Raw genomic sequence first — 46,261 nt, forward strand, 5'->3', positions numbered from 1 at the left:
CGACCACGCCCCGGATCGCGCCCCGAACCCCGTACGGCACCCCCGGGCGCGCGCCCCTCGCGGGCGTTCGCTACGTTTGCACCGTGGACAAGAAGAACGCTATGCGCGCCGGCGCCGTCGCGGCCGGAACGACGCTGATGATGCTGCTCATGTCGTCCCCCGCGCTCGCGCTCACCCGCGACGACGGTGACGACCCGGGGCCCGGCCTGAGCGCGATGGAGACCATCGGCCTCTACGTCGTGGCACCCATCGTCCTGTTCCTGGTCATCACGGGCCTGGTCATGGTCCTGGACAAGTCCAAGAAGCAGGCCTGACGCTCCACGCCCGTCCCGAGTGCGCCGCAGGTACTCCCCGAGTACCGCGCGGCGCACACGCATGTCCGCGACCGGTCCCCAGTCCGGGGAGCCGGGTAGGTTGCGGCCATGATCGAGTGGGACGTCAAGAAGCTCCGCATCCTGCGCACTCTGCGCGACCGGGGCACGGTCACCGCCACCGCACAGGCCCTGCTGATGACCCCCTCCGGGGTCTCGCAGCAGCTCTCCGGTCTGTCCAGGCAGCTCGGCGTACCGCTCCTTGAGGCCCAGGGCAGACGGGTCAGGCTCACCGACGCCGCACACCTGGTGCTGCGTCACGCCGAGGCGGTCTTCGCCCAACTGGAGCGCGCCGACGCCGAACTGACCGGCTATCTGCGCGGCGAGGCCGGCGAGGTGCGGGTCGCGGCGTTCTCCACGGCGGTGTCCGCCCTCGTCGTACCGGCGATCCGGCGGCTGCGGGCCGAGGACCGCCCGGGGCCCGACGTGCGGGTGCGGGAGGCGGAGGCCGCCCAGGCCTACGAGCTGCTGGTCGCCGGTGACGTGGACCTCGCGCTGTCCCTCGCCGCGCACGCCCCGACGGCCCGCGATCCCCGGTTCGCGGTACTGCCGCTGCTCGTGGACCCCCTGGACGTGGCGCTGCCGGCGGACCACGGCCTCGCCGCCGCGCCCGCCCTACGGCTGGCGGACCTCTCCGGCGAACCATGGATCTTCGGCGGCTCGGGGCCCTGGTCGCAGATCACGACGGCCGCCTGCGAGGCCGCCGGGTTCGTGCCCGAGCAGGCGCACAGCGCCTCCGGCTGGACGGCGATCCTGGCCATGGTCGAGGCGGGCATGGGTGTGGCGCTGGTCCCGCGCATGGCGTCGGCGGAACGCCGCAGCCGGGGCGGCGTGGTGATGCGGGCGCTCGACGCCGACCAGCCGCGCCGTCATGTGGTGGCGGCGGTACGGCAGGGCGCCGAGCGGGGCCCCGCCGTGGCCAGGGTTCTCGCCGCGCTCACCACGACCGCCGAATCATTCACTTCCACTGAATGAACAGTGCAAAAACTTTCGCTGGACCTGATGGTTCTTCCGCCGTGACAGTAGGCGCATGACCTTCGACCAGAATGAGAACCACCACGAGGACCCCCACGCCAACGACGCGGCCCCGTACAGCGGTGGTGACCCGTACGCCGACTACCGGACCACCGACCTCCCCTTCACCGAACTCGTCGACCTCGCCGACCGCCGCCTCGGCGCGGGCGTGATCGCCGCCAACGACGAGTTCTTCGCCCAGCGCGAGAACCTCCTGCTCCGGGAGCGCGCGGTCTTCGACCCCGAGCACTTCGGCCACAAGGGCAAGATCATGGACGGCTGGGAGACCCGCCGCCGGCGCGGCGCGGACGCGGAGCACCCGTTCCCGGCCCCCGACGAGCACGACTGGGCGCTGATCCGCCTCGGCGCGCCCGGCATCATCCGCGGCATCGTCGTCGACACGGCCCACTTCCGCGGCAACTACCCGCAGCGCGTCTCGGTCCAGGCCACCTCGGTCGAGGGCTCGCCCGGCCCCGCCGAACTCCTCGCCGACGACGTGAAGTGGGAGGAGATCGTCCCGCCGACCCCCGTACGCGGCCACGCCGCCAACGGCTTCGAGATCACCGGCGGCCGCCGCTGGACCCACGTACGCCTGTGCCAGCACCCCGACGGCGGCATCGCCCGCCTCCGCGTCCACGGCGAGGTCCTCCCCGACCCCTCCTGGCTCGCCACGCTCGGCACGTTCGACCTGATCTCGGTCCTGAACGGCGGCAGCTACGAGGACGCCTCCGACCGCTTCTACTCCTCGCCGACCCAGATCATCCTGCCCGGCACCTCCCGCAAGATGGACGACGGCTGGGAGAACCGCCGCCGCCGGGTCCGCGACACGAACGACTGGGTGCGCTTCCGTCTGCCCGCCCAGGGCGCGGTCCGCGCGATCGAGATCGACACGGCCTACCTCAAGGGCAACTCGGCCGGCTGGATCGCCCTCCAGGGCCGCAACGGCGAGAGGGGCGAATGGTTCGAGATCATCCCCCGCACCCGGCTCCAGCCCGACACCCTGCACCGCTTCCCGCTCCGCGCCCAGGCGATCGTCACCCATGTCCGCCTCGACGCCTTCCCGGACGGCGGGGTCGCCCGCATGCGCCTGCACGGCAGCCTGACGGAATCCGGCGCGACCGAACTCGCCCGCCGCTACGAGGAATCGGGCGCCTGAGCGATCCCGGCCCCACTTCCCCGCTTCCGCCCGTCGGACGGCTGCGCGATCGGCGCCCGCCCGACGGGCGGTCTCCAGCACCGCCGACAGCCCCCGGCGGAAGGTCTGCCGGCCGGAGCCCGGACCGGAGCGCACCTCTCGGCGAAGCGCGGAAAGGCAGGGGCGCCCCGGACCGCGCGAACGGTCCGGGGCGCCCCTGTTCTCCTGCCCCCGGCGGGTGCGGGGACGGTCGTTACGCCGTCGCCGCCGCCGCGTCGGCCGCGCGGGCCCTGAGCGCGCGTTCCACGCCCGAGCGGGACTCCGACACCAGGCGGCGCAGGGCCGCGCCCGGCTCCGCCGAGGCGAACCAGGCGTCCGTGGCGTCCAGGGTGTCCTGCGAGACCTGGAGGGCCGGGTAGAGGCCGATCGCGACCTGCTGGGCCATCTCGTGGCTGCGCGAGTCCCAGACGTCCTTGACCGTGGCGAAGAACTTCTCCGCGTACGGGGCCAGCAGTTCGCGCTGGTCGGTCTGGACGAAGCCGGTGATGACCGCCTCCTGGAGGGAGTTCGGCAGCTTGTCGGACTCGACGACCGAGGCCCACGCCTCCGCCTTCGCCTCCTCGGTGGGGCGTGCCGCGCGGGCGGTCGCCGCGTGGCGCTCGCCCGCCGCCGTCTTGTCACGCTCGTACTCGGCGGCGATCTCGTCCTCTTCGAGGAGACCGGCCGCGGCGAGCCGCTCGACGAACGCCCAGCGCAGCTCGGTGTCGACGGCCAGGCCCTCGACCGTCTCCCGGCCGTCGAGCAGCGACTGGAGCAGGTCCGTCTGCTGCGGGGTGCGGGCCGTCGCCGCGAAGGCGCGGGCCCAGGCCAGCTGGTGGTCGCTGCCCGGCTCCGCCGCGCGCAGGTGCGCGAGCGTGGCCTCGGTCCACCGGGTCAGCCCGGCCTCCCGCCACTCCGGCGCCGCGTACAGGTCCAGCGCCAGCTTCACCTGGCGGTGCAGCGACTGGACGACGCCGATGTCCGACTCCTTGCCGATGCCGGAGAGCACCAGGGCCAGGTAGTCGCGGGTGGCCAGCTCGCCGTCGCGGGTCATGTCCCAGGCGGAGGCCCAGCACAGGGCGCGGGGGAGGGACTCGGTGAAGTCGCCGAGGTGCTCGGTGACGACCCGCAGCGACTCCTCGTCGAGCCGGACCTTCGCGTACGAGAGGTCGTCGTCGTTGAGCAGGATCACCGCGGGACGGGCGGTGCCGGCCGGGAACGGCACGGTCGTGCGCGCCCCGTCGACGTCCAGCTCGATCCGGTCCGTGCGGACCAGCTTGCCGGAGCCGTCGAGTTCGTAGCAGCCGATGGCGATGCGGTGCGGCCGCAGCGTCGGCTCGCCCTTCGCGCCGGCCGGGAGGGCCGGGGCCTCCTGAAGCACGGTGAACGACGTGACGTGGCCGTTCTCGTCCGTGGTGATCTCCGGGCGCAGGATGTTGATGCCCGCCGTCTCCAGCCACGCCTTCGACCAGGTCTTCAGGTCGCGGCCGGAGGTCTCCTCCAGCGCGCCCAGCAGGTCGGACAGCCGGGTGTTGCCGAACGCGTGCGCCTTGAAGTACGCCTGGACGCCCTTGAAGAACTCGTCCATGCCGACGTACGCCACCAGCTGCTTCAGGACCGAGGCGCCCTTGGCGTAGGTGATCCCGTCGAAGTTGACCAGCACGTCGTCCAGGTCACGGATGTCCGCCATGATCGGGTGCGTGGAGGGCAGCTGGTCCTGGCGGTAGGCCCACGTCTTCATGGAGTTGGCGAACGTGGTCCAGGAGTGCGGCCACTTCGACCCCTCGGCGTACGCCTGGCAGGCGATCGAGGTGTACGTGGCGAACGACTCGTTCAGCCAGAGGTCGTTCCACCACTCCATGGTGACCAGGTCGCCGAACCACATGTGGGCCAGCTCGTGGAGGATGGTCTCGGCCCGCGTCTCGTACGCGGCGTCCGTGACCTTCGAACGGAACACGTACTGGTCGCGGATGGTGACCGCGCCCGCGTTCTCCATCGCGCCCGCGTTGAACTCCGGGACGAAGAGCTGGTCGTACTTGGCGAACGGGTAGTCGTAGTCGAACTTCTCCTGGAACCAGTCGAAGCCCTGCCGGGTGACGTCGAAGATCGCGTCCGCGTCGAGGAACTCGGCCAGCGACGGACGGCAGTAGATGCCGAGCGGGACGGACCGGCCGTCCTTCTCGTAGCTGCTGTGCACCGAGTGGTACGGGCCGACGATCAGGGCCGTGATGTACGACGAGATGCGCGGCGTCGGCTCGAAGGACCAGACGTTGTCCTTCGGCTCGGGCGTCGGAGAGTTCGAGATGACCGTCCAGCCCTCGGGAGCCGTCACGGTGAACCGGAACGTCGCCTTCAGGTCCGGCTGCTCGAAGCTCGCGAAGACACGGCGGGCGTCCGGCACCTCGAACTGGGTGTAGAGGTACGCCTGCTGGTCGACCGGGTCGACGAAGCGGTGCAGGCCCTCGCCCGTGTTGGTGTACGCGCAGTCGGCGACGACCCTCAGCTCGTTGGAGCCCGCGACCAGGTGCGGCAGCGCGATGCGCGAGTCGCGGAACACGGCCGCGACGTCCAGCGACCGGCCGTTCAGCTCGACCTCGTGCACGGCCGGGGCGACCAGGTCGATGAAGGTCTCCGCACCGTCTTCGGCGGAGTCGAAGCGCACGGTGGTCACGGACCGGTAGGTGCCGCCCTCCTGCGCTCCGGAGAGGTCGAGATCGATCTCGTACGCGTCCACGGTCAGCAGGCGCGCCCGCTCCTGTGCCTCTTCGCGGGTCAGATTCGTGCCAGGCACGCGGTCATCTCCTTGGTATGTGACGTTTCCGGTCATCCTTCCACGTCGTGCACCGAAGTGGAGTGGCCACAGGTGAGCTACTGCGGTAGCATCGGTGGTATGAAGATCAGTGTGAGTCTGCCGCAGGAGGATGTCGCCTTCGTCGATGAGTACGCCATGAAGACCGAGGCGGACTCCCGGTCCGCGGTGATACACGCCGCGATCGAGCTGTTGCGTGCCGCCGGCCTGGAGGCGGAGTACACGGAGGCGTTCGAGGAGTGGGACGCGAGTGAGGACGCCGAGCTCTGGGACCGCACGGTCGGGGACGGAATCGCCGATGCGTAGGGGAGACATCCACCTGGTCGATCTGGAGCCGGCCAGAGGCAGCGAGGCCAACAAGGTCAGGCCGGCCGTGATCGTGTCCAACAACGCCGCCAACCAGTCGGTCGAGCTCAATGGCAGAGGCGTCGTCACCGTCGTGCCCCTGACGTCGAACACCGCCCGTGTTCTCACGTTCCAGGTCCTTCTCCGAGCCGACGAGTGTCGTCTGCCGAGGGATTCGAAGGTCCAGTGCGAGCAGATCCGGGCAGTCACCCCGGACCGCGTCCTGAAGCGGGTCGGCACCGTCCCCCGCCAGCGTCTGGCCGAGATCGACGCCGCCCTGCGACGCCACCTCGCCCTCTGACGGACGCCGGACGCATGCGAAAGGGCGGCCACCGGGACTGCCCGGTGACCGCCCTTTCCCGTGTCCGTCCGGCGTCAGCCGTTCAGCTCCGCCGCGACCAGCTCCGCGATCTGCACCGCGTTCAGCGCCGCGCCCTTGCGCAGGTTGTCGCCGGAGACGAAGAGCGCGAGGCCGTTCTCCACGGTCTCGTCGGCCCGGATCCGGCCGACGAACGAGACGTCCTTGCCGGCCGCCTGGAGCGGGGTGGGGATCTCGGAGACCTCGACGCCCGGCGCGTCCTTCAGCAGCTCGTAGGCGCGCTCGACGCCGATCGGACGGGCGAAACGGGCGTTGATCTGGAGCGAGTGGCCGGTGAAGACCGGCACCCGGACGCAGGTGCCGGACACCTTCAGCTCCGGGATCTCCAGGATCTTGCGGGACTCGTTGCGGAGCTTCTGCTCCTCGTCGGTCTCGAAGGAGCCGTCGTCCACGATCGCCCCGGCCAGCGGCAGCACGTTGAAGGCGATCGGACGCTTGTAGACGCCCGGCTCGGGGAACTCGACGGCCCCGCCGTCGTGGGTGAGCCGGTCGGCCTCGGCGACGACCTTGGACGCCTGGCCGTGCAGCTCGGCGACACCGGCCAGCCCGGAGCCGGACACCGCCTGGTAGCTGGCGACGACCAGCGCGTCGAGCCCGGCCTCGTCGTGCAGCGGGCGCAGCACGGGCATGGCGGCCATCGTGGTGCAGTTCGGATTGGCGATGATGCCCTTGGGCCGGTCGGCGATCGCGTGCGGGTTGACCTCGGAGACGACGAGGGGGACCGCGGGGTCCTTGCGCCAGGCGGAGGAGTTGTCGATCACGACGGCACCCTGCGAGGCGACCTTCTCGGCGAGCGCCTTCGACGTGGCGCCACCGGCCGAGAACAGCACGATGTCCAGCCCGGTGTAGTCGGCCGTCGAGGCGTCCTCGACGGTGATCTCCCGGCCTTCCCACTCGATCGTCGAGCCCGCGGAACGCGCGGAGGCGAACAGCCGCAGTTCGTCGGCCGGGAACTTCCGCTCGGCCAGGATGCTGCGCATGACTGTGCCGACCTGACCGGTGGCGCCGACGATTCCGACCTTCACGGGGACTCCTTCGAACGTTCGAACTGAGACGGTTGCCGCTCCATGATGCGTATGTCCACGGCTTTCTTGTCCAATCCATTGTCCGGGGTACGGACAGTGCCCGCCCGGCCGGGCACACGGCAGTGGGGCGCGAGCTCGGCCGAGCGCCCGCCCCACCGTCGTGCCTGTCGTACGGATCACATGGTGACCGTTACTTCGTGACCTTCTCGATCACGACGCTGCCGGTACCGGCCGGGGATCCCTTGCCGTTCACCAGGTGCACCTCGCCGAAGAACTGCCGGCCCTCGGGGGCGGCGGAGGCGACCGAGACCTCGGCACCGATCTGCGCCGAGGCGCCGTTGGCCAGGTTCACGGCCTTCGACTCGTCGACCTTGATCGTGCCGAGCGACGGCGTGTAGTACACGTCGCGGTAGTCGTACGTGGTGGTGCCGGCCGGGACGTCGTAGCCGTCGATCACGACGGTGTACGTGCCGGCGGCCGGCTTCGCCAGGCTGACGGCCTCCTCGGAGCCCGCCGTGGTGGACTTGCCGACCTCGGTGTCGCCCCGGTAGACGTACAGGTCCAGGTCCGCGTTGGCGTCCGCCGTGCCGCCGATGTTGACGTCCAGCTTCTCGACGCCCTCACCGATGGTGACCGTGTACTCCTGGGTGTCACCCGTCTTGATCGACGGCTTGTCGACCTTGGCCGAGCCCAGCGAGCCGCCCTTGAGCCTGCCCTCCAGCGGGCCGGCGTTGTTGGTGACGTTCCAGTTCACCGAGGCCGGGGTGCCGATCTTCGCCTCGGCGATGGTCTGCACCGCCGGGTCGAAGGTGGCGCCGAGCAGCGAGACATCCAGCTTGTACGGGTTGTCCAGCAGCGGCGACGTGCGCCGTGCCTCGACCTCGATCTCCCAGACGCCCGGCTGCGGGTCCTTGTACGAGCGCACGTCCGGACGGCAGGTGTTGGCCGGGTTCTCGTAGTTCGGGTAGCAGAACGGCGTTCCGCTGTCCTCCATCTGCACCCCGTACGGGTGGAGGGAGATGAAGCGGGTCTGGCTGCCCGAGCGCAGCGCGCTCATCGCGACCTCAAGGGTCTTGGCGCCCTCCGGCACGGTCACGAAGTACGACGTGGTGCCGTTGCGCTGCACCGAGCCGGACGCCTTGAACGCGTAGCCGGGCTTCACCAGCTTGGTGGAGACGACCACCGTGGTGAGGATCTGCTGGTCCACACCGGCGGTCCTGGGGTCGTCCACCTTCAGGATCGCGCTGTGCACGCCCGCGCTGCCCGGCTTCGCCTGGACCTTGACGGTGACCGGCTTGCCCAGCGGCAGCGAGACGGTGCTCGGACCGGTCAGCTTGAAGGTGCCGTCGTTGTTCTTCCACGACAGCTTGTGCTTGACGGCCTTGTCCGGACCCGTGGTGCGGGTGATCGTGACGTCGTACGACTTCTTCTGGCCGGCCTTCAGGCCGCCCTCGCGGTCGTACAGGCCGGTACCGAAGCCGGGGGTCTTCAGCGCGAAGTCGATCGCGGTGTCGACCGGGGCCTTCACCGAGTACTCGTGCGCCGGGGTGCCCTGCTTCTCGATCTGCTTCCAGGCGCCGACGATGTCGATCAGACCGGAACCCTGGGCGTGCGCGGGCACACCCTTGATGTGGGTGGCGGTGCTGGTCAGCGCGGTGCGCAGGTCGGCCGGGGGCAGCTCGATGTGCTTCTGCTTCGCGGCGGACAGCAGCAGCGCGGTGGCGCCCGCGGCCTGCGGCGAGGCCATCGAGGTGCCCTGCAGCATGGAGTAGCCGGCCGGGAGCGAGTAGCCCGACTCCTTGACCGGGCCGCCGGGCAGCCAGGTCTGGGTGGTGTTGATGGACGCGCCCGGAGCGGTCAGGATCGGCGCGAAGCCGCCGTCCTCACGCGGACCGCGCGAGGAGAAGGGCAGCATGTCGTACTTCTTGGTGACGTTGGAGCCGTAGTTGGCGGCCCAGGTCTCCTTGGAGATCGACGCGCCGACGGAGATCACGTGGTCGGCGAGGCCGGGGTCACCGATGGTGTTGACGCCCGGACCGTCGTTGCCGGCCGAGATGACCAGCTGGACACCGTAGATGTCGACGAGCCGCTTGTAGAGCTCGGCGCGGGCGTTGTTGCCGTCGTTGAGCGGCGGCAGGCCGCCGATCGACATGTTGACGACATCGACACCGCGGTTCACGACGAGGTCGATCATGCCCTCGGTGAGCGCGATGTTGGTGCAGCCGCCGTCCCAGGTGCAGGCACGCGAGGAGACGATCTTCGCGCCCGGCGCGGCACCGTTCATCTTGCCGCCGAACAGGCCGTTCGCGGCGGTGATGCCCGCGACGTGGGTGCCGTGCTCGCTCTCGATGACACCGATGTTGACGAAGTCGGAGGTGTCGCCGGCCGCGTTGTAGACGACGTTCTTGCGGGTCTCGACGACGAACGGGATGCGCTCGACGACATCGGTCCGCGGGTCGTCCTTGCCGAAGTAGGAGACCTGGTGCTTCTCCTTGTACGGCTTGAGCACGGCGTCGTCGGAGAAGTCCGCGTTGTTGTTCAGGTCGACGCGGGTGGTGCCGGTGACCGGGTCGTAGAGCACCGCCCACACGTCGGTGGTGTCACCGTCGCGGTTCAGGTCGCCCGCCATGTCGCCGCCCCTGGTGGCGGACTCGGCGAACAGCTTGATCCGGTAGTCGCCCTCGGGCGCCTTGTACGTGCTGCCCTTGTACGTGAACGTCGGGCCGGACACGGCGTCCGTCATCCGCAGCCAGGTGCCGTCGCCGTCACTGACCGGGTCGGTCGCGGTCACCCAGTCGACGATCTTGCGGGCACCGGTGGTGGTCTTCTGCAGCGCCGGGTGACCGAGGTCGACACCCGAGTCGAGAACACCGATGGTCACCCCGCGGCCGTCGGCCTTCGGGTGCTGCTGGACGAAGTCGACCGCGCCCGTCTCGAACGACGGGTTGTACGGGTTCTTCGCCGGGGTCTTCTTGCCGGGCGCCGGGTAGGAACCGGTCGACCTGATGCCGGCCTTGGCGCCGGTCGCCCGGTCCGCGGTCGGCGTCGGGTCGTCCAGCTTGATCTCCTGCTTGAGATCGATGCCGTGGACGGACGGCAGCTTGGCGGCCGCCTTGATGGTCGCCTCGGCGGTCGCGGTGGGCACGGTGGCCCGTACGTAGCCGAGCTTGTCGTAGGCGCGTCCCAGCACGGAGCCCTTGACGGCGTCCAGCTGCTTGGCGACCTGCTCGGTCGCACCGGGAGCGGTGGCAACCATCATCGTGACGTTCTTCTGGCCCTTGGCCTTGGCCTTGGCCAGAAGTTGCTCGTCGTTGGTGCCGAGCTTGTTCGCCGTGGCGTCCCCGGCGGCGGCCGACTTGACGGGCGCGGTGTCGGGGGCGTCGGCGGCGAAGACGGGGGCGACGCCGGTGGCGGCCAGTGCGGCCACCAGACCGGCGGCAGCCGCGACTCGGGCCGCGCGTCTCGCCCCGGGTATGGAACTGGGGGATTCGGAGGTCATCAGCATCCCTGGATATGAAAGAGAGAGTCCGGAATTCGGTACCGGATGACCGCTCACCCTTTCGTAAATGACAGGGGTTTGTGGAGAGTTGAAGGGGGCCAGATGAGGACATGGCAGAATCCCGCCACTGGTACTGATGCGCCATCAGGGATGAAGCGGTGGATAAGTGGCGCCTGTGACCCGCTCCGCCGTTCTCCGCGGTCCCGCTTTCGCGGTTCCGCGTGCGCGACTCCCTTTCCGCGCCTTCGTCTCCGCGGCCCGTCCCCGCGTTCCGTCCCGGCGGTCCGCCCCCGCGGTCCGTCCCGGCGGTTCCGGCCTGGTGGCTCCGCTCGGTGGCTCCGTCCGGACGGGCGGGATCACCACGTGGCGTCGCTCAACGCGGCAGGACCATCACCTGTGCGGCCGGTTCGCGGTCGGCGGCCGCCATCAGCGCCGTACGCACCACGACCGCCTGCTGCTCGCCCGCGTCGCGGAGCTTTGCCGGCGTGAGGTGGACGACGGTGATGCCCAGCCGCTCCAGGTGCTCCCGCCGGGCGGCGTACGCGGACCACCGGGCCTCGTGCTCCTCCCGGTACCGGCCGTTCCCGGGCCCGCCGCGCCGCGGCGCCCTGGTGTCCAGCTCCACGGCGACCGCCTGCTCGGGCCAGTAGGCGTCCACCCCGCCGAGCAGGGGGCCGCCGGGCAGCCGCAGCTCCACGTTCCACAACGGCTCCGGCAGCCCGTACGTCCGCACCAGGTCGTAGAGCCGGCCCTCGGCCAGCGCCCGGCCCTCGGCGAGGAAGGAGTCGACGGCCGCCACCACCTGAGGGCGCCCCAGCAGCTTGGCACGGCTCAACTCCCGTACCACCACGGCCGGTTCGCAGTGACCGCCGCGCACTGCCTCGATGAGCAGCCCGCGTACGGCCAGCGGATCCCCGAGTCCGGCGATCGCGTCCGCGAGTGCCCGCTCCACGGGAGCCACGGGCAGGCCGCGCAATTGCTCGGCGCGGGGCGTTCCGCCGGCGCGCACCAGGCGTACGTACCCGACCGAGCGCAGCCGCCGGGTGCGCGGCACCAGCACATCGACGGCGTCCGCCGGTGCGGGCGGCGGGGCGGCGGCGAACCCGTGCAGGGCGAGCGCGGCGAGCCCGGTGATCATGGCCGCGCCGTACCCCGACCCCGGGTCCGCCTCCCGGCCCGGCTGCGCCGGTACGCTCCGCCGGCCGGAGGCCGGTGGCCGGCCGGCGTACAGCAGGGCGGCGCGCAGCCGTTCCTCGCCGGTGGGCGGCTCCGGGTGCAGTACGTACACACCGGGCAGCGGCTGCTGCCACGGCCCGTCGTCCCCGCAGCGCGCGGCGGCCTCCGCGACGGACACCCCCCGCGTCTTCAACTGTGCTGCGGACAGCACGCGTTGGCGGAGATCGGCGGTGCTGCGGGGGTGGCAGGGGGAGGTCGCGGAGGGCGGGGTGTTCTTGGTCATGTTCCGGGGTATCCCGCACGACGTGGCGGCGCTAACCCCTGTTACACGCTCGTCGACAATTCAGGACAACGCCGTCCTAAAGTACGCGCGTTCGACGACCGAAAAGGCCCGGCCCGCCCCCTTACTACCGCGCGGGCCGGAGCGCGGGCCCGGACGGTACGGTGCGGGACCGGTGCGGTGCCGGACGGGGCGGCGCGGTGCGGGCAGGGGCGGTGCGGGGCCGGACAAGCCGGCCCCGTACCGCCCCTGCCCACTGCGCGTCCTCAGAGCCCGGCCGCTGCCCCGGCCTCCGCCGCGCCCGTGTCGCACGCCTGCGCCCGCAGCGCCCGCGCCAGGTCGTCCCGGGCTTCGAGCACCAGCCTGCGCAGCGCCGGCGCCGCGTCCGCGTGGGCGGACAGCCATTCGTCCGTGGCGGCCAGCGTCGCCGGGTCGTCCTGAAGGGCCGGGAACAGGCCCTTGACCACGATCACCCCGATCTGGATCGACCGCTCGGCCCAGACCCGCTCGATCGCGTCGAAGTACTTGCCCGTGTACGGCGCCAGCAGCTCCCGCTGCGACGACGGCGCGAAGCCCGCGATCGTCGCCTCGACCAGCGCGTTGGACAGCGCGTCCGACTCCACGACGCCCGCCCACGCCTGCGCCTTGACCGCGGCGGAGGGCCGCGAGGCCAGGCACCGCACCTGGTGCCGCTTGCCGGACGCCGTGTCGTCGCGGGCCAGTTCGGCGTCGATGACCGACTCGTCGGCCACCCCGTGCGAGGCCAGCGGGGACAGGAACGCCCACCGAAGCTCCTGGTCGACGTCGAGCCCGTCGATCCGGGCCGAGCCGTCCAGCAGCCCCGACAGCAGACGGAAGTCCGCCTCCGAATCGGCGACCGAAGCGAAGAACCGCGCCCACGCCAACTGGTGCTCGCTGCCCGGCTCGGCGACCCGCAGCTCCCGCAACGCGCCCTCGGCCAGCGCCCGGCCGCCCTCCTCGCGCCACCCGGGCGCCGCGTACTGGGTGAGCGCGGTCCGGGTCCAGGCGTGCAGCATCTGGAGCACGCCGATGTCGGACTCCCGGCCGGCGAAGGCCAGCACCAGGGAGAGGAAGTCGCGGGCCGGCATCAGCCCGTCCCGGGTCATGTTCCACAGCGCGGACCAGCACAGTGCCCGTGCCAGGGGGTCGGTCATGTCGCCGAGGTGCGCCCGCAGCGTGGCCAGCGACGCCTCGTCGAAACGGACCTTGCAGTACGTGAGGTCGTCGTCGTTGACCAGGATCAGCTCGGGCCGCTCGGCCCCCGCCAGCTCCGTGACCACCGTGCGCGGCCCGGCCACGTCGACCTCGGCGCGGGCGTAGCGCACCAGGTCGCCGTCGGCGGCGCGCCGGTACAGGCCGACCGCGACCCGGTGCGGCCGGAGCTCCGGGTGCGACTCGGCCGCCTCCTGGAGGACCGCCAGCTCCGTGATCCGGTCCGCCGCGTCGTACGTCACCACCGGGGTCAGCGAGTTGACGCCCGCGGTCTGCAGCCACGAGCGCGACCAGGCGGCCATGTCCCGCCCCGAGGTCTCGGTCAGCACCGACAGCAGATCACCCAGCTGCGTGTTGCCGTAGGCGTGCTTCTTGAAGTAGCGCCGCGCGCCCTCCAGGAACGCCTCCCGCCCCACGTACGCCACCAGCTGCTTCAGCACCGAGGCGCCCTTGGCGTACGTGATGCCGTCGAAGTTCAGCTTGGCGTCCTCCAGGTCACGGATGTCGGCCGTGATCGGGTGGGTGGACGGCAGCTGGTCGGCGCGGTACGCCCAGGACTTGCGGTTGTTCGCGAAGGTGACCCAGCCGTCCTTGAAACGGGTCGACTCGACCATGGTGAAGGCGCCCATGAAGTCGGCGAACGACTCCTTCAGCCACAGGTCGTCCCACCACTGCATGGTGACGAGGTCCCCGAACCACATGTGGGCCATCTCGTGCAGGATGACGTTGGCCCGGCTCTCGTACGCCGCCTGTGTCACCTTGCCGCGGAAGATGTACTCCTCGCGGAACGTGACACAGCCCGGGTTCTCCATCGCGCCGAGGTTGTACTCGGGCACGAACGCCTGGTCGTACTTCCCGAACGGGTACGGGTAGTCGAAGTTGTCGTGGAAGAAGTCCAGGCCCTGCTTGGTGATCAGGAAGATGTCGTCCGCGTCGAAGTGCCGGGCGAGGCCCTTGCGGCACATCGCGCCGAGCGGGATCTCCAGCGTCGTGCCGTCCTCGAAGGTGCGGCTGTAGGAGTCCGTCACGTAGTGGTACGGACCGGCGACGACCGCCGTGATGTACGTGGAGATCGGCTTCGTCTCGGCGAACCGCCGGACCTCGCCGTCCCGGGACTCCTCGGCCCCGTTGCTCCGGACCGTCCAGCCCTCGGGCGCCGTCACCTGGAAGCGGAAGGGGGCCTTCAGATCGGGCTGCTCGAAGTTCGCGAAGACGCGACGCGAGTCGGCCGGCTCGTACTGCGTGTAGAGGTAGACCTCGCCGTCCTCCGGGTCCACGAACCGGTGCATGCCCTCGCCGGTCCGGCTGTACGCGCACTGCGCGTCGACCACCAGGACGTTCTCGCCCTCCGGCAGCTCGTCCAGCGCCACCCGGGTGCCGTCGAAGACGGTGGCGGGGTCGAGCGGCCGCCCGTTCAGCGTCACCGCGTTCACGGCAGGCGCCACCAGATCCGCGAAGGTCGACGCCCCCGCCCGCGCGTTGCGGAAGCGGATGGTGGTCACCGAGCGGAAGGTCCGCGGACCGGAGGCGGTGTCCCCGTCCCCGTCGGGCCCGCCGACGGCGGACCGCAGATCGAGATCGACCTCGTAGCCGTCGACGCTGAGCAGCTCGGCCCGCTCGCGGGCCTCGTCGCGGGACAGGTTCTCACCGGGCACGGGCACACTCCTTTGTGTCACGTTCGAATACTTTGATCCTCCCATGCCGCCACTCGGCCCGGCATGCGGGAATGGCGGGTGCCTCCGGGAACGTTCTGCGCACAGACGCGATCGCCCTTACGAGGAGAGACGATGCCCGACAACAGCACGGCGACGACCGGGAAGACCCCTGTCGACTTCTGGTTCGACCCGCTCTGCCCCTGGGCCTGGATGACCTCCCGCTGGATGCTGGAGGTGGAGAAGGTCCGTGATGTCGAGGTCCGCTGGCACGTGATGAGCCTGTCCGTCCTCAACGAGGACAGGCTCGACGAGCTGCCGGAGGAGTACCGGGAGCTGCTGGAGAAGGGCTGGGGCCCGGTCCGCGTCGTCGTCGCCGCCCAGCAGAAGCACGGCGACGAGGTCGTCGGCCCGCTCTACACCGCGCTCGGCACCCGTTTCCACAACCAGGGCGAGGGCGCCACGCGCGAGGCGGTCGTGGCCGCGCTCCAGGACGTCGGTCTGCCGGCCGAGCTGGCGGACTTCGCGGACTCGGACGTGTACGACACCGAGCTGCGCGCCTCCCACAAGGAGGGCATCGACAAGGTCGGCCAGGACGTCGGCACCCCGGTCATCGCCGTCCCGGGCGCGGACGGCGAGCAGATCGCCTTCTTCGGCCCGGTCGTCACCCCCGCCCCGAAGGGCGAGGACGCGGCGAAGCTGTGGGACGGCACGCTGCTGGTCGCGTCGATCCCCGGCTTCTACGAGATCAAGCGGACCCGGACCCAGGGGCCGATCTTCGACTGACCTGTACGGGGCGCTGCGGGGCGGGGCGGCCGTCCGGTTCCGCACCGTGCTCGTCCACCGCTCCCGCTCCCGCGGCCCGGCGACCGGCCGCGGTCAGGGCCAGGGTGACCGCGATCGAGGCCGCCGCCATCACGGTCATCGCCGTCGCGGGGGAGGTCCACTGGGCGACGGTGCCGGCCAGTGCCGCCGCGACGCCCTGCATGGTGAGCATCCCGGAGGAGTGCAGGCCGAGCGCCTGGCCGGTGAACTCGTCCGGGACCAGGGTCATCAGCCGTTCCTGGAACAGCAGACTCGCCGCGAACCCGACCGAGGCGAGTGCCGCCAGGGCGAGCGCCGCCGGGAGCGCCGGGCGGGTGGCGAAGAGCAGATACGGGACGGCCAGGAGCAGCTGCAGGGGAGTGGCCAGCCGTCCGCGCCACCGCCGGGCGAAGAACCGGCCCGCCACGGTGTCCCCGACGAGCATCCCCAGCGCGGCGAAGGCGAAGAGGAGCCCGGCGCGCTCGGGGGCGTACGGGACGAAGAGCGACTCGCAGCCGACGATCAGCCCGTTGGGCACCCAGAGCGCGAGGTAGACCCGGCGGCGCGGGCCCGAGGACCACAGCAGGGCGTTGACCCGCCAGGTCTCGGCGGCCGACGGCCGCCCGGCGGCGCGCGGCGCCCTGCGCGCCAGCCCGAAACGGGCGACGGCCGCACCCGTCAGATACAGGGCGGCGGCGACCAGCAGTGTGCCGCGCGCGGAGAGCGTCGTCACCAGCAGCCCACCGAGCGCGAACCCGGCGATCTGCATCAGTCCGGAGCACATGTTCAGTACGGAACGCCCCAGCAGATAGCCGTCCTTGGGCAGTACCTCGGTGAGCAGCCCGTACCGCACCCCGCCGCCCACGGCGGCGACCACCCCCTGGGCCAGGATGATCGCGAAGACCACCGGCAGCGGAAGCCCGGGCACGGCGAGAACGGCGGTGGCCACCCCGAAGGCGAGCGCCAGACCGGTCGTCGCGGCCCGGGGCGGCAGCCGGTCCGCCGCGGACATCAGCAGGGTCGCCCCGAGCATCTGGGCGAGCGAGGAGCCGAACATGGACAGGGCGGCGAGCAGCGGCGAGTCGGTCGCGGCGTAGACGAGCGTGCCGAGGGCCAGCCCGCTCGTCGTCGACGCCGCGGTCTGGACGGCACTGGTCGCGAAGAGCGGCCCGAACTGCGGCGTACGGAAGAGTTCCCGGTAGGTGCGCATCCGGGGAGTCTCGGCGGTGGTCCGGGACGGCCGTTACAGTTTCGCGCGGAGGCGAAACGTCATGGGCATGTGGCAGATCGACACGGACACACTCGCGGGGAGCCGGTTCGTCGTCTCACCCCTCGCCGAGACCGTCTCCGCCCTGAACTCCCTGGAGCGGGGCCGGCCCGACCACCCCGGCGAACGGGCCTGGCTCGACGCCCATCTGCCCGCCTACCGTGCCCGGCAGGCCGCCGACCCGGTGGCGGCCCGGCTCGTACCGGCGGGGCTCGGCGGCAGTTGGAGCGCGGACTTCCTGACCCCCACTCCGACCGGCGAGGGCGCCCCGACCTTCGAGGAGGAGCTGGCCCCCGTCCGGGCGACCACCCCCGAGCGTGCCCGGGCGGACCTGACGGTGGCGCTCGGTGGCATCCCCCTCCCGCCGCTCCTGGACCGCGACGACCTGGCCCGGCGGGCCGCCGACGTCCTGCACTGGGTCTGGCTGCACACCGTCCTGCCGGACTGGCCGCGCCGCCGCCGGATCATCGAGGCGGACATCGTCGCGCGGACCGGACAGCTGAGCCAGGGCGGCTGGGCGGCCGCCCTGGGCGGTCTGTGCCCGGGGATGCGATGGCTGGGCGGGAGCCGGCTCCGGATCAACGCGCACGACTATCCCCCGAAGCAACTCTCCGGCGCACGGCTGCTGTTCGTCCCGGTCACCCAGCGCTCCGGCTGGGCCTCCTGGGACGACGCGGCCGAGCGCTACGCACTCGTCTACCCCTGCTCGGGCACCCTCGCCGACGCGGAGCGGGCCCGGGTCCCGGACAGCCTGTCCCGCCTCCTCGGCCCGGGGCGGGCATCGGTCCTGGTCCTCCTCTCCAGCCCGAAGAGCACCACCCAACTGGCCGCCCTGACCGGCCAGGCCCTCGGCTCGGTCGGCCGCCACCTCAAGATCCTCCTGGACGCGGGCCTGGCGGGTCGCCGCCGGGCCGGCCGCTCCGTCCTCTACTTCCGCACGGAGGCGGGGGACGTACTGGTGGGGGCCCAGGGGGGCGGGTGAGGCGCCCCGCACCCGGCTTTCGTCCGCAACCGCTGGACGGCCTCGCGCCGGCCGTCGCGCGGGCGGTGTCCGTCCGCCACTGCTCAACTGCCGCCGCGGTGCCACGAGGCCGGCCGGACGCCTTGCACGTCCCACGTCCCACGTCCCACGTCTCAGGTCCCACTGCGCGGGACCGCAGCCCCGTCGGGTGTCACTCCTTGAACTCGACGGCTCCATGGGAGGGTCGTCCGGGCCCGGTCGTGTCCAGCAGCCCGGTCACCGGTGACATCGGCTCCCACCCGGGCGCGAGCCCGGTCAGGCGTTCGGCGACGCGGGCCCAGGCCGCCCCGTCCGTGCCGAGCCGGGAGCGTACGAGCTCCGCGAGGCCGGCCCGGGCGGCGGCGGCCTCGGGCGGGGCGTCCGTGCGGCGGGCGGTCCCGCTCAGGTAGGCGAGGATGCGCGCGGCCGGGGCCGCCGACCGCAGCAGGTCCGTGCCGGTCAGCAGGCCCGCCGCGAGCAGCCCGTCCAGCTGGGTGGTCGGCGCGCAGTGGTACAGGCCGCCGAGCCCGTGCCGGGCTCGCTCCCGGGTCAGCCCCACGTTCCCGGACAGCCCGTCGGGACCCGGCTCGCCCAGCAGCGCCGCGTGCCGCAGCCGGACCTCCTCGGGCGCCTCGTCGAGGCGGACCACGTCGGACCAGTACGGGATCGGGTCCTCGGCGTGGGCGGTTTCGAGAGCCGCCCAGTCCACGGCCACGCCCGGCGGGAGCGACCTGAAGACCATGCGTGTCTGCGCGGCGTTCTGGGCGCGCCGCAGCTTCGCGACGAGCTTGCCCGGAGCCAGTTCGCGGTCGAGCCGGGCGCGGAGCACGGCGACGGGGTCGGCGGCTGCCAGGGCCTTCGCGCACACGGTGGTGGCGGCCCGCCCCAGCAGGTCCGCGCCCGCGACGCGGGCCAGCCGGTCGGCGCCACCGTGCTCCAGCAGCCGCAGACAGCCGAGGAGTTGATGGGCGACGTCGAGCTTCGTTCCTTCCTTGGCGAGCAGCTCCTCGACGAGGTCGGGTTCGGCGGAGCAGAGCCACGCCGAGCCCCCGGCCGGACAGGCGGAGCCGCGGGCGCGCCAGTCGGCCAGTACCCGGCCGCCCAGCGACGTCCTCCCGGCGGCCGGCCGTGAGCGGGCCACGATTCGGTGGACGAGGGGCCGGGGGCTCCCCTGCCGCAGCAGGGCGAGGTCCACGTCGGGGTCGTCGAGGTCGACGAGGCGCTCCACCGATCCGCTCCGCCTCATCCAGCGGGCCTGCTCGGCGAGGACGCGCAGCGCGTCGCGGTCGCGTCCGGCCAGCAGCCGGTCGAGGACCGGGAGCGGCGTGCGGTCGTACCGCAGCAGATACGCGGCCAGGAGCCAGGGCCCGTCGGGGCCGAGCCGGGGCAGCACGGCGTCCACGACCTCGGCGTCCGCCAGGCAGAGCAGGGTGCCCTCCGGCCATGTCCACAGGTGGTTGCCGCGCTCCAGGAGCTTGATCGCCTCGTCGGGTGTGCCCGGTCCGGGCTTCGGCACGAGCGGCCCGCCGCCCCTCGCCGGGACGGCTCCACCCGGCCGCGACTGCGCGCGCCCCAGCAGCTCCGCCCAGGTCAGCCCCTCCTCGGCGGCTTCGGACGCCGTCACCGTCGCGGCCAGCCGGAGCCAGGCGTCGGGGTCGGTGCCGAGCTCGGCGCGCAGCCGCCGGGCGAGCGCGGACCGCCAGGCCTCCGCGAACGCCAGCCGCCGCCAGTCGTGCGGCAGCGCGAGCAGCCGGTGCGCGGGCAGCGTGGTGAGCAGTTCGTCCGCGGGCAACACGCCCTGACGGTAGGCGTGTTCGGTGAGGTGTGTGCTCGATCCGTACGACTCCGGGAGCTTCGCGCGTATCTCGGCGAGGCTCGGCGCGGCGTACACACAGCCCTCCTCGGACGCGGGAATGCCCTCGGCGGCGCAGGCGTCGGCGAACCAGTCCGGGGTGGTGAGGCCGGGCGCGTCGCTCCAGTCGTGCACGGACAGCGCGCGCAGCACGTCGGGGGATGCGGGCCGTGGTGCGTCGGCGGGGGCGAGGGAGTACAGCAGGTCGAGGGAGGGCAGGGCGTGGACCCGGTCGATCCGGTACAGGGGTGCCCGGGGCGGCGTCGCCGCGGCCGGCGGGCCGGGTTCGACGGCCTCCTCGGCCTCCTCGGTCCCCTCTACGACGGCCGCGCCCGCTGCGGCGATCAACTCCGCGACCGTTCCTTCGTGTTCGGGCAGCAGGGTGTCGAACGACGCCCAGGCGTGCGGCCGTTCCTCCAGGTGCGCCGCGGCCAGCGCGCGGAGTTCGGCGGCGGACGCCTCGCCCAGCAGGTTCCGTTCGGCGAGCCGGGCGAGCGCGGCCATGGCGTGGACGGCGGGCCGCGCGGTGCGCACCAGTTCGACGGGGTCGAGGAGGCCCGCACCCGCCATGCCCTCCGCCCAGCGGGTCGCGCTGTCGTCTAGCGACTCCTCGGCCAGGCGTCGCGCGGGTGGTGTGCTGTTGCCCGCGCGGCGTCCGCCGGCCCGCCACGGCTCGTTGAGGACGCTCAGCCGGAACGCCAGGCGCTGGGTGTCGTCCGCCGCCTCGTGGCGGGCCAGCTCCTCGCAGGCCTTGGGCATGAACGGGGTCGCGGCGTGGGCCGCGGCCAGGGCGTCGAGATCGTGCGCGTACGGCTCGGCCAGCAGATCGCGCAGGGTGCTGGTGCCCCGTGCGGTGGCCAGCAGCGCGGGCAGCCGGGCCGGGTCCTCGTACGGCTCGCACTGCGCACGCAGCCGGCGCAGGGCGGCGGCTCCCGTGTCGCCGTCCCTGCCGTCCCTGCCGTCGCCCGTGCCGCCGGCTCTGTCGCCGTCCGTGTCGTCGCCCGTGCCGGACAGGGCTTCGGTCACCGCGGTCACGACGGCCCCGCTCAGCCAGGCGGTCGCGGCAGGGTCGTCGAGCAGGGCGCGTACGGCGTCCGGGCCGCCGCGCTCCCAGATCCGCACCAGCGCGTACTGCTGCGCGACCTGACGGAACCCGACCCGCAGCGCGAGGACCACGAGCCTCGGGTCGCCGGAACCGAGCAGCGGCGCCAGCCAGGAGAGCGGCACATCGCCGTGCGGTGCCGTCAGCTCGTCGAGCAGCGCGCCGTCGAGGGGAACGGTGCCGGTCCGGTGCGCGATGGCACGGCGCAGGGACGCGGTGGTGCGCGGGTTGCGGTAGACGGCGGCCGAGACCCGGGCGTCGCCGATCGCGGCCAGCCGGGCGAGCACCCGGGTGTCGAGCCGGGGATGGCGGGCCAGCGCGGCGCGGGAACGGCGGTCGCCGTGGTCGAGCACGGCGGCGACGAGGGCGGGCGCGGGCGGTGCCCCAGCGGCGAGCAGGTCCGTCGTCGCCCGCTCGGGCAGCGCGGCCAGGGCCGCGGCGGCATCGCACGGCTCGGCGTGCTCCAGGAGCAGACCGAGTGTGGTGTGGACGCTGCGGGGTGCGGGCGCACGGAGCGTGTCGCCGGACTCCAGGGGCGTCGGCGGCTCGGCGAGCAGCGCGGGCAGGTCGCCACGGTACCCGGGAAGCGCGTCGTACAGGCCGCGCCACCGGCTCATGTCGGAGTCGAGGTGGCGTCCGGCCAATTCCCGTAGCAGCGCGGCCGCTTGGGCATCGACCCCACCGGCCGCGGCGACCTTCGCCGCCACCGTACGCGCGGGCCGCCCCCGCTCCACCGCCCGCAGAGCGGCGCCCGCTTCCTCCTGGCCCGTACCGTCCGGACCCCGGGCAACGTCGAGAATGCCGCGCAGCGTCCGTCCCGCCGCTCCCACCTGCGCCTCTGCCGTGAATGCCGTGAACGCCATGGCTGTCATGCTAGGGCTCTTGTTCGGGCCGTGCGGGCTCGCATGCCCCGGTGCCTCGCCGCGGGACCCCGGCGACCCCGGCCACGGGCAGGACCCGCGCGGGGAGCCGGACCCGTCGAACACGGCGGCCCCGCCCGCACGGTGCGGGCCTTCGGGGGCCGACGCACCCGGGGACGTGTGCGCTAGACGTTCGCGAGGAGGCGTTCCAGTGGCCGGGGCACGTGCTTGAGGTCCAGGTGGGCGATCAGCGCCTGCGCGTAGAGCGCCTTGCGGCCGCTGTGTGTGCCCATGAACCGCCGCAGCTGGTGTTCCACGGGGCGTTCCCGCTGTGCCGGCTGGCCCTGGAACGTGAGGAACGGGCGGATCTCGCCCTGGGCCTCGATCACTTGCTGCACCTCTTCGGCACCGAGGGCGCGGATCAGCTCGTCCTCCAGGTCGGCGACGCACACCTGGAAACCGAGGGTCTCCAGTCCGGCGCGGGTGAGGCCGGAGCCGAGCCCGACCCGCTCCAGGTGGCGCCGGAAGTGCCGCTCCTCGCCGATGTCGCAGAGTCCCGCCAGCGGGAGACCGAGCCCCGGCGGGCCGCACACGTTCAGGAAGCGCCCGATGCTCGTCGCGCCGCCGAGCGGTACGACCGCGACGCCCTCCGCGCCGAGGTCGCGGCCGTGGCGTGTGGCCAGTGCCTCGATCGCGACCTGGTCGCTGCCCCCCTCGACGAGCACGGCCGTACGCACACCACCGGCCAGTTCCCGCGCTTCCACGGCTGCCGCGTCCGCCCCCGCCCCGCCGGCCGCCCATGCGACCACTGCCTGGCGGAATCGCCTCAACTCATCCACGGGACCTCGCTTTCCGAGGCCATCCTGCACGGCGGGGATCCCGTACGCATACACGTTTCCCCGACAGCGTCCGCAGCCGGGAGGAGTGGGCCCACGCGGTGTGCGTGGCCCCACTCCCCTCGGCGGCCGGGATCAGCTCGGCTGGTCTCCGGTGTAGCGGTAGATGCCGCCTGCTGAGTTGACGTGCCATACGGTGCCGTCGGCCGCCGCGCCGATGTCGACGGCCTTGCCGGGGATGCCTACCCATGGGTTGGAGTCGTGGCCGGTGTAGCGGTAGATCTGGCCCAGGGAGTTCACGCCCCAGACATGAGTCCTGGACCCGACCGAGATCGAAGTGAGACCACCGGAGACGTTCTTCCAGTCAGCCATTTTCCTGTCCCCTTACCTCGAACCTTGCGAGGGGAATTTTGCTGCTCGGAGGGATCACCCAAACGGCCTGATATGCCGATTGGCTACAGAGACAAACCAAAAATCGCCGTTTGGCTCTCTTCGCCCCTCTGCCTGCCAGGGGTGTGGCTCACCCGCCTCGCCATCAGGAGGCCGAATCCGCTGTAACCCACAAGGGAACAGGGGCGGTGTTCCGGTCAAAAGTGCGTGACGTCCGGCGCAGCTACGCGCCGAGCCACTCCGCGACCTCGACCACGTCCCCGACGCTCACCACGCCCTCACAGACCACCGCGTTCTTCGCGCCGAAGCTGACCTTGTTGTTGAACTCCGGTTCGCGGCGGTACGTCGACAGGGTGCGGATCGGTTCCGGACCCGCGCGGTGGCCGGTGGACTGGTCGACCATGGGGACGGCACAGCGCGTCGCCCGGGTCGAGTGGGCCAGTTCCACCGTGCCGAGGAGCATCCGGCGCACCCGGTCCTCGAAGTGGGGCTCGTCGTCGCCGGTCAGGACGATGTTGGGGCGGAAGCGGTTCATCGGGACGGCCTTCGCGTCGCCCCGGGCGGTGATGCGGGCGTTGAGGCCGTCCAGGGAGGCCGTCGAGGTGACCAGCACCGCGTGCGCGTCCGCGAAGTTGACCTTGCCGGGGGTGTCGCCCCAGCCGTCCCGGTCGAAGCCGGGAAGCACCCGCACCAGACGGGACTTCACGCCGAGTGCGTCGGAGAACCACTCCGCGACCTCGTCCCCCTGGTCGGCGGCCATGCCGAGGGGGCGGTCGAACATGCTGACGTCGCGGCGCGCGCCGTCGCCGTCCACGTCCAGGCGCAACGGCTCGACGCCCTCGGCGGTCAGGGCCAGGGCCGCCCCGCCGTCCAGGACCACGACCCTGATCGCGGCCATCGCGGGGTGTGTGCGCTGGCTGCGGAAGGAGCCGTCGGCCGCGTCCACCACCATGAACGTGCGGTCGTGTTCCAGGCCCGTGCCGAGGACCTGCGCGGAGTCGACCGTGGTCCCGGCGCAGCCCTTGACCGGGTAGTAGGCCAGTTCGCGGACGGTGATCGTCATGGTGTCCCCTCCGGGGCAGCCGCTTCGAGAGCGTCGACGCTGCCGGACATGATGGTGCGGATGTGTCGGGTGAGGTGATCGGTGGGCCAGTCCCACCAGGCGACGGCGAGGAGCCGGGCGACGGTCTCCTCGTCGTAGCGGGTGCGGATCAGCCGGGCCGGGTTGCCGCCGACGATGCCGTAGTCGGGCACGTCCGAGGTGACGACCGAGCCGGCGCCGATGATCGCACCGTGTCCGATCCGTACGCCCGGCATCACCATGGCGTCGTAGCCGAACCAGACGTCGTTGCCCACGACGGTGTCGCCCCGGCCCGGCAGCCCGGTGAGCAGGTCGAAGTGCTCGGCCCAGGAGCCGCCCATGGAGGGGAACGGGAAGGTGGACGGGCCGTCCATCCGGTGGTTGGCGCCGTTCATGATGAACCGCGTCCCGGTCCCCAGCGCGCAGAACTTCCCGATGACGAGCTTCTCCGGGCCGTAGTGGTACAGCACGTTGCGCGTCTCGAACGCGGTCGCGTCGTCCGGGTCGTCGTAGTACGAGAAGTCTCCGACCTCGATCAGCTCGGACTTCACCAGAGGCTTCAGCAGTACGACCCGGGGCTGGCCGGGCATCGGGTGCAGAACAGTGGGGTCGGCGGGGGCCGGGCTCGAATCCATGGCGCTCATCATCGCATCCACCTCGCATGATGTAGGTTCCTTTTGGGAACTCATTGGATAGTGGAGAGGTGAAGCCATGACGGACGCGCGGTGGGCCGAGGTCGACGACTACTTCAACGGACTGCTGGTGGGCCCGGACGAAGCCCTGGACGCGGCCGTGGAGGCCAGTGACGGGGCGGGTCTTCCGGCGATCCAGGTCGCGGCCAACCAGGGCAAGCTGCTGAACCTGCTGGCCCGGCTCCAGGGCGCGCGCACCGTGCTGGAGATCGGCACCCTGGGCGGCTACAGCACCATCTGGCTGGCCCGCGCGCTGCCGGAGGGCGGCAGGGTCGTGACGCTGGAGGCCGATCCGGCGTACGCGGAGGTGGCGCGGGCCAACATCGAGCGGGCCGGGCTCGCGGCTGCCGTCGAGATCCGGGTCGGCCGGGCGCTCGACACGCTGCCGGAGATCGCGGAGGAGGGGTACGGACCGTTCGATGTGGTGTTCATCGACGCCGACAAGCCGAGCAACCCCGACTACCTCGCCTGGTCCCTGAAGCTGACCCGGCCCGGGAGCCTGATCGTCGCCGACAACGTCGTGCGCGACGGGGAGGTGGTCGACGGCGGCAGCGACGACCCGACGGTGCAGGGCGTACGCCGGTTCACCGAACTCGTCGCGGCGGAGCCGACGTTGAGCGCGACCGCGCTGCAGACCGTCGGGAGCAAGGGGTACGACGGGCTGATGCTGGCGCTGGTCACCGGCTGACGCCCGCACCTGTCACGCCCGGACACGGGGCCCCGTCCCGCACCTTCCTCGCTGGGACGGTGCTCTGCGTGGTGAGCCCGGGGCAAGGCCTCGGGGGAGGGGCCCCGGGGGAGGCCCCGGGAAAGGCATCCAGGGGAGAAGCCTCCAACAGTTGCCGGGCAATACTGTCGCCGGCGAGGTGATCACCCGTCTGCACACCGTCGCAGACTTGCAGGGTGCGGCGCGTCCCCTCGCGGTCGCCGCTTCCTCGTCCGTGCCGAACCGTAAGGACCCGAATCCATGAGCGAACGTGTCATCGCCCCCAAGAATCGCGGATTCCTCTTCCTCGATTCCCACCCGGCGGGCTGTGCGCGCCTGGTGGAGGACATGTGGCAGGCCGTCCCCGCCCCGTCCCGGGCCCCCGACCGGGCACCCGTGGCGCTGGTCATCGGCTCCTCCGCCGGGTACGGGCTGGCCGCGACGATCGCGGGTCTCGCCCGTGCCGGGATCCGCGGCATCGGGGTCTGCTTCGAGAAGGCCCCCGGGCGGCGTACGGGTACGGCCGGCTGGTACCGCACGGCCGCGACCGCCGGGCTCGTCCGTCGGCACGGTCACGACATGGTGTTCCTCAACGGGGACGCGTTCTCCGACGAGATGAAGAACCAGGTCGCTCAGGTGCTGGAGGAGCGGTTCGACGGCCGTCTGGACTACCTGATCTACTCGGTGGCCGCCCCGCGCCGCACCGACCCCGTCACCGGAACCACGTACGCCTCCGTCCTCAAGCCCATCGGCGAGGCGTACCGCACCAAGACCCTCGTCTTCGACGACGGGGGCACCGGTGAGGTGCGGGAGGTCGGAACGCAGCCGGCCGACGGCGACGACATCGAGCAGACCGTCGCCGTCATGGGCGGTACCGACTGGGAGCGGTGGATCGACCACCTTGCCGACCGCGGACTGCTCGCCGACGGATTCACCACCGCGGCCCTCTCGTACATCGGCTCCGCGCTGACGGCGGCGATCTACCGGCAGGGCACCATCGGCGCCGCCAAGTCCCACCTCGAACAGACCGCCCGCACCCTGGACGAGCGGCTCGGCAAGCTGGTCGGCGGGCGCGCGGTCACCTCGGTCAACGCGGCTGCCGTCACCCAGTCCTCGACCGCGATCCCGGGCATCGCCCTGTACGTCGGGCTGCTCCGCGGCGTTCTCGGCCACGCCATGGTCCCGCCGATCGGGCAGCTCACCGACCTGTGGGACCAGCTCACCGGCGCCCGCCCGCTCGACCTCGACGAGGAGGGACGGGTGCGCCTGGACACCTGGGAACTCGCCCCCGCCGTCCAGGCGGCCGTCACCGAACGGTGGAACACCGCCACCACCGCGAACATCACCGAACTCGCCGACCTCGGCTGGTTCCACGCCGAAGTGCAGCGGCTGTACGGATTCGCCGTGCCCGGCATCGACTACGCCGCGCCGGTCGAGACCGACATCCCCTGGCCGGACGCCGTCACTCGGGGGCCCGGCTCCCGCGCGTGATGCCGGGCGGATCAGTGAATCGCTCACCCTGTTCAAGCGCTGCCGCGCGCAACGAGCCGGTCGTCATCGGTGACCGCGGCCGAGTGCTGTACGGCGGCAGGAAACCGGAGCGCGCGCACCTGCGCGACCGTGCGGACGTCGTGAGCGCCGAAGAGGTGAAGGGGATGGGCGTGTCCGTCGGGTGACCGACGGCCGGCCGCGGTGCTCGGCCGTCGACGGTCGGCGCCCGGCCGTCGGCGCATGGCGCTCGGCGGGAAAACTCTTGGACACGAACGATGGATCCGGCCATGATCGGGTGCATGGATTTGTGTGTGATGGACCCGGTTCGTATCGATACGGAGCAGCTTTCGGGAGGGCGGTCGCTGGGTTGGGCCGAGTGGGGGCCGGCGGACGGGGTGCCGGTGCTGTTCTCGCCGGGGGCGGCCACCAGCAGGCACCTCGGGTTCGGAGCTGAGGCGCTGGACGCGCTGGGTGTGCGGCTGATCTCCGTCGACCGCCCCGGCCTGGGCGTCTCCTCGCCCCGGCCCGGCCGCACCTTCGACGACTTCGTCGACGACGTCCGCGCGTTCGCCGGTCTGCGGGGCCTGGGACGGCCCCTGATGGTCGGCAACTCCCAAGGGGCGCCGTTCGCGCTGGCGTGCGCCGCAGCAGGAGCGGTCCGGGCGCTCGCGGTCGTCTCCGGCGGGGACGAGATCGCCGAGCCGCGCTTCGCCGACGCGCTGCCGGGCGAACTGCGGCGCCTCGTCGACCTCGCCGTCCTCGACCCGGCCGCCGCCGAGCAGGTCTTCGCCGGGTTCGGCTCGCAGGCGATGTGGGACATGGTCATGTCCGGCAGTCCGGAGTGCGATCTCGCCGTCTATCAGCAGCCGGCGTTCGCGGCCGCCTACCGGCGCGCGCTCGACGAGGCCTTCGCGCAGGGAGCGGCCGGCTATGCCCGGGACACCGTCCTGGCCATGGGGCGCTGGGGGATCGCACTGGCGGACATCGCCGTACCCGTCGACCTCTGGTACGGGGAGAAGGACACCGGCCACTCGCCCGACCAGGGGGCCGGACTGACCACGCGCATCCCGGGCGCGGTCCGGCACCTGGTGCCGGAGGCCGGCGGGGCGGTGCTCTGGACGCATGCCGAGCAGGTGCTGAGCACGCTGCTGGGGCGCGCCGCAGCCGTCTGACTCCTCGAATACGCAGAAGAACCCCCGCCTGCACGTCCAGGCGGGGGTTCTCCCTTCATCCGCCTGCCCGGTGAAGGTTGAGAAGACGATCACGAGGCAGGACGTCCGGGCGTCTTCCGGTCAGGGGGCGAGCAGCAGGACGTCGGCGCGCTCCTTGGCCGCCGCGTAACGCTTCGCCACGTCCTGCCAGTTGACGACGGCCCACATCGCCTCGATGAAGTCGACCTTCTGGTTCTTGTACTGGAGGTAGAAGGCGTGCTCCCAGGCGTCGAAGACCAGGACCGGGACGGAGCCCTGGCCGACGTTGCCCTGGTGGTCGTAGACCTGCTCGACGATCAGCCTGCCGCTGACCGGCTCGTACGCCAGGACGCCCCAGCCGGAGCCCTGCGTGGTGGCCGCGGCCTTCGTCAGCTGGGCCTTGAAGCCGGCGAACGAGCCGAACGACTCGGTGATCGCGTCCGCCAGGTCACCGACACCGTCCGCGGCGAGCGGCTCGCCGCCGCCGTCACCGGTCATGTTGTGCCAGTAGATGGAGTGCAGGATGTGGCCGGAGAGGTGGAACGCGAGGCTCTTCTGAAGCCCGTTGATCGCCCCCCAGGCCTCCTTGTCGCGGGCCTCCGCCAGCTGCTCCAGGGTGTCGTTCGCACCCTTCACATAGGCGGCGTGGTGCTTGTCGTGGTGGAGCTCGATGATCTGCGGATTGATGACCGGTTCGAGCGCCGCGTAGTCGTACGGGAGTTCCGGAAGCGTGTACGTGGCCATGTGGTCGAACCCTCCAGCTGCTTTCCTGTGGTTATTGCAACCTATATGCAAGAGCAGGCTAACAGCAGGAAGGGTCGACAATGATCAGCCCTTCGACGTAGGACCGGAGCCCCGCCCGGGAACGAGGGGCTCAGGCGCGGGCGTGCGTGCGGGCCTGGGCGAGTCGGTTCAGGTGGTCCTCGTACGCCTTCGTGTAGTGCGCCGCGTGCGCCGGGTCCGGTTCGACGATCGATGTGGGGGCCGTCCACGCGGCCGTGTCCAGCTCCACTCCGAAGCGCTCCGCCGCCGCCAGCACCGCGCCGCGTGCGCCGACCTCGCCCTCCACGATCCGGACCGGCCGGCCCAGCACATCGGCGAACAGCCGCATCCACGCGGGGGAGCGGGTGCCGCCGCCGCACAGGGCGAGGGTGCCGGTGAGGCCCGCGGCCTCCAGGCAGTGCCGGGCGGCGAAGCCGATGCCCTCGCAGACGGCGCGGATCAGATCGGCGGGGGTGGTCTCCAGGGACACCCCGGTGAACTCGGCGCGCAGCCTCGGCTCGACGAACGGGGCGCGTTCGCCGGACGGGGCGAAGTAGGGGAGCACCCGGACCCCGTTCGCGCCCGGCGCGGTGGTGGCGAGCAGCGCGTCGACCTCCGTGTGGCGTACGCCGGTGGTGGTCAGCACCCAGTCCAGGGCCGCCGTGCCGACCATCGCGGGCATGGCGCGCAGCCAGTGGCCGGGGCGGTCGGTGGAGATGTGCAGGCCGGCCGGTTCGCCGTCCAGGTCGAGCTGTTCGGTGGCCACCAGCGAGGCCAGACAGGTGCCGACGATCAGCAGTCCGTCGCCGGGGCGGGTGACGCCCGCGCCCAGCGCGCAGGCCGGCAGGTCGTACGGGCCGTTGGAGATCCGTAACCCGGAGGGGAGCGCGGCGGTGGCCACCGGGTCGCTGACCGGGGCGAGGAGCGGCGCCCGGTGGGCGAGACCGAGCGCGGCCACCACATCCGCGGCGTACGCGCGGGTCACCGGGTCCAGGAACGGCATCGACGCGTCGGAGACGTCCGTGGCCCGGACCCCCGTCAGCCGCTGGAACACCATGTCCTTGCAGTACAGAGCGGTCGCCGCGGCGTCGAGCGAGGCGGGTTCGTGCCGGTCGAGCCAGGCCAGCAGCGGGCCCGGACAACCGGGGAACATCGCGCTGCCGGTGCGCCGGTAGACGGTCTCGAAGACCCCGGACGCCAGCCAGGAGTCGACCAGTTCATGGGCCCGGCCGTCCATCCAGGAGATCGCCTTGCGGACCGGCAGGCCCGCCCCGTCGACCAGCCAGACGCCGTCGCCCTGGCCGGTGAGACCGACGAACCCGGCTCCCTCGGAGCCGAGCGCGTCCAGCACCTCGCGGACCGCGCCGTACACCTCGTCCATGTCCTGCTCCACGGACCCGCCGTGGATCGCGAGCCCCACCGGGCGGGACTCGACGGCCAGCGTGCGGCCGCCCGGGTCGAAGGCGGCGGCCTTCACCACGGACGTGCCGACATCGACGCCGATGTATCTCGTCGTGCTCGCGGTCATCGTCACGGTTCCTCTCACAGCGCGTGGGCGAGCGGCTCGTTCCGCACGTGGCGCGCCACCTCGGCCGCCGCGATCCGGGCCGCCTTCTGCGCGACGGCCCGGCTGGCCCCCGCCACGTGCGGGGTCATCAGCAGACGCGGGGTACGGAAGAGCCGCGACGTGGCCGGCGGCGGCTCCTGCTCGTACGTGTCGAGCGCCGCGGCCCGCAACTGCCCCGAGTCCAGGGCGTCGCACAGCGCGTCCGTGTCCAGCAGCCCGCCCCGGGCCGCGTTCACCACCACCGCGCCGCGCGGCAGCATCGCCAGTTCGCGGGCGCCGATGAGATGCCGGGACTCCGGGGTGAGCCTGGCGTGCAGGGTGAGGACCCGGGAACGGGACAGCAGCGCCTCCAGCGACGCGGCGCGCATGCCGTGGACGTCGCCGCGCACATACGGGTCGTACACCTCGACCTCGGCACCGAACGCGGACAGCACCCGGGCCACCCGGCTGCCCACCGCGCCGTACCCGATCAGGCCGACCGGGGTGTCCTCCAGCTCCAGGCCGCAGTTCTCGTACGTGTAGTGGGTGGCGTCCCAGCGGCCGTCCGCGGCGAGGGAGCGGTGGGCCTCGGGGATGCGGCGCAGCGCGGAGAGGATCAGCCCGACGGTGAACTCGGCGGTCGCCGCCGCGTTGCGCCCCGGCGCGAAGCACACCCGTACGCCCCGGGCGCGTGCGGCGGCCGCGTTCACATTGACCGGGCCGCCCCGGCAGACCACGATCAGCCGGAGGTCGGGGGCGGCGGCCAGCACCCGCTCGGTGAACGGGCCCATCTGGGTCACGCACACCTCGACCCCGTCCAGGGCGGCGATCAGCGCGTCCTCGACGTCGCTCGCCTCGTCGACCTCGGCGACCTTGCCGAAGGGCTCCAGGGGCCAGGGCAGGGTGAGTTCGGTGAGCTGCGGCTCCGTGCCGGTCGGGCCGAGCGCCTGGTGCACGGCCTCGGCGAGCAGCGAGTTGCGGACGAAGTGGTCACCGGCGAGCAGAATCCTCGTGGCGGGGCGGACCGTCTGGGGGCGGGTCATCGCAGAGCGTCTCCTGTCTGGGCGTCGAAGACATGGACGTGCCGGGGATCGGCGGTGATGCGTACGGTGTCGTCCCGGTCGAGCCGTACCTCCGGACCGGTCACGACGACCAGCGGCTTCGCCACCCCGTCGAGCGAGAGCGTGGCGATGCCGGATTCCAGCAGGGGCTCATGGGCGGCGACCCGGGCCCGTGCACCAGTGTCGTCCAGGCGCACATCCTCCGGGCGGATGCCGAGCACCACCGCGCGTCCCGCCGCGATCCGGTGCGGTACGGGGACGTGCACGGAGTCCGAGAGGCGCACCGTGCCCGAGCCGGTGGCGGTGCCCGGCAGCAGATTGACGGCCGGCTCCCCGACGAAGTCGGCGACGAACAGGTTCGCCGGGGCGTCGTAGATCTCCTCGGGGGTGCCGAGCTGCTGGATCTCGCCGTCCCGCATCACCGCGATCCGGTCGGCGAGCGACAGCGCCTCCTCCTGGTCGTGCGTGACCAGGATGGTGGTGTGGCCGCTGTCGCGCTGGATCCGTTTCAACTCGCGCCGGGTGGTGTCCCGCTGGCCGGCGTCGAGATGGGAGAGCGGCTCGTCCAGGAGGAGCACGTCGGGCACCCGGATCAGCGCGCGGGCCAGGGCGACCCGCTGCTTCTGGCCGCTGGAGAGCCCGGCCGGGCGGGCGTCCAGGAGGTCGGTGATCCCGAGCCGTCCGGCCATCGCGGCGACCCGGCGGCCGATCTCCGCCCGGCCGCACCCGCCCCGGGCGGCCAGCCCGAAACCGAGGTTCTCCGCGACCGTCAGCGGCGGGTACAGCGCGTAGTTCTCGAACGCCACCCCGATGTTGCGCTGCCGGGCCGGGAGCGGCACCACCGACGAGCCGCCGATGAGGATGTCGCCGCCGGTGACCGTCTCCAGGCCGGCGATCATCCGCAGGGTGGTGGACTTGCCGCAGCCGGACGGGCCGAGCAGCCCCAGCAGCTCGCCGGAGCGCAGCTCGACGTCGATGGACCGGACGGCCTCGACGGCGGCCCGGCCCCGCCCGGTGTAGGTCTTGCGCAGTGCGCGCAGGGCCAGTTCAGTCATCCCTCACCGCCGCCTCACCGTCACCCGTCATCGCCGTCCCCCGCTCCGGAGTCCCGTCCGGTGGAGCAGACCTCGTAGGGCACCTTGTGCTCGTCGAGCTCGCTCAGCGCCTGCGGGGACGCCCCGTCGTCGACCAGCAGCAGATCGAAGCGGGAGAGCGGGGCCAGCCGGTGCAGGGCGACCCGGCCCAGCTTCGAGTGGTCGAGCAGCAGCACATTGCGGCTCGCCGAGTCGAGCATCGCCCGCTTCACGGCGATGATGTGCTGCTCCTGGTGGTAGGCGAAGCCGCCGGACGCGGCGGAGGTCGAGGTGAAGCAGATGTCGACCTGGAGCGACTGCACCGCCTCCACGCAGGAGACACCGAGGAACGAGGAGTGCAGCGGGTCGAAGTCCCCGCCGAGGCCCATCAGATGGATGCCGCGCTCCTGCGACAGCAGATTGATCGCCTCCAGGAAGTTGGTGACGACGGTCAGCGGGGTGATGGAGCGCAGCCTGCGCGCTATCTCCAGCGTGGACGTCGAGTCGTCGAGCATCACCGCCATGCCCGGCTCTATCAGCTTCAGGGCCCGCTCGGCGACGGCGGCCTTCTCGGCCCGCATCGTCTTCAGCCGGTAGGAGACGTTCGACTCGAAGACGCCGGACGGCTGGGCGGTGACGCCGCCGCGGAACTTGCGGACGATGCCCTGCCGTTCCAGCTCGTCCAGATCGCGGTGGATGGTCATCAGGCTGACGTCGAAGCGCTCCGCCAGCTCTGCGGCGCTCACCTCGCCCTGCGCGAGGACGTACTCGGCTATGGATGCCTGGCGCGGGGCGGGGCCCCGCTGCGGAACGTTGCTCACGTGCTGATCCTTCGTCCTGGACGTGCCGGCCGGTCGGCCTCGAACAGCAGCAGACTCTCAGGCGGTACGGAAAGCCGGACCGGCCGGTCGGGGCTCAGTCCGGCCGCCTCGGCGCGCGGGACGACGAGGGACAGCCGCTGCCCGCCGATCCGTACGGTCACCTCGGTGGCCCGGCCGAGCAGCTCGGTGACATGGACGGCGCCGGTCAGCTCCAGGTCCGGGCGGCCGGCGCCGCCCCCCGCCGGGCCCCGGAGGCCGATGTCCCGGGGCCGTACGCCCAGTTGGACGGCGGTCCCGGGCGGTGCGGGCACCGTCAGCGGCAGCTCGTACGCCCCGTCCGGCGACCGGAAGTGCCCCTCGGGTGTCACCGTGCCGGGCAGCAGATTGATCCGCGGCCGGCCGAAGGACCGGGCGACGAAGGTGTCGTACGGGCGGTGCCACAGCTCCTCGCGGGTGCCGGTCTGCACCATCCGGCCGTCCCGGATCACCCCGATCCGGTCGCCGAGCGCCAGCGCCTCCACCGAGTCGTGGGTGACGTACAGCGTGGTCGTGCGCCGGACCGCGCCGATCGCCCGCAGCTCCGCGCGCATCGCCTGCCGCAGCTTCGCGTCCAGATGCGACAGCGGCTCGTCGAGCAGGAACGCCCTGGCCGGCCGCACCAGCACCCGGCCGAGCGCCACCCGCTGCCGCTGACCGTTGGAGAGCCGGCCCACCTGGCGGTCCAGCAGGGCGCCGATGCCCAGGAGCTCGGCGACCTCCCCGATCCGCTCGCGCGCCTCGGACGCGGGGAGGCGGTGGCGCGGCGAGCGGAGCGGGGAGGCCAGGTTGTCGTACGCGGTGCGGTGCGGATAGAGCGCGTACGACTCGAAGCACATGGCCACGCCCCGGTCGTAGGGCTCCACCCCCGCCATGTCCGCCCCGCCCAGCTCGACCGTCCCGGCCTGCGGCTGCTCCAGGCCCGCGATCGTCTTGAGCGTGGTCGTCTTCCCGGCGCCGGACGGGCCGAGCAGACAGAAGAACTCGCCCTCGCCCACCTCCAGGTCCAGGCCGTCGAGCGCGGTGTGCTTCCCGTACCGCTTGCTGACACCGCGCAGCGCGATGGCCGTCCGGCCGGTCATGACTTCACCGCCCCGAACGACAGCCCGCGCACCAGATACCGCTGGATGGTGAGCGCCAGCAGCAGCGGCGGGACCACCGAGACCAGCGCCGCCGCGGCCGTCAGGTTGTACTTGGGCCGGTCGCCGCCGAGGAAGGACAGCGCCCCGACCGTCACCGTCTGCGCGTTCGACGAGGTGAGGATCAGCGGGAAGACGAAGTTGTTCCACGCGAAGATGAACGCCAGCAGCGAGACGGCCGCGATCCCCGGCTTCACCAGCGGCAGCACGACCCTGAAGAACGCCTGCTTGCGGGTGTAGCCGTCCAGCAGCGCCGCCTGCTCCAGCTCGGGGGAGAGGTCAAAGAAGTACGACCGCATGATCCAGACGACCAGCGGCAGCGTCACCAGTTGCAGCACCCACACCATGCCGACGTACGTGTCGAAGAGCCCCAGCCGCTGGTAGAGCACGAACAACGGGATGATCACGGTGAGTTCGGGCGCGAAGCGGAACGAGAGCAGGGTGAACATCAGGTTCTCCGAGCCGCGGAACCGCCACCGCGCGGCGGCGTACGCGGCGGGCAGTCCGATCACCAGCGACAGCGCGACCGCGCCCAGCGACACCACGAGGCTGTTCACGAAGAACCGGAGGAACGGCACCCCCTGGTCGCCCCCGGCGCCCAGCACCGTGCGGTACGAGTCGAGGGTCGGGGTGAACGAGAAGTACGTGCTGAACAGCTCGTTCGCCGGCTTCAGCGACAGGACCACCATCCAGGCGACCGGGAACAGCGCGAAGACGAAGTAGCCGATCAGCGCCAGATCGGCGGCGACGGAGAGCACTCTGCGCCTCACCGGGCCGCCTCCGTGCCGGCGCAGGGCATCGTGCGCCTCATCCCGGCACCTCCGCCGCCCGGTTCTGGATCCGGCCCAGATGGCGCACCAGCGCCATCGTGACCAGGTAGACCACGGCCCAGAGCACGATCATGTAGCTGATCCCGAACGAGTAGCGCTGGAAGCGGATCGCCTCCAGATAGGCCCGGATCTGGAGCACCATCGTCGAGTCGCCGGGCCCGCCCTCGGTCAGCGCGTAGATGATGTCGAAGACCTTCAGCGAGTCCATGAACCGGAAGATCACGGCGACCAGCACGTACGGCCAGAGCATCGGCAGCGTCAGCCGCCGGAAGGTGAACCACCGGCCCGCCCCGTCGACCGCCGCCGCCTCGAACGGCGAGGCGGGCAGCGAGCGCAGACCGGCCAGCGCGAGGATCGCGACGAAGGGGGTGTAGACCCACACGTCCACCGTGATCGAGGAGAGCAGCGCGCCCGTCGGGGTGTCCGTCCACTGCACACCGCCCAGGCCGATCGGCTCCAGGAGGTGGTTGACGACTCCGACCGACGGCTGGAGCATCAGCTTCCACATGATCGCGGCGATCACCGGCGCGATCATCAGCGGCAGGATCAGAATCTTCTCCAGCACCCGCCCGACCCGGCTCGACCGGTGCAGCAGCAGCGCCACGGACACCCCGAGCACCGTCTCGACGGCCGCCGCGCCGACCGCGTACGCCACCGTCACCCGCGCCGAGTCCCAGAACGCCGGCTGGGTGAGGATCCGCCGGTAGTTCCCGATGCCCACCAGGTCGGGCTGCGGCTTGCTCGCCGCGAAGTCGTACAGCGTGTAGTAGAGGCCGAGCCCGAACGGGTAGAGGATCCCGCCGGTCAGCAGCAGCGCGGGCACGATCAGCAGATACGGCCGCAGCGAGCGGCGCCACGCCGGAACCGCCCGCACCGCCCGCTTCCCGGACCCCTGGCCGGTGGCCGCCCCGCGGCCGGTCTCCGGCACGGTGGCCGCGCGTCCCGGCACCGGTCAGCCGACCTTCGACGCCAGATCGCCCGCCAGGCCGTTCAGCACCGACGAGGCGTTCTTCCCGCCGTAGATCTCCTGGAGCGCGGCGGCCCAGCTGGTCGTCGCGTCGAAGAACTGCTGCTGCGGGGTGAACTGGATCCTCGTCTCGTCGACGACCGTCTCGAAGGTCTCGATGAACCCGGGGATCGCCCGCATCTTGTCCTTGTAGGCGGCGTCCTGGCTCACCGACTTCCGCACCGGGTCGATGTGGTTGTGCTCGATCGCGCCCTTGCGCAGGTGCTCCTTGCCGGTCGCCCACTGGAGGAACAGCCAGGCGGCGGACTTGTTGCGGCTGCGGGCGTTCATGCCGAGCGACCAGATCCACATGTTCGTGGCGAGCGAGCCGCCCGGGCCCTTCGGGCCGGGGTGGAAGGCGATCTTCCCGGAGGCGGGCGAGGCGCCCTTCACCGCCTGGAAGTACGCGGCGGTGTCCGCGTCGAAGAGCATCCCCGCCTTCTTCGCCCCGAGGTCGCCGGAGCACTGGTACCAGGTGTACGAGGTCCAGGACGGCGGCCCGCCCTTCCTGACCATCTCCGCCCAGTCCCGGGTGAACGCGACGGCCTCCGGGGAGTTCATCGCGGGCTTCACCTTCCCGCCCGCGACGGTGAAGTCCTTCAGGCCGTTGCGGGCGTACATCGTCATGAAGCCGGGATGGATCGTCGCCCAGCTGCGCGAGCCGCGCACCGCGACCCCGTACATCCCGTCGAAGCCCGCCCCCGGCGCCCGGCGGGTGATCGCCCCGGCGATCTCGCGCAGCTCGTCGAAGGTCTCGGCGGGCTTCAGGCCGAGCTTCTCGAACACCTCGGTGTTGTACGCGACGACATTGGTCTCCCAGCCCCACGGCAGCGCGTACTGCCCGCCCTGCCCGAGCGGCGCCCCCGCCTCCAGCGACCACTGGTCGGCCGCGAGCAGGTTGGGGAAGAAGTCCTCCCGGTCCCAGTCGTCCCCGGTGGCCGAGGAGTTGCGCATCCAGGGGCCGAGATCCTCCAGCCAGCCCGGCGGCCCGTACTGCCACACCATGTACGCGCCGAGCATGAACACGTCGTAGGAGGCGCGCCCGCTGGACAGGTCGACGGTGAGCTTGTCGAAGTAGTTGTCCTCCGGGAAGACGTCGTACTCGACCTTGATCCCGGTCTTCCCGGTGAACGCCTTCAGGTCGGCGATCAGCGCATCGGTGTACGGGTGCTTGTTGAGCAGCGCCTTGACGGTCCGGCCCTCGGCCCGTTTCCAGTCGAACGGGCCGGTGACGTCGTCGGCCGCGGAGCCGCCGCCCTTCGAACCGCCGTCGCCGAAGCCCGCGCCGCACGCGGTCAGCAGCGGGGCGGCGGACGCGGCCGCGGCCGCACCGATGGCGAGGAACCGTCGCCGGTCGTGCGCGTGCATGTCCATCCGTGACCTCCACGGTCCGGCCGGAGATGGGTGGGGGGTGCCCGTTCACACGTTGAATCGACTGGTTAACAGAGCTTGGAACAACGAAAGTTGGCCGTCAATCCCTCGCGCAACGGAAATTCTCGGTGCAGAGTGAGAACTTCACAGAGGGGACCGATATGTGGATGGGCATCGATCTCGGCACGCAGAGCGTCCGGGCGGTGGTGGCGGCGGACGACGGCGAGATCCTCGGCAGCGGCTCCGCCCCGCTCACGGGCAGACGTGACGGCGTACGGCACGAGCAGCGGCCCCTCGACTGGTGGACGGCGCTGTGCGCGGCCAGCCGGCAGGCGCTGCGCGACTGCCCCGCCCCGCGTGCGCTGGCCGTCTGCGCCACCTCCGGCACCGTGCTGCTCGGCGACCGGTCCGGCCGGCCGCTGACCCCCGGGGTGATGTACGACGACGGGCGGGCCGTCGCTGAGGCGGCCAGGGCCGGGGCCCCGCCGAGCTGGGCGCTGCCCAAGGTGATGTGGCTGCTGAAGGAGTACGGGTCGGGGACGGACGGCGCCGTACGGGTGATGCACCAGGCCGATCTGGTCCTGGCCCGGCTCGCCGGGACGCCGCTGCCCACCGATTCCAGCCACGCCCTGAAGACCGGCTACGACCTGGAGCGGGAGGACTGGCCCCGGCGCAGGTTCGGGAAGCTGGGCCTGCCCGACGGGATCTTCCCGGACGTGGTGCGGCCGGGCACGAGGATCGGCGAGGTGGGGCGGGCGGCGGCCCAGGAGACCGGGATCCCGGCGGGCACCGCCGTGGTGGCCGGGATGACGGACGGATGCGCGGCGCAGCTCGCCTCCGGTTCGCCGACCGTCGGCTCCTGGAATTCGGTGCTCGGCACGACGCTGGTGCTGAAGGGGGTCACCTCGTCGCCGGTCGAGGACCCGGCCGGGGTCGTCTACAACCACCGCGCGCCGGACGGGAGCTGGCTGCCGGGCGGCGCCTCGGGCGTCGGCGGCGGGGTGCTGACCGCCGCCTTCCCGGACGTGGACCCGATCCGCATGGACGCGCTGGCCCGCGACCACGAACCGGCGCGGGTGGTGGCGTACCCCCTGGTGGCGACAGGGGAGCGGTTCCCCTTCGTGGCGCCGGAGGCCACCGGTTTCCTGCTCGGCGAGCCCGCCTCCGAGGCCGAGCACTGGCTGGCCCTGCTCACCGGCGTGGGCCTGGTCGAACGGCTCTGCTTCGACTACCTCGACATGCTCGGCGCCCAGCAGTACGACCGGCTCACCTTCACCGGCGGCGCGGCCCGCAGCGGTTACTGGAGCAGGCTGCGCGCCGACATCCTGGGCCGGTCCGTGTGCATCCCGCAGTACAGCGAGCCCGCACTCGGCATGGCCGTCCTCGCCGCGTACGGCGCGCGGGCCGGGACCAGCCTGAACAGGACAGCGGGTGCGATGGTGCGGACGCGCCACGTGCTGCACCCGCACCCGGTGCGCACGGCGTGGTACACCGAGCCGTACCTCACGCTGGTGGACGAACTGGAGCGACGCGGCTGGCTCCCCGGCCCGGTCGCCGCCCACGCCCGCACCCGGGCGGAGCGGTCGTGACCACGCGCCACCGCCCGGACCCGAACGGAGAAGCCATGACCGCCCGGACCCGAACGGAGAAACCATGACCAGCAGCCCGGCCACCCTGCTGCTCGCCCGCCACGGGCAGACCGTCTGGCACGCGGAGAACCGCTACGCCGGGGTCAGCGACATCGCCCTCACCGACGAGGGCCGCCGCCAGGCCCGGCAGCTGGGCGACTGGGCGCCCCGCAACGGGGTCGACGCGATCTGGACGTCCACGGTCAGCCGGGCCATCGAGACCGCGCGGCCCGCGTGCGAGGCGCTCGGTCTCGTCCCCCGGCGCGAACACGAGCTGCGCGAATGCGACTTCGGCGAGGTGGAGGGGCGCACCCTGGCGGAATTCGCGGCCGAGCAGCCGGAACGGGCCCGGGACTACCGCGCCGACCCGGTGGCCCACCCCTTTCCGGGGGCCGAGGACCCCCGGGCCGCGGCGGCCCGGGGGACGGCGGCGCTGCGCCGGATCGCGGACGGGCACCCGGGGCAGCGGGTGCTCGTCGTCGCGCACAACACCCTGCTGCGGCTGGTGCTGTGCGAACTGCTGTCGATTCCGCTGGGCTCCTACCGCCGGGTCTTCCCGCAGCTGCGGAACGCGGCGGTGAGCGAGGTGCGGATCGGGGAGGCGGGCGGCGCGCTGCTCTCCCTCAACGTGCCCTGCGCACCGGACGCACCCGGCGTCAGCCGCTGACGGCCGCCGCCCGGCGCTGGCGTACGACACCGATGGCGCAGAGCACGAGGGTCATGGCACCGGTCGCCAGCAGCTGGTCACGGGTGTCCGGCTGGCGGAGCATCAGGAAGAAGATGCCGGCCATGGCGAGGAGCGCCACCACCGTCAGGAACGGGAAGAGCCACATCCGTACCACCAGCAGCTCGGGCGCCACGCGCTCCAGCCGGGCGCGCAGGATCAGATGGGAGACGGCGATGAATATCCAGACGACCAGGATCACCGCGCCGATCATGTTGAGCAGCCACGGGAACACGTCGTCGGGACGCCAGTAGCTGAGCAGCACGCACAGGAAACCGAACACGGACGAGACCAGGACCGCGGTGCGCGGGACGCCCGAGGAGATCCGGCCGAGCCGCTTCGGGCCCTGGCCCCGGCCGACCAGCGAACAGGCCATCCGCGAGGCGCCGTAGATGTTGGCGTTCATCGCGGAGAGCAGGGCGATCAGGATGACCACGTTCATGATCTCGGCCGCGCCGCCGATGCCGAGGTGGTCCAGCGCCGCGTAGAACGGGCCGACCTCCACGACCTTCGGGTCGTCCCACGGGACGAGCGTGACGACGACCGCCATCGAGCCGACGTAGAACAGCGCGATCCGCCACATCGCCGTCCGCACGGCACTGGCGACTCCCCGCACCGGGTCCTCGGACTCGGCCGCGGCGATGGTCACGGTCTCCAGGCCGCCGTACGCGAAGACGGAGGCGAGCAGCCCGATCACCAGGCCCTCGGTGCCGTTCGGCATGAATCCGCCCGCGCCGCTGAGGTTCTCGGTGCCGGGGGCCTCGGTGCCCGGCAGCACCCCGAGGATCGCCAGCACGCCGAGGACCAGGAAGAGCGTGATCGCCACGACCTTGAGGGCGGCGAACCAGAACTCGAACTCGCCGAACTTCTTCACCGAGGCCAGGTTGGTGCCCAGGAAGACCACCATGAACAGCGCGACCCAGGCCCACTCCGGGGTGCCGGGCAGCCAGCCGGTGACGATCTTCGCGGCGCCGATGCCCTCCAGGCCGACGGCGACGCAGAGCAGCACCCAGAACGCCCAGCCGGCGGTGAACCCCGCCCAGGGGCCGATCGCCCGCTCCGCGTGGACGGAGAAGGAGCCGGACGCCGGATTCGCCGCCGACATCTCGCCGAGCATGCGCATCACGAGCATGACCAGCAGCCCGGAGACGCTGTAGGCGACGATGATCGACGGGCCCGCGGCGGCGATGCCTGCGCCCGAGCCGACGAAGAGTCCGGCGCCGATGACCCCGCCCAGGGCGATCATCGACAGATGACGCTGCTTGAGCCCGTGGGTGAGAGCCGAATCGGCCCCGGCGTCAAGGACGGCGGCCGGGGAACCGGTGGGGGGAGACGCGGAATTCCGAGACATGGACAAGCTCTGTTCGATCGGTGAGACGTGGGGGACGCACGGGTGATACGTGGGGGGACGTGCGCGCACAGTCTGAGCACGCGCACCGCCGAGGGGGAACCACTGTCCGCTATACGGGCACGATGCTCACACAAGGTGCACACCCGGACACGTGGGGCGGCGTGCGGGCCGCGGCCGGGCGGCACCCCGTATCCACGCCGGCCCCGGGTGGAGGCCGACGACGGGCCGGCGGCGCAATCGGCGGCAGGCCCCGGGTGGAATTGGCGGGAACCTACAGTCCGTCCCGGCAGGCCCGGCCCGCCCGGATCCGGGTCGCTCCGTACCCGGCTCAGTGACGAGCGTCACGCCGGCCCGCCGTTGCGTACCGCTCTTTGTGCGGACCCCACCAACGCCCCGGTCAACGCTTTGTGGGCCACTGATGGTGATCGGTCGTTAACCCGTGGGCTAACGTCGGGCTCAGTCTGTCCCCACCTGCCCTCACCCCCGCCGGAGTCCCGATGAGCACTGCTGCCGCCGCCCCTGCCCGCACCGGAGCGGTCCTCGCCGACCTGCTGCCCGCCGCCAGGCACCGTTACGCCGTCGACACGGCCCTGGTCCTCGGTGGCGCCGCGCTCACCGGCATCGCCGCCCAGATCGCCGTGCCGGTCCCCGGTTCCCCGGTACCGGTCACCGGCCAGACCTTCGCCGCGCTCCTCGTCGGCACCGCCCTCGGCGCCCGCCGCGGCTTCCTCTCCCTCGCGGTGTACGCGCTGGTGGGCATGGCCGGCATGCCGTGGTTCTCCGAGGGCACCTCCGGAATGGGCTTCCCCTCGTTCGGCTACGTCCTCGGCATGCTGCTCGCCGCCTCCGTGGTCGGCGGCCTCGCCCGCCGCGGCGGCGACCGCTCCGTGCTGCGCACCGCGGGCACGATGGTGCTGGGCTCCGCGATCATCTACGCGGTCGGCGTCCCGTACCTGGCGCTGGCCACCGGCATGTCGGCGAGCGCCGCGATCGCGGCCGGCCTGGTGCCGTTCCTGATCGGCGACGCGCTGAAGGCCGCGCTGGCCATGGGCGCGCTGCCCGCCGCCTGGAAGCTCATCGGCCGCCGGGGCTGATCCCGTAGCTCCCCCCGAAGAGGCTCGCCGGGTCGTGACGCGACACCAGACCGGCGAGCCTCTGCTGTGTCCGGGCGTCGTGGAAGCCCTCGGTCCGGTCCCCGCCGCCGAAGGAGAAGCCGAGCGACCGGCCCAGGGCACCGGGGGCGAGCAGCCCGGCCACCTCCGCGTACAGGGACCGCACCGACGCCACGTCCGTACCGTCCAGCGGTGAGAGCAGCCGCAGCAGGAACCCGGCCTCCCGGTAGGGCACCGCGTTGTCCACGGCGGGCCGGGCGGCGAGCGCGCCGCCCAGGTGGTTGAGCTGGACCACGGTCATCATCGGCGCCTTCGGCCCGGTCAGCTCCAGCACGCGCGCGGCGAGGTCCCCGTCCAGGTCGCCGAGCACCACGCTGTCGCCGTAGTAGGCGTGCGGGAACGGCGGGTCGCTGTGAATGGTGTGGCTCTCGGCGTACGTCATCTCCCGCAGCGAATCCACGACGGCCGGACCGATCGCCCGCAGCAGCGCGACCAGCCGCTCGCCCTGTGCCGCGCTGCCGGTGTACGCGACCCGCACCGAGACCACGTAGCGCCCGCGCAGCGGCTGGGGCAGCTGCGGGAGGTCGGGGTAGCGGACCGCCGCCAGCGAGGACGTCAGGGTGTCGGGCACGGTGCGGGTCCACTCCAGATAGCGGCCGGCCACCTCGGCGGCGGTCCCGTCCCCGTGGAAGGCGATCGAGCCGCCGTACAGCCGCCCGGCCTCCACCAGGCCGATCTCCATGGCGGTCACCACGCCGAGCCGGTGACCGCCGCCGCGCAGCGCCCAGAAGAGATCGGGCTCGTCCGCCGGGGAGACCCGGCGCAGCACCCCGTCGGCTGTCACGACGTCCAGCGCGCGCACATGGTCGGCCGCGTATCCGAACTCCCTGGCCAGGACGGGGAGCCCGCCGCCGAGGGTGTAGGAGACCGCGCCGACCGAGGGGGACGATCCGTTCAGCGGGGCGAGGCCGTACGGCACGGCGGCCTCGATCACCTGCCCCCAGGTGACGCCCGCGCCGATCCGCGCGGTGCGGCGGACCGGGTCGATCTCGACGCAGTCCATCCGGCGGGTGCTGATCAGGACCCCGCCCTCGACGGCGCCGGGCTGTCCGTGGCCGGTGGCGTGGACGTGGACCCGGAGGCCGCGCGCGGCGGCGTCGGCCACGGCGGTGCGCACGTCCTCGGCGCGGGCGGCCTCCACGACGAGGTCGGGGCGGATGGCGAAACCGGTCTGGAAGCCGGACGGGGCGGTGGTGGTCATGGAAAAGGCTCTCCGATCGCTCGCTCGGTGGCGTTGCGGGGGAGAGCCTCTCCGGTAAACCTGACAACGGCCGTCAGATATGGGCGGCCGTCTTCCCGGCTGCCCGGTTCCGGCGGTTCCTGGCCTCGCGGACCAGCGAGACCGCCACCACCAGCGCCGCGACGAGCAGCGAGAGCAGCACCTGCTCACGTCCGCTGTCGTCGGTCAGCATGTAGACCAGGACGAACGAGATCATCGCGATGGTCGCCCAGGTCAGGTACGGGAAGAGCCACATCCGTACGACCAGCTTCTCCGGCGACTCGCGCAGGATCATGCCGCGCATCCGCAGCTGGGTGAAGCAGATGACCAGCCAGACGAACAGCGCGACCGCACCGGAGGAGTTCAGCAGGAACTGGAAGACGGTGTCGGGCCACTTGTAGTTGAAGAACACCGCGACGAAGCCGAAGACCACCGAGGACAGGATCGCGGCCTGCGGCACGCCCCGCTTGTTCGTCCGGGCGAACGCCTTCGGCGCGTCCCCGCGCCCGCCGAGCGAGAAGGCCATCCGGGAGGCCGTGTAGAGGCCGGAGTTCAGGCACGACAGCACGGCGGTGAGGACGATGACGTTCATGACCTGTCCGGCGTGCGGGATGCCGATGGAGTTGAGGGCGGCGACATAGCTGCCGTCCTTCACGATCGACGCGTCGTTCCACGGCAGCAGCGTGAGCACGATGAAGATCGAGCCCAGGTAGAAGACCGCGATCCGCCAGATCACGCTGTTGGTGGCCTTCTGGACGGCGCGCTGCGGGTCCTCCGACTCGCCGGCGGCGAGGGTGACGATCTCGCTGCCCATGAAGGAGAAGACGACCATCAGCACACCGGTGAGGATGGCGCCCGGCCCTTCGGGGAAGAATCCGCCGGTGTCGGTGAGGTGCGCGAGTCCCGCGCCGGGGTTGTCCGAGCCGGGCAGCAGCCCGAAGACGGCGAGCAGTCCGACGACCACGAAGGCGCCGATCGCCACGACCTTGATCCCGGCGAACCAGAACTCGAACTCGCCGTACGACCCGACCGAGACCAGGTTCGTCGCGGTCAGCACCACCATCACGATCAGCGCCCACGCCCACTGCGGGACGCCCGGCACCCAGCCCTCCAGGATCTTGGCACCCGCCGTGGCCTCGACGGCGAGCACCACGACCCAGAAGAACCAGTACAGCCAGCCGATCGAGAAACCGGCCCAGCGGCCCAGCGCCTGGTCGGCGTAGGCGGAGAAGGAGCCCGAGCTGGGGCGGGCCGCGGCCATCTCGCCGAGCATCCGCATCACGAAGACGACCATCAGGCCGACCAGCGCGTACGACAGCAGGATGGCGGGTCCGGCGGCGGCTATACCGGCGCCGGAGCCCACGAAGAGACCCGCGCCGATCACACCGCCGATGGCGATCATCGAGAGATGGCGGTTCTTGAGTCCCGGCTTGAGGCCGTCCGGGGAGTGGTGGGGGGAGTCCGGCTCGGCCGGCCGGTCGACCGGCCCGGCCGTGGTCGTCTGCGACGTCATGGATCGAATCCTTACGTTCTCGGATCACGCGATGCGCGCCCGGCCGCCGCAGTGGGGTGCGACAGCGAGTGATGCATTGAAGCCCGGCGAACGGTAAAAGCGGAACCCCTTCCTCCGAATCGTTGACCCGATCGTTGCCCATGTGGCCCCGCTCACACGGAATCCGTGCGCATCGCGGTCACCCGGGGTCCGCCGCAGGTCCCGGGCGGACGGCCGGAACGTTCCGACCCCGATGGCGGCTACCCCGCGTCGCACGTGCCACACTCGGAGCATGCGCGTGTACCTCGGCTCGGACCATGCCGGCTATGAACTCAAGAACCACCTCGTCGAGTGGCTCACGGCCCAGGGCCACGAGGCCGTCGACTGCGGCCCCCACATCTACGACGCCCAGGACGACTACCCGCCGTTCTGCCTGCGTGCCGCCGAGCGGACGGCCGCGGACCCGGACAGCCTCGGCATCGTGATCGGCGGCTCCGGCAACGGCGAGCAGATCGCCGCCAACAAGGTCAAGGGCGTCCGTGCCGCGCTGGCCTGGAGCGAGCAGACCGCCGCCCTGGGCCGCGAGCACAACAACGCCAACGTGGTCGCCATCGGCGGCCGGATGCACTCGGTGGAGGAGTCCACCAGGTTCGTCGAGATCTTCCTCGCCACCCCGTACTCCAACGAGGAGCGTCACACCCGTCGCATCGAGATGCTGACGGCGTACGAGACGACCGGCGAGCTCCCCCCGATCCCGGCCCACCACCCTCAGCAGGGCTGACCGGCCTCCACCCCCGTGGCG

At 72.0% G+C, this 46,261-nt stretch carries 37 protein-coding genes; 14 read left to right on the top strand and 23 right to left on the bottom strand.

Annotated elements, in window-relative coordinates; translation table 11 throughout:
* Positions 1–83 precede the first annotated feature (83 nt).
* The 3 genes from AADR41_RS21865 to alc all read left to right on the top strand — a co-directional run bounded on the left by AADR41_RS21865 (position 84) and on the right by alc (position 2,541).
* The gene (locus tag AADR41_RS21865) at positions 84–314 is read left to right on the top strand and encodes a hypothetical protein (protein ID WP_124717671.1); all 231 of its coding nucleotides are present in this window, start codon (positions 84–86) and stop codon (positions 312–314) included.
* A 108-nt stretch (positions 315–422) separates the two neighbouring features.
* Entirely contained in the window at positions 423–1,346 is a 924-nt protein-coding gene (locus tag AADR41_RS21870; protein WP_342283076.1) for a LysR family transcriptional regulator, read from the top strand.
* A 55-nt stretch (positions 1,347–1,401) separates the two neighbouring features.
* Positions 1,402–2,541 (top strand): allantoicase, encoded by a 1,140-nt coding sequence (alc, locus tag AADR41_RS21875; RefSeq protein WP_342283077.1) that lies wholly within the window; start codon positions 1,402–1,404, stop codon positions 2,539–2,541.
* A 232-nt stretch (positions 2,542–2,773) separates the two neighbouring features.
* Here the strand turns inward: alc and pepN (AADR41_RS21880) are convergent, their stop codons facing one another.
* Positions 2,774–5,350, bottom strand: a complete 2,577-nt coding sequence (gene pepN, locus AADR41_RS21880) for an aminopeptidase N (RefSeq protein WP_342283078.1) — start codon at positions 5,348–5,350, stop codon at positions 2,774–2,776.
* Positions 5,351–5,449: 99 nt separating this feature from the next.
* Here pepN (AADR41_RS21880) and AADR41_RS21885 point away from each other — a divergent pair, with 99 nt between their 5' ends.
* Both AADR41_RS21885 and AADR41_RS21890 read left to right on the top strand, forming a co-directional pair.
* Positions 5,450–5,674: a ribbon-helix-helix domain-containing protein gene (locus AADR41_RS21885; RefSeq protein ID WP_124717675.1), complete on the top strand. Its 225-nt coding sequence runs from the start codon at positions 5,450–5,452 to the stop codon at positions 5,672–5,674.
* Positions 5,667–6,014 carry a type II toxin-antitoxin system PemK/MazF family toxin gene (locus tag AADR41_RS21890; RefSeq protein WP_342283079.1) on the top strand — a complete coding sequence of 116 codons (348 nt, stop codon included), beginning with the start codon at positions 5,667–5,669 and terminating at the stop codon, positions 6,012–6,014. Before AADR41_RS21885 ends, AADR41_RS21890 begins: the two co-directional genes overlap by 8 nt.
* 74 nt (positions 6,015–6,088) lie before the next feature.
* Here AADR41_RS21890 and AADR41_RS21895 read toward each other — a convergent pair whose 3' ends face one another.
* The 4 genes from AADR41_RS21895 to pepN (AADR41_RS21910) all read right to left on the bottom strand — a co-directional run bounded on the left by AADR41_RS21895 (position 6,089) and on the right by pepN (AADR41_RS21910) (position 14,960).
* Positions 6,089–7,117 carry an aspartate-semialdehyde dehydrogenase gene (locus AADR41_RS21895; RefSeq protein ID WP_342283080.1) on the bottom strand — a complete coding sequence of 343 codons (1,029 nt, stop codon included), beginning with the start codon at positions 7,115–7,117 and terminating at the stop codon, positions 6,089–6,091.
* Positions 7,118–7,307: 190 nt separating this feature from the next.
* Complete coding sequence (locus AADR41_RS21900; protein WP_342283081.1) at positions 7,308–10,622, bottom strand: S8 family serine peptidase; 3,315 nt, start codon at positions 10,620–10,622, stop codon at positions 7,308–7,310.
* Between the two features lie 367 nt (positions 10,623–10,989).
* Positions 10,990–12,075, bottom strand: a complete 1,086-nt coding sequence (locus tag AADR41_RS21905) for a hypothetical protein (protein WP_342283082.1) — start codon at positions 12,073–12,075, stop codon at positions 10,990–10,992.
* 263 nt (positions 12,076–12,338) lie between these two features.
* On the bottom strand, positions 12,339–14,960 hold the full coding sequence (gene pepN / locus AADR41_RS21910; RefSeq protein ID WP_342283083.1) for an aminopeptidase N: 2,622 nt from the start codon (positions 14,958–14,960) through the stop codon (positions 12,339–12,341).
* A gap of 132 nt (positions 14,961–15,092) precedes the next feature.
* On the opposite strand from pepN (AADR41_RS21910), the gene AADR41_RS21915 reads away from it, so the two are divergent.
* Positions 15,093–15,743 carry a mycothiol-dependent nitroreductase Rv2466c family protein gene (locus tag AADR41_RS21915; protein ID WP_342283084.1) on the top strand — a complete coding sequence of 217 codons (651 nt, stop codon included), beginning with the start codon at positions 15,093–15,095 and terminating at the stop codon, positions 15,741–15,743.
* Here the strand turns inward: AADR41_RS21915 and AADR41_RS21920 are convergent.
* Positions 15,706–16,971: an MFS transporter gene (locus AADR41_RS21920; protein ID WP_342283085.1), complete on the bottom strand. Its 1,266-nt coding sequence runs from the start codon at positions 16,969–16,971 to the stop codon at positions 15,706–15,708. The genes AADR41_RS21915 and AADR41_RS21920 overlap by 38 nt on opposite strands.
* A gap of 61 nt (positions 16,972–17,032) precedes the next feature.
* Between AADR41_RS21920 and AADR41_RS21925 the strand changes: the two genes are divergently transcribed.
* A complete protein-coding gene (locus tag AADR41_RS21925; protein ID WP_342283086.1) occupies positions 17,033–18,010 on the top strand; it encodes a winged helix-turn-helix domain-containing protein in 978 nt (325 codons plus the stop codon).
* A 190-nt stretch (positions 18,011–18,200) separates the two neighbouring features.
* Here AADR41_RS21925 and AADR41_RS21930 read toward each other — a convergent pair whose 3' ends face one another.
* The 5 genes from AADR41_RS21930 to AADR41_RS21950 all read right to left on the bottom strand — a co-directional run bounded on the left by AADR41_RS21930 (position 18,201) and on the right by AADR41_RS21950 (position 24,784).
* The gene (locus AADR41_RS21930; RefSeq protein ID WP_342283087.1) at positions 18,201–21,845 is read right to left on the bottom strand and encodes a hypothetical protein; all 3,645 of its coding nucleotides are present in this window, start codon (positions 21,843–21,845) and stop codon (positions 18,201–18,203) included.
* A gap of 182 nt (positions 21,846–22,027) precedes the next feature.
* A complete protein-coding gene (locus AADR41_RS21935) occupies positions 22,028–22,681 on the bottom strand; it encodes an ATP-dependent endonuclease (protein WP_342283088.1) in 654 nt (217 codons plus the stop codon).
* 132 nt (positions 22,682–22,813) lie between these two features.
* Positions 22,814–23,050 carry a tectonin domain-containing protein gene (locus AADR41_RS21940; RefSeq protein WP_342283089.1) on the bottom strand — a complete coding sequence of 79 codons (237 nt, stop codon included), beginning with the start codon at positions 23,048–23,050 and terminating at the stop codon, positions 22,814–22,816.
* A 241-nt stretch (positions 23,051–23,291) separates the two neighbouring features.
* Positions 23,292–24,131 carry an MOSC domain-containing protein gene (locus tag AADR41_RS21945; RefSeq protein WP_342283090.1) on the bottom strand — a complete coding sequence of 280 codons (840 nt, stop codon included), beginning with the start codon at positions 24,129–24,131 and terminating at the stop codon, positions 23,292–23,294.
* Positions 24,128–24,784 (bottom strand): CatB-related O-acetyltransferase, encoded by a 657-nt coding sequence (locus tag AADR41_RS21950; RefSeq protein ID WP_342283091.1) that lies wholly within the window; start codon positions 24,782–24,784, stop codon positions 24,128–24,130. Before AADR41_RS21950 ends, AADR41_RS21945 begins: the two co-directional genes overlap by 4 nt.
* A gap of 76 nt (positions 24,785–24,860) precedes the next feature.
* Between AADR41_RS21950 and AADR41_RS21955 the strand changes: the two genes are divergently transcribed.
* The 3 genes from AADR41_RS21955 to AADR41_RS21965 all read left to right on the top strand — a co-directional run bounded on the left by AADR41_RS21955 (position 24,861) and on the right by AADR41_RS21965 (position 28,210).
* A complete protein-coding gene (locus AADR41_RS21955) occupies positions 24,861–25,529 on the top strand; it encodes an O-methyltransferase (RefSeq protein ID WP_342283092.1) in 669 nt (222 codons plus the stop codon).
* 279 nt (positions 25,530–25,808) lie between these two features.
* Positions 25,809–27,038 carry an enoyl-[acyl-carrier-protein] reductase FabV gene (fabV, locus tag AADR41_RS21960; protein WP_342283093.1) on the top strand — a complete coding sequence of 410 codons (1,230 nt, stop codon included), beginning with the start codon at positions 25,809–25,811 and terminating at the stop codon, positions 27,036–27,038.
* A gap of 314 nt (positions 27,039–27,352) precedes the next feature.
* Positions 27,353–28,210: an alpha/beta fold hydrolase gene (locus AADR41_RS21965; protein WP_342283094.1), complete on the top strand. Its 858-nt coding sequence runs from the start codon at positions 27,353–27,355 to the stop codon at positions 28,208–28,210.
* A gap of 120 nt (positions 28,211–28,330) precedes the next feature.
* Here the strand turns inward: AADR41_RS21965 and AADR41_RS21970 are convergent, their stop codons facing one another.
* From AADR41_RS21970 to AADR41_RS22010, 9 genes are all read right to left on the bottom strand, one after another.
* Positions 28,331–28,972 (bottom strand): superoxide dismutase, encoded by a 642-nt coding sequence (locus AADR41_RS21970; RefSeq protein WP_342283095.1) that lies wholly within the window; start codon positions 28,970–28,972, stop codon positions 28,331–28,333.
* A 130-nt stretch (positions 28,973–29,102) separates the two neighbouring features.
* Entirely contained in the window at positions 29,103–30,518 is a 1,416-nt protein-coding gene (locus tag AADR41_RS21975; RefSeq protein ID WP_342283096.1) for an FGGY-family carbohydrate kinase, read from the bottom strand.
* A 14-nt stretch (positions 30,519–30,532) separates the two neighbouring features.
* The gene (locus AADR41_RS21980) at positions 30,533–31,579 is read right to left on the bottom strand and encodes an NAD(P)-dependent oxidoreductase (protein ID WP_342283097.1); all 1,047 of its coding nucleotides are present in this window, start codon (positions 31,577–31,579) and stop codon (positions 30,533–30,535) included.
* Entirely contained in the window at positions 31,576–32,652 is a 1,077-nt protein-coding gene (locus tag AADR41_RS21985) for an ABC transporter ATP-binding protein (RefSeq protein ID WP_342283098.1), read from the bottom strand. Before AADR41_RS21985 ends, AADR41_RS21980 begins: the two co-directional genes overlap by 4 nt.
* 20 nt (positions 32,653–32,672) lie before the next feature.
* Complete coding sequence (locus AADR41_RS21990; RefSeq protein ID WP_266915836.1) at positions 32,673–33,491, bottom strand: DeoR/GlpR family DNA-binding transcription regulator; 819 nt, start codon at positions 33,489–33,491, stop codon at positions 32,673–32,675.
* Positions 33,488–34,609 (bottom strand): ABC transporter ATP-binding protein, encoded by a 1,122-nt coding sequence (locus AADR41_RS21995; protein WP_342283099.1) that lies wholly within the window; start codon positions 34,607–34,609, stop codon positions 33,488–33,490. The genes AADR41_RS21990 and AADR41_RS21995 overlap by 4 nt, the downstream gene beginning before the upstream one ends.
* Positions 34,606–35,436, bottom strand: a complete 831-nt coding sequence (locus AADR41_RS22000) for a carbohydrate ABC transporter permease (protein ID WP_342283100.1) — start codon at positions 35,434–35,436, stop codon at positions 34,606–34,608. Before AADR41_RS22000 ends, AADR41_RS21995 begins: the two co-directional genes overlap by 4 nt.
* Before the next feature lie 37 nt (positions 35,437–35,473).
* Positions 35,474–36,445, bottom strand: coding sequence for a carbohydrate ABC transporter permease (locus tag AADR41_RS22005; RefSeq protein WP_342283101.1), 972 nt, complete (start codon positions 36,443–36,445; stop codon positions 35,474–35,476).
* A 3-nt stretch (positions 36,446–36,448) separates the two neighbouring features.
* Entirely contained in the window at positions 36,449–37,876 is a 1,428-nt protein-coding gene (locus AADR41_RS22010; protein WP_342283102.1) for an ABC transporter substrate-binding protein, read from the bottom strand.
* 158 nt (positions 37,877–38,034) lie between these two features.
* Between AADR41_RS22010 and AADR41_RS22015 the strand changes: the two genes are divergently transcribed.
* Positions 38,035–39,462: an FGGY-family carbohydrate kinase gene (locus AADR41_RS22015; protein ID WP_342283108.1), complete on the top strand. Its 1,428-nt coding sequence runs from the start codon at positions 38,035–38,037 to the stop codon at positions 39,460–39,462.
* Positions 39,463–39,526: 64 nt separating this feature from the next.
* A complete protein-coding gene (locus AADR41_RS22020) occupies positions 39,527–40,168 on the top strand; it encodes a histidine phosphatase family protein (RefSeq protein ID WP_342283103.1) in 642 nt (213 codons plus the stop codon).
* Here AADR41_RS22020 and AADR41_RS22025 read toward each other — a convergent pair.
* A complete protein-coding gene (locus AADR41_RS22025; protein WP_342283104.1) occupies positions 40,158–41,576 on the bottom strand; it encodes an amino acid permease in 1,419 nt (472 codons plus the stop codon). The two genes, AADR41_RS22020 and AADR41_RS22025, sit on opposite strands and share 11 nt — an antisense overlap.
* 497 nt (positions 41,577–42,073) lie before the next feature.
* On the opposite strand from AADR41_RS22025, the gene AADR41_RS22030 reads away from it, so the two are divergent.
* Positions 42,074–42,670: a biotin transporter BioY gene (locus AADR41_RS22030; protein WP_259931165.1), complete on the top strand. Its 597-nt coding sequence runs from the start codon at positions 42,074–42,076 to the stop codon at positions 42,668–42,670.
* Here the strand turns inward: AADR41_RS22030 and AADR41_RS22035 are convergent.
* Together AADR41_RS22035 and AADR41_RS22040 are read right to left on the bottom strand one after the other, a co-directional pair.
* A complete protein-coding gene (locus AADR41_RS22035; RefSeq protein WP_342283105.1) occupies positions 42,651–43,949 on the bottom strand; it encodes an FAD-binding oxidoreductase in 1,299 nt (432 codons plus the stop codon). The two genes, AADR41_RS22030 and AADR41_RS22035, sit on opposite strands and share 20 nt — an antisense overlap.
* Positions 43,950–44,022: 73 nt before the next feature.
* Complete coding sequence (locus tag AADR41_RS22040) at positions 44,023–45,480, bottom strand: amino acid permease (protein WP_342283106.1); 1,458 nt, start codon at positions 45,478–45,480, stop codon at positions 44,023–44,025.
* 271 nt (positions 45,481–45,751) lie between these two features.
* Here AADR41_RS22040 and AADR41_RS22045 point away from each other — a divergent pair, with 271 nt between their 5' ends.
* The gene (locus AADR41_RS22045) at positions 45,752–46,240 is read left to right on the top strand and encodes a ribose-5-phosphate isomerase (protein ID WP_342283107.1); all 489 of its coding nucleotides are present in this window, start codon (positions 45,752–45,754) and stop codon (positions 46,238–46,240) included.
* Positions 46,241–46,261: the final 21 nt, after the last annotated feature.

The organism is Streptomyces sp. CLV115 (assembly GCF_038448545.1).
GTDB classification, from domain to species: domain Bacteria; phylum Actinomycetota; class Actinomycetes; order Streptomycetales; family Streptomycetaceae; genus Streptomyces; species Streptomyces sanglieri.

What these genes read in the sequence shown, in the direction of transcription:
- AADR41_RS21870 (WP_342283076.1), top strand. Translation starts at nt 423, where the DNA reads ATGATCGAGTGGGACGTCAAGAAGCTCCGCATCCTGCGCACTCTGCGC.
- alc (WP_342283077.1), top strand. Translation starts at nt 1,402, where the DNA reads ATGACCTTCGACCAGAATGAGAACCACCACGAGGACCCCCACGCCAAC.
- AADR41_RS21885 (WP_124717675.1), top strand. Translation starts at nt 5,450, where the DNA reads ATGAAGATCAGTGTGAGTCTGCCGCAGGAGGATGTCGCCTTCGTCGAT.
- AADR41_RS21890 (WP_342283079.1), top strand. Translation starts at nt 5,667, where the DNA reads ATGCGTAGGGGAGACATCCACCTGGTCGATCTGGAGCCGGCCAGAGGC.
- AADR41_RS21900 (WP_342283081.1), bottom strand. Translation starts at nt 10,622, where the DNA reads ATGCTGATGACCTCCGAATCCCCCAGTTCCATACCCGGGGCGAGACGC.
- AADR41_RS21905 (WP_342283082.1), bottom strand. Translation starts at nt 12,075, where the DNA reads ATGACCAAGAACACCCCGCCCTCCGCGACCTCCCCCTGCCACCCCCGC.
- AADR41_RS21915 (WP_342283084.1), top strand. Translation starts at nt 15,093, where the DNA reads ATGCCCGACAACAGCACGGCGACGACCGGGAAGACCCCTGTCGACTTC.
- AADR41_RS21920 (WP_342283085.1), bottom strand. Translation starts at nt 16,971, where the DNA reads ATGCGCACCTACCGGGAACTCTTCCGTACGCCGCAGTTCGGGCCGCTC.
- AADR41_RS21925 (WP_342283086.1), top strand. Translation starts at nt 17,033, where the DNA reads ATGGGCATGTGGCAGATCGACACGGACACACTCGCGGGGAGCCGGTTC.
- AADR41_RS21930 (WP_342283087.1), bottom strand. Translation starts at nt 21,845, where the DNA reads ATGGCGTTCACGGCATTCACGGCAGAGGCGCAGGTGGGAGCGGCGGGA.
- AADR41_RS21940 (WP_342283089.1), bottom strand. Translation starts at nt 23,050, where the DNA reads ATGGCTGACTGGAAGAACGTCTCCGGTGGTCTCACTTCGATCTCGGTC.
- AADR41_RS21945 (WP_342283090.1), bottom strand. Translation starts at nt 24,131, where the DNA reads ATGACGATCACCGTCCGCGAACTGGCCTACTACCCGGTCAAGGGCTGC.
- AADR41_RS21950 (WP_342283091.1), bottom strand. Translation starts at nt 24,784, where the DNA reads ATGGATTCGAGCCCGGCCCCCGCCGACCCCACTGTTCTGCACCCGATG.
- AADR41_RS21955 (WP_342283092.1), top strand. Translation starts at nt 24,861, where the DNA reads ATGACGGACGCGCGGTGGGCCGAGGTCGACGACTACTTCAACGGACTG.
- fabV (WP_342283093.1), top strand. Translation starts at nt 25,809, where the DNA reads ATGAGCGAACGTGTCATCGCCCCCAAGAATCGCGGATTCCTCTTCCTC.
- AADR41_RS21965 (WP_342283094.1), top strand. Translation starts at nt 27,353, where the DNA reads ATGGACCCGGTTCGTATCGATACGGAGCAGCTTTCGGGAGGGCGGTCG.
- AADR41_RS21970 (WP_342283095.1), bottom strand. Translation starts at nt 28,972, where the DNA reads ATGGCCACGTACACGCTTCCGGAACTCCCGTACGACTACGCGGCGCTC.
- AADR41_RS21975 (WP_342283096.1), bottom strand. Translation starts at nt 30,518, where the DNA reads ATGACCGCGAGCACGACGAGATACATCGGCGTCGATGTCGGCACGTCC.
- AADR41_RS21980 (WP_342283097.1), bottom strand. Translation starts at nt 31,579, where the DNA reads ATGACCCGCCCCCAGACGGTCCGCCCCGCCACGAGGATTCTGCTCGCC.
- AADR41_RS21985 (WP_342283098.1), bottom strand. Translation starts at nt 32,652, where the DNA reads ATGACTGAACTGGCCCTGCGCGCACTGCGCAAGACCTACACCGGGCGG.
- AADR41_RS21995 (WP_342283099.1), bottom strand. Translation starts at nt 34,609, where the DNA reads ATGACCGGCCGGACGGCCATCGCGCTGCGCGGTGTCAGCAAGCGGTAC.
- AADR41_RS22010 (WP_342283102.1), bottom strand. Translation starts at nt 37,876, where the DNA reads ATGGACATGCACGCGCACGACCGGCGACGGTTCCTCGCCATCGGTGCG.
- AADR41_RS22015 (WP_342283108.1), top strand. Translation starts at nt 38,035, where the DNA reads ATGTGGATGGGCATCGATCTCGGCACGCAGAGCGTCCGGGCGGTGGTG.
- AADR41_RS22020 (WP_342283103.1), top strand. Translation starts at nt 39,527, where the DNA reads ATGACCAGCAGCCCGGCCACCCTGCTGCTCGCCCGCCACGGGCAGACC.
- AADR41_RS22025 (WP_342283104.1), bottom strand. Translation starts at nt 41,576, where the DNA reads ATGTCTCGGAATTCCGCGTCTCCCCCCACCGGTTCCCCGGCCGCCGTC.
- AADR41_RS22030 (WP_259931165.1), top strand. Translation starts at nt 42,074, where the DNA reads ATGAGCACTGCTGCCGCCGCCCCTGCCCGCACCGGAGCGGTCCTCGCC.
- AADR41_RS22035 (WP_342283105.1), bottom strand. Translation starts at nt 43,949, where the DNA reads ATGACCACCACCGCCCCGTCCGGCTTCCAGACCGGTTTCGCCATCCGC.
- AADR41_RS22040 (WP_342283106.1), bottom strand. Translation starts at nt 45,480, where the DNA reads ATGACGTCGCAGACGACCACGGCCGGGCCGGTCGACCGGCCGGCCGAG.
- AADR41_RS22045 (WP_342283107.1), top strand. Translation starts at nt 45,752, where the DNA reads ATGCGCGTGTACCTCGGCTCGGACCATGCCGGCTATGAACTCAAGAAC.